We start from the raw sequence: 57,671 nt of genomic DNA on the forward strand, positions 1-57,671 counted from the left end.
ATCTGTCAACGGCCATTTTGGAAAAAACTAAAAATGACCTTAAATCGCTCAAGCAGTGATCAAAACCCGGGCGATTTTCTTCTTTCCAGCCTGAATTACGCAACTGTCACCCTCTACGAACACCCGATCGCCATCGAACTGCTGACCATCCACAAAAACAGCACCACGCCCGAGGACGTCCCGGGCTGCAGCTCCATTTTTAACAAGACCCGCCAACCGCAACACCGAAGCCATCAACATCTCTGACTGACCATCCAGCGAAACCTCAACCAGAGGCACGTTTTCCGGAATCTCGCCAAGCGCAACCCGGTTACCCGCAGACTTATGCGCCGATTTCGCAGCGTCTTCATCGTGAAAACGGGTAATAATCTCTTCCGCCAATAACTTTTTGTAGTCCTGGGGATTAGCTCCGCCTTCAACTGCTTCCCGGAACTCACTTACTTCCGCCATAGGACGGAAACTCAAAAGCTCGAAATAGCGCCACAACAACTCATCCGGTACGGACAGAAGCTTGGTATACATCTCACCCGGAGAATCGTTAACACCAATATAGTTACCGAGAGACTTGGACATTTTCTGCACGCCATCCAAACCTTCGAGAATCGGCATTGTCAGTACAGCCTGGGGGCGCTGACCATAATGTTTTTGTAAAATACGACCCATCAGGAGATTGAATTTCTGATCCGTCCCCCCCAGCTCAACATCAGCCTCCAACGCAACAGAGTCGTAACCCTGTATCAGAGGATACAGAAACTCATGAATGGCAATCGGCTGCTCGGAGCGGTACCGTTTGGTAAAGTCGTCCCGCTCCAGCATCCTTGCTACCGTATACTGACCAGCCAGACGAATCATGTCCGCCGCTGTCATTTTCCCCATCCATTCTGAATTGAAAACAACCCGGGTTTTTTCCCGGTCCAGAATCTTGAATACCTGCTCTTTATAGGTAACTGCATTCTGAGCCACCTGCTCATCCGTCAGCGGCGGCCGGGTAGCACTCTTACCAGTGGGATCGCCAATCTTCCCTGTAAAGTCTCCGATCAGAAAAATCACCTCATGACCGAGATCCTGAAACTGACGCAACTTGTTGATGAGAACAGTGTGCCCAAGATGGAGATCAGGAGCAGTAGGGTCGAAACCTGCCTTAACCCGGAGAGGACGACCTTCCTTCAGTTTTGCTACCAGATCACCTTCCGGAATCAGCTCGTCTGCGCCTCGCTTGATAATAGCCAGGGCTTCATCAATAGGTACCATGAATTACTTGTCCCCAATCAGTTTCACAAAATTATCTGTTACAGACATCTACAAAAGAAATCTGTGAGTTACCCGGCGCCCTGCTAAGGTGTAAGTGCTCAGTTTTTAAACAAATCCTGAAAAGCGGGCCGGCGCATTATATCAATGACGCCACAAGAAATCCGGCGGACAGTACAACAACCGTAATGTTCTTCGCTGTTCCACATGCTTTTTATGCGGTAATCTGTTGATCTGTACCTGAACCACAGCTTTAATTAGGTCGTTCAACCTGCCGGAATACCGATTAAAACGGATGCGATACGTGCTTAAAATGTTCCCGAAAACCCATATTACTATCGCTGCGACTGCGACTGTTGTAGTGACTGCTGCTATTTTGATGAGCCCCAGCGCAGATGTTGAAGCGAATCGGATGTCTTATTCTCTCGATCTGGAACAAGGCAGCGCATCGGAAATTATTTCCAAAACACCGCAGCAAGAGCCCACTGAATCAGTAGGGCAAACCATTACTGCTGCCACCGACCCGATGGATTCCCCGCCCGAAGCCAGCAACCTTGTTGAGACCGAGCCAAAGCCGAGCATGGAATGGCAAACTTTCTCCATAAAGCCCGGTGACACCCTGTCTTCTCTCTTCAAAAAAGCAGGGTTCAATGATGGCATTATGCTGTCTGTTATCCACGGCAAGGGCGAAGCTGACAAATTGCAACGCCTTTATGCCGGCGAAACCATCCGGTTCGCCACCGATGGCGAGGGCGAACTTGTCGCAATTGAGCTTCAGCGCAGCTTGCTGGAATCATTGGAAATTGTTAAGCAGGAAGGGTCATTTGAAGGCCAGACAAAGCTAAGGGAGCCGGTTTCCAAGCCTGCATTTGCGTCAGGTACAATCGAAGGTTCGCTCTATCTTGCTGCCCGAGAAGCAGGTCTGGACGACCGTTTGACGATGGAGTTAGCCGGAATTTTCGGCTGGGATATCGATTTTGTCTATGATGTCCGGAAAGGCGATCAATTTGAAGTAGTCTATGAAGAGCTATATCTGGACGGGGAAAAGTTCAGCACTGGCCGTATTCTTTCAGCCCGTTTTATAAACCGGGGCGAGGAAAATATCGCTCTTCTTTATACCGACAGCAACGGCGACACTGATTACTACACCCCTGAAGGAAAAAGTATGCGCAAAGCTTTTTTGCGCACTCCTATAAGTGCCCGGGTATCTTCACCATTTAACCTTCAACGCCGCCATCCCGTCCTTGACGTTGTCCGTCCTCACGAAGGCACAGACTATGCAGCGCCCCCCGGCACACCAATCAAAGCAGCCGGCAATGGCAGAGTTCAGTTTGCCGGATGGAAAGGCGGATATGGTCGCACGGTCGTCCTCAAACATGGCGACAACATAACAACGCTCTACGCGCACATGAGTAAAATAGGCAAAAACATGAAGAACGGTGTGAGGGTCAAGCAGGGCGACACTCTCGGCTATGTTGGCTCGTCCGGCATGGTCACCGGGCCTCATCTGCATTATGAATTCCGGGTCAACGGCTCTCCGCGTAATTCCAGAACAGTAAAGCTTCCGGACGCCCAGCCTATTCCAGCTGCTGAAATGGCAAGGTTCAAGAAGTTTACCGAGCAGCAGGTTGCGCAGTTTGAAGCATTCAGAAGCAACTATCAGCACCTTGCTTTAGCTTCGGAAGACTAAAGCTCAATGGATACCTGGATAGGACTTATGTCCGGCACCAGCATGGACGGCATTGACGCTGTGCTGGTGTCCTTTCAGGGCAAAACTGTCCGCATCCATGAAACATATTCCACTCCCTATCCCGAAGAGCTGCGCCAGCGCCTGCTGCTTGCAAGCCAGAATCACGCGACACCAGACGAGGTAGGCGAGCTTGATACGCTGACTGGCTGGCTTTTCGCGGAGACTGCAGAACATCTGATACAAAACAGCAGCATAGACCGCTCTTCCATTCGAGCGATCGGTAGCCACGGACAGACCTTGCGGCACCAGCCTTCAGGGCCGGGCCACTTCTCTCTTCAAGTGGGCAGCCCGGCCACCATTGCAGAAAAGACCGGCATCACAACTGTAGGTGATTTTCGCAGCAGGGATATGGCTGCAGGCGGCCAGGGCGCCCCTCTGGTCCCGGCATTCCATAAGCACTTCTTTGGCTCGGGCACCGAAGACAGATGCATCCTGAATCTCGGTGGCATCGCAAATATAACCTGGATTCCATCCAACCCCGACAATCCGGTAACAGGATTTGACACGGGACCTGCAAATGCTTTGATAGATGCCTGGTGTCAAGACCAGACCGGCCGACTCTACGATGAAGACGGCCGCTGGGCGCAAGAGGGAATTGTCGATCAAGTCCTACTTAACGACATGCTTTCTGATGCATACTTCGACCGACCACCACCCAAAAGCACGGGAAAAGAGAAGTTCAATCTTGACTGGGTAAAAACTGTAGTGCAACGCCACGGCAAGCCCCGGCCAGAAGATGTGCAGCGCACATTACTGCAACTGTCGGTGATAACGGCAGTCCGGCAAATGCCACAATCACCAGCCATGACCGTCTACGCTTGCGGGGGAGGAACTCGAAACCGGCTACTGATGAAGGAGCTGGCCCTGGCGCTTGGCCCTATCCGTTTGCTTGATACCGGTGAACTGGGGATTGACCCTCAATGGGTAGAGCCAACAGCGTTTGCATGGCTTGCCCGGCAAACAATGGAGCGCAAGCCGGGGAATCTGGCAGAAGTAACCGGAGCCAAGGGCCCAAGGATACTTGGCGCAATCTATCCTGCCTGAACCAGCAACTCTTTGCAGAGCTACCAGTTTTCAATAACCTCAGATCGAAAATGAACTTCCACAGCCACAAGTGGAGCTGGCATTGGGATTCTGCACCACAAACTGAGAGCCCTGAAGGCCCTCCTGATAATCGATGGTAGCCCCTACCAGGTACTGATAGCTCATCGGATCTACCAGAAGAATCGCGCCGTCCCGTTCCACAACCGTATCTTCTTCATCCTGACTCTCATCGAATGAGAACCCATACTGAAACCCGGAACAGCCACCCCCCGTGACATACACGCGCAGCCTGAGTTCGGGATTCCCCTCTTCCTCAACCAACTCGCGTACTTTGTGGGCCGCACTTTCACTGAAAAACAGCGGTGCTGCCATTTGCTGCTGAACTACACTCAAGTTCGCCTCCGGATTACCTGATACAACTATAATATAGGGATTATGGTATTCCTGAGTAAAACAATCAACTATTCGGATTTCCCACCGGAATTTTCCGCCAGCTCGATTACTTCGTCGTCAGGTTTATCGCCATTTGAACTAATGGCCGACGCTTTAACCTGCGTCAACAGTCCTGAAGGTTCGCGTTGATGAACAAGATTGCCATTTACTGACGACCCCATGGCCATCTGGATAAGGTTATAGTAAACACTGCCATTGATAGCTGCTTTCTCTGCCAGTTCAAGATGAGCAAATGCATAGACATCGCCATGAACTGTGCCGTTGATAATGACATGTGGAGCAGAAATATCGCCGGTAATCTCCCCCACCTCCGAAACGCGTAAGACCGCATCACTACCTTCCTCAGCCAACACCTTGCCGCGAATATGGCCATCGACATGCAAGCCACCAGAGAAATGCACATCTCCTTCTATGGTCGTCCGCGATGAAATCAATGTGTCAAAGTTGCCAGTGGGCAGGCGGGGTTTCTGTTTTTTCTTGCCAAGCATTTCTAATTCTCCGTTAAATCGCCCCAGTTGAATGTGCGTTCAGCCTGCGAGGACTTGCGTCCTTCAGCCTGAGCAACCACCTGCACCTCAAGTGGTTCGAAATCATCAGGCAGAGCCAGTTTACCTTCCACGTCCTGAAAATACCGAAACCGGAATTTCACTCCAAGATCCTGAATTTCCTGAGACAAATCACGCAGTGCAATAACTTCTTTCTGGTCGTCACGCATACCGATTACGTTGACAGCCACAACACCCGAAATATAACTCTTGTTATTGCCAACCTGCGTCAGCACCAGCTTGAAACTATAAACACCGGCCTGACGATCGCTGGCGAGCGAAAAACGATCCACCTGCAACCCTTTACTTGTTTCAGATGGAGCCATGATATTTTTATAGAAAGTCAGATCAGATTGCAGAGCGCTTATACGGGTCTCAAGATCTACAATCGTCTTCCGGGCCTGCTTCAGCGCCTGCTCATCCATAAGCTGGCCCCGTTCGAGATTAACCAGCTGCTGCCGTGCTTCGCGATAGCTGGCTTCCAGAGTCGCGGTTTTGTCTTCCAGTCGTGCGCTGGACTTTTCAGCACTGGTGAAGCGAAAACCACCTTGCGCCATGCCCGCCGCATATCCCCCTGCCGCAGCGACCACTACAAAGACCAACAGAATCAACGACCGTTTTAACCTGTCTCCCGGCCGGTGGCGGACAACCACATATTCTTCGGCCGGTTTGCGTTGTTCGCTCACTAACGCTCCTCAGGGTAGCAATGCAGGCGCTTCAAGACCCAACGTTTCTTTGAGACCCAGCATGATATTCATGTTCTGAACAGCCTGGCCCGCTGCACCTTTAACCAGATTATCTATAACCGAGGAGATGATAACAATATTGCTCTGCTCCTGACGGTGCAGTGCCATACGGCACAAGTTTGCTCCCCGCACACTCCGGGTTTCCGGATGGCTGCCGGAAGGCATCACATCAACAAACGGCTCATCCTGATATCGTTCTTCAAACAACTGTTGCAGCCGGTCGAAATCAGCGGGATTCTTCAGCTCCGCGTACAGCGTTGCTTCTATGCCGCGAATCATTGGTACAAGATGCGGAACAAAAGTAATGCCCGTCGCTGTACCTGCAGCAGCAGACAAACCCTGCCGGATTTCAGGCAAATGGCGATGGCCTGAGGCGCCATAGGCCTTGAAGCTTTCACTCACCTCACCGTATAGCATGCCGATTTTGGCCTGCCGACCTGCTCCGCTGGCCCCGGATTTTGCATCAGCAATCAATCGGGACGGATCTACCAGCCCATGCTCCAACAGAGGCAGAAAGCCAAGCTGGACTGCCGTCGGGTAACATCCCGGATTGGCAACCAATTGCGCGCTGGCAATCTCATCACGCACAACCTCTGGCAATCCGTATACCGCCTTTGCAACCCATTCGGGGGATTCATGGGGCATTCCGTACCACTCAGCCCAAACTTCAAGATCCTTCAGACGGAAATCTGCAGACAGATCGACTACCCGCACGCCGGAGGCCATCAGTTCAGGGATCATACGCATGGCAACGCCGTGTGGTGTCGCAAAAAACACCAGATCACACTGCGCCAGAACATTAGGGTCCGGCTCCGAAAAGGCGAGGTCGAAATGTCCGCGAAGATTCGGGTACATCTCGGCCACGGGCAGGCCGGCCTCTGATCGTGAGGTAATACAACTCACCGTAACTTCAGGGTGAACGGCGAGAATTCTGAGCAGCTCGACTCCGGTATACCCGGTGCCGCCAACGATACCTACTTTAATCAACTTGCTCTCCAGCGACGTTGTATAAGGACTTGAAAGTTAATCTCTTATACTATCATGATAAACCAACGACTTATTGCAGCTTACAGGGCGACAGTTACAATGTTGTCAGAAACCCTCTGGCAGGCCACCCTCTTGTTCCGGAACACCGGCACCCATGAATAAATTCTGGCATCAGCTTGGTGAAAAACTGATCACCGCGTTCCCGCGTAGATTTTCCGGTGTTGATTCATTACCTCAACTAGCCGTCCTCGGCCTGTTATCGGGGCTGATTACCGGCGCGGTGATTCTGATTTTCCGCCTTGCCATAGAGTGGCCGCTGGAATACATCCTGCCGGGCGAAGGGTCTGAAGCCTTTGAGAGTCTCGACATCCTTACCCGGGGGCTGCTGCCTCTGGCCGGGGCTCTGGGTCTCGGTCTGCTACTGCATCGTCTGACAACCCACGACCGGAAAGTCGGAGTTGCTCACGTTATGGAGCGACTGAACTACCACCAGGGTTACATCACGATGAAAAGTGCTGTAATCCAGTTCATTGTTGGTGTCACAACCGTCGTTACAGGACAATCCGCCGGCCGCGAAGGGCCCGCAGTGCATCTGGGGGCTGCGTTTTCAAGCCTGATGGGCCAGTGGATGCGGCTCCCAAACAACAGCATCCGGACACTTGTAGCCTGCGGCTGTGCTGCGGCCATTTCCGCATCGTTCAACACGCCGATTTCCGGGGTTATTTTCGCCATGGAAGTGGTGATGATGGAATATACTATTGCAGGTTTCACGCCCATCATTCTTGCAGCTGTCAGCGCGGCTATCGTAACCCAGGCTGTATACGGATCTGAGCCCGCGTTCAGCGTCCCTGCTCTGACCATGAACTCACTGCTGGAAATACCCTGGATTCTGGTCATCGCCATCGTGATTGGAATTGCAGCGGCACTTTTCATTTACCTGGTCGACTCCATGGGGCGTTTCAATGACCGACCTGTTTTGCTGCGCGTTATCATTGCCGGTGTACTGATGGTCCCCGCCGCAGTTCTGGTGCCCGAAACCATGGGAATTGGTTACGATACGGTCAATGAAACCATAAACGGTGAGCTTGGCTTCTGGCTGCTGCTGAGTGCAGGGGCAGCCAAACTTGTGATCACAGCCCTGACTGTTGGATTAGGCATGCCAAGCAGCATTATCGGGCCAACACTGTTTATGGGAGCCACGCTTGGTGGGGCCATGGGGCTCATAGGTGCCGGGATCATACCTGGCCATGCCTCATCTGTTGGCTTTTACGCCATGCTCGGGATGGGCGCCATGATGGGTGCGGTACTGCAAGCCCCGCTGGCAGCGCTTATGGCGTTGATGGAACTAACCCGCAATCCGCATATCATTCTTCCTGGCATGCTTATTATTACGACTTCCACCCTCATCACGAGCGAGGCCTTTGGACAGAAATCATTGTTCCTCACGGTGCTGAAAAGCCAGGGGTTGAGTTATCAAAGCTCGCCGGTTATCCAGGCATTGCGCCGGGTATCTGTGGCAGCGATCATGGACAAGAGCATCCTGCGCATCGAAAGACATCTGACAACCGAAGAAGCCCGAAAAGCCTTGAAAGCCGAGCCCAAGTGGCTGGTGGTTGAAGGTAGCAACGGTCCCACTGCCCTGCTACCCGCAGTTGATCTGGCTCGGTATCTGGAAGACCAGGGTGAGGTGACGGCAGGCAAGGATGAGGAACAGCCAAAATCCATTGATCTGATGGAGATCCCGGCTAACCGCCGTGATATTGCACCGGTACAATATCAGGCCACTCTTGAAGAAGCGCTACAGGAATTCGAGACCACCAGTGCCGAAGCTCTGTATGTACAACGCCATGTGGCACCAATGATTCAACGGATTTATGGAATTGTGCTGAAATCCGATATCGAAAGCTATTACCAATACCGACGGAGCTGATCAATGCTATGGGTTAAAGCCTTTCACATAATTTCTCTGGTGTGCTGGTTTGCGGGCATTTTTTACCTGCCCCGACTGTTTGTATACCATGCAGCCTGCGAAGATAAGCCCGGGCGCGAACGCTTCAAAATCATGGAGAGGAAACTCTACCGGGGCATTACCACTCCATCGATGATTGCCACTGTGATATTTGGCACATGGCTGCTCAGCTATAACGTTTCAGGCTATTTCAGTCAGGGCTGGCTACATGCAAAGCTGGTCCTGGTGGCTCTACTGATCATTTATCACTTTTATTGCGGCCATCTGGTCAAGGTGTTTCGCGACGATCTGAACACCCGCAGCCATGTCTTCTATCGCTGGTTCAATGAACTACCTGTATTCGTTCTGCTGGCCGTTGTTATCCTCGCTGTCGTTAAACCTTTTTAGGGAGTTCTAGCCATTAAACACTACACCCGCCCTCAGGTACTTGTTCTTTCCGGCCTGGACCCTTCCGGCGGCGCCGGCATTCAGGCAGACATTCAGGCAATCACTTCACTGGGGTGCCACCCGTTACCGGTGCTTACCTGCCTGACAGTTCAGGACACCCGCAATGTTTACGCTGCCGAAGCCGTCGACCCGGAACTGATCCGTGAACAACTCCGGTGCCTCTCAGAAGATGCGCCCATACACGCTGTCAAAAGTGGTGCTCTTGGTAATGCCGCGGTAGTCGATGTGTTTGTGGAGTTTCTTGAAAACCACCCAGATATCCCGGTTATCACCGACCCGGTAGTCAAGGCAGCGGGAGGTGGCGACCTTGCAGATGATGACCTGCTTTCCGCCATGAAAAAGCGGTTGTTTCCACTGGCAGAGATGATAACCCCCAATGGCATAGAACTGGCCCTGCTGGGAGAGAGTGACAACCCAGACGCAGCGGCACGCAGGCTAATTGAGAACGGCTGTACATCGGTGCTTGCAACCGGAGGCCACGGAACCGGTCTTAGCATAACCAACACACTTTACACTCATTCACCCACCCCGATGTCGTGGGACATAGAGCGTATCGGCGGTGAGTATCACGGGACTGGCTGCACGCTCGCAGCAGCAATCGCTGCCGGGCGGGCTCAGGGGTTATCACCCCGTGCCGCAATTTCCCAGGCTCAGAACTACGTGCACCGTACGATCCTGCACGCACTTGAGGTCGGCAGAGGCCAGCCGGTTCCGGACCGGGGCATTTTGTGGGAACGATAAAAACCCGTGTGCCGACGGGGCTTTACGCAATCACCGACAGCAAACTTACACCTCCGGAGACACTGATTGAGTTAGTGGAGGCGGCGATTCTGGGCGGTGCAGTAATGGTACAATACCGTGAAAAGTCCGCGCCGATGGCAGAACGCCTGACACAAGCCAGAAATCTGCAATCGGCATGCTTTGTAGCTGGAGTACCACTACTTATTAACGATGATGCCTCGCTTGCAAAACGGGTGGGTGCTGCTGGCGTTCATCTTGGCCAGTCAGATGGATCTGCCTCTGAGGCGCGCCGCCTGCTTGGTGATGACGCCATCATTGGCATTACCTGCCATGCAGACCTGACGCTGGCGAAGGCCGCCATGGAAGCAGGCGCCGATTACCTGGCCTTTGGCCGTTTTTTCAAGTCATCAACCAAACCCGAAGCCCCAGCTGCTACAACCGACATACTGGCGCAAGCGAAATGCTTCAACCGGCCAGTTACCGCTATAGGCGGCATCACCACCAAAAATGGTGAACAGCTGATCCAGGCCGGTGCTGATCTGCTAGCGGTTGTTGGCGGGCTTTTCGGAGATAGCCCCGAAGCCACAAAGCAAAAGGCAGAAACATTTCAGAGGCTGTTTATCAGCCATCACCCACTCTTTTCTACCCCCGATAACAGGAGCTCTCAAAAATGACGCACTCCGAAACCCTGTTCGAGCAGGCTCAGAAGTATATCCCAGGCGGCGTAAACTCCCCCGTTCGCGCATTCCGTGGTGTGGGCGGCACCCCGATCTTTTTTAACCACGCCCAGGGCGCTTATCTGTATGACGAAGACGGCAAAAAGTATATAGATTACATCGGTTCCTGGGGCCCCATGATTCTTGGCCACTCGGAGCAGCGCATCAAAGATGCACTGCACGCTCAGGTTGACCTCGGCGTCGGCTATGGCGCACCTACCTCAATCGAAACCGATATGGCACGCAAGGTCTGCGAACTGGTACCGTCGATTGATCTGGTCCGTATGGTGAACTCCGGTACAGAAGCCACCATGAGCGCCATTCGTCTTGCCCGCGGCTTCACAGGGCGAGACAAGATCGTCAAATTTGAAGGCTGTTATCACGGCCACGCGGATTCTCTGCTGGTAAAAGCTGGCTCCGGGGCTCTGACCCTGGGCGTACCCAACTCGCCCGGTGTCCCCGCCAGCCTTGCCGAACTCACATTAACTCTGGACTTCAACGATATTGAAGGCGTTCGCAAGACCTTCAGCAAAATCGGTGATCAGATTGCCGCTATTATCGTAGAGCCGATTGCAGGCAACATGAACTGTATTCCTCCGGTTCCTGGTTTCCTGGAAGGACTACGGGAAGTCTGCGATGAGTATGGAACCGTGCTGATTTTCGATGAAGTAATGACCGGTTTCCGGGTATCTCTGGGTGGGGCTCAGGGCCTGTACGGAGTGACCCCGGACCTGACAGCACTGGGCAAAGTTATCGGTGGCGGCTTACCCGTTGGTGCTTTCGGTGGCAAACGGGAAATCATGGAACACATTGCTCCCCTTGGCCCGGTGTACCAGGCGGGCACATTGAGCGGAAACCCCCTGGCGATGTGCGCCGGCCTCGCAACCTTAAACGCCATCTCTGAGCCAGGTTTCCACGATCGTCTGGCACAAAAGACGCTTGCGGTCCGTGATGGCCTCAAGGCCGCTGCTGATGCAACGGGCATCCCCCTCACTGTTCAGGGTGCAGGGGCCATGTTCGGTTTCTTCTTTACAGACGAACCCAGTGTCACGTGCTTTGACCAGGTAATGAAGTGCGACGTGGAACGCTTCAAGAAGTTCTTCCAGGGCATGCTTAAAGAGGGTGTTTACCTTGCCCCCTCCGCATTTGAGGCCGGCTTCACCAGCGCAGCACTGACCGATGAGGATATTGCCGATACGATCAAGGCAGCAAAAAAAGTAATGGCGACCCTCTAGCAACTATTCGTTTCAAAAAGGTCTGGAGGTCTGGCCGCCAGACACCGCTATGCAGGCGTCACTATTCCCTGCCCGGATGCATCTCCGGGCAGGGACATGCAGTTCTCTTATCAATTACAGGGCCGAAGCTCGCTCTTCTGCCTGATCAGCTCCCGCCAGGTTACCCCGGGCCCGACGTATATCCGCCAGCAACAACCAACCCGCACGCTGCAGCCGGATATCATTCCCAGCCAGCGACAACCCCTTTAGCGTAAATTGCTCTGCCGGCCCGAGTTTGTTACCTGCCACATAGGCTTCCGACAGCTTGAAGTAGACTTCCGCTGATCTGGGCGCGATGCGTTGGGCACGCTCGAGGCGAGCAATAGCACCCTCGGCGTTGCCACTGCTCAACAGCCCGTCGGCCTCACGAACCAGGCTCAGGGCTGCAGGTGACAGCTCATCGCCGGCGTCGCGATAGCTCGGCTTGGTGCTACGCGGAGTCTGTTCCGGCTCCCGGATTTCCGGTTGTTCGCTTTTACGCCAGATCTGCGGCTCTTCATTATCCTCCGCAGTACGTGGCGGCTCCAGCGCGTCGGGTGCGCCACCATCTGCCGGCACATAAATAGAGCCGCCGGGACCAGAGGCGCATCCGGCCAGGCTCAGCAACGCGACCAACATGCCTGCATGAAAAATACCTTGCCTATTCATTGGAACAATCCTTCAAACCAGCCTCGAATTTTCCGCTCAAGGGTACCAGAGCAAGACACTTTCTTTGTCGGCTCACTACCCGATATAAACGGCAGAAGGCGTGCATTATCGCAATACTCATCGGTTAATGCCTGCATTTCAGGATCTACCCAGTAATAATTCACACCATCAGGAACCACTGGTGAAAAGCCATGCTGGGGAACCTGGGCCATGAAGCGGGCCCATACGGGCAGTGCCCCGGAGGCCCCGGTTAAAGCTGTGGGCCCATTGTCGTCACGCCCTACCCAGGCCACCGCCAGCAAGTCACCACTGAACCCGGCAAACCAGGAATCTCGGCCATCATCGGTTGTTCCTGTTTTTCCAGCGAGCGTCAGCTCTTTTGGAACCGTGTAATAAGCCGAACGCCCAGTACCTTCCTGCATGGTTTCCTGCATTGCGTACTGCAGTAAATGCACAGCGGCCGGGTCTGCAACCTGATCCACTTCCAGGCTGTAGCGCGAAAGCGCCTTGCCATCGGAGTCTGTCACTTCCCGGATTGTACGCAGCGGCGTATTAAATCCGGAGGTGGCCAATCCCTGATAGATCTGGGCGACAGTCACAGGACTCATGGCAACCGACCCAAGCAGCATGGAAGGGTATTCGGAAATAGGTGTAACCACACCGAAGTCTCGCAAGGTCTTGCGAACAGCAGGAACGCCAACATCCAGACCTACCCTCACTGCCGGCAGGTTGTATGAACGTGAAAGAGCACGATGCAGAGGAACCTCACCCCTTTCTTTACCATCATAGTTTTTGGGTTCCCACCGCCGGCCATCATCAAATTCCAGAGCGAAGGACTTGTCGAGCACCGGAGTCATCAGGGTGTAGCGCTCCGGCTGCTCCAGCGCGGTCAGGTATGTAAAAGGCTTGATCAGGGAGCCGATCGGACGGTGTGCGTCCAAAGCCCGGTTGAACCCCGCAAACTGAGGGTCTTTCCCACCAACAAGCGCCAGGACTTCACCGGTATCTTTAGACGTTACGACAAGAGTCGCCTCAAGAGCTTTAGCCGCATCGCCACCGGCCAGGCGTGGCACTGTATCCGTTATGGCGTATTCGGCAGCATACTGAATTGCCGGATCAAGGGTAGTAAATATGCGCAGCCCCTCGCTACGCAAATCCTCTTCTTTGTAATCCCGCGCAAGGTGGCGCCGGACGAGATCAATGTATGCCGGATAGCGGTTTTCCGAGTACGACGGCTTTGCACTGACCCCCAGCGATAAACCACGGGCACGGGCCGCTTTCGCCGAGTCAATGAGGCCCGCCTCTTCCATCTCACTGATCACCAGATTCCGGCGCTGGGTGGCCCGGTCCGGGTGCCTGCGCGGATTATAGTAACTTGGCCCTTTGACCATACCCACAAGGAGAGCAATCTGATGTACATCCAGATCTCTCAGTGACTCGCCAAAATAAAACTGGCTGGCAAGCCCGAACCCGTTAATACTCCGGGTCCCCGCCTGCCCAAGGTACACCTCGTTCAGATAGGTCTCCAGAATGTCGTCTTTCTCGTAATGCAGCTCGAGCAGAATCGACATCAAAGCTTCATTCCCCTTTCGCAACAGGGTCTGATCCCGGGTAAGCAGGAAATTCTTTACCAGCTGCTGGGTCAGGGTACTACCGCCCTGAACGATCTGCCCGGCACGCAAATTCGCCAGCATGGCTCTGCCAATAGACATTGGAGCGATCCCGAAGTGATCGTAAAAGTTCCTGTCTTCTACCGCTATCAGTGCATCCGGTAGCAGTGAGGGAACCTCATCAAGGCGCACAAGAATACGGTCTTCTTTGTGGGCAGGATAAATTCCGCCAATGCGGGCCGGCTCCAGGCGCACAATCGCGGCGTCATCTCCGGCTGATACCGAAAAGTCGTGAACCCTGTCGCCATAGATGTTCAGCGAAAGCTTCCGCCGGGGTTCATCCCCATCAGGAAAACGGAATCCCCGGGTACTGATAATAAAGTGCCCGCCATTGCGACGATAACTACCGGGTTTCACGCCATCGCCTTTGCGATAACCAGATAGCGCCAGCTCCCGCTCCAATGCTCCGGAACTCACACCTGCGCCGTCATAAAGCTCCATAGGCCGGGCATAAACCCGCGACGGCACCTCGAACCGCCGTCCTTCGAACCGGTCAGTAACGACTGCATCGAGATAAACCATCCAGCCAGCCAGCAACACCAGCCCAATGGCGGACACACGAAAGAACATTTTCCAGAACCAGGAGCTACGCCCTTTCCGGCTGCTTTTGCTTCGGGATTTTCTATTTGGCTTCGAGGAGGATCGGTTTTTTTTCATGGCTGGATTATAACGAAGCCTGCACAACATAAGGCAGGCCAACTATGTGTTATTTCTGTAACCTGCCCGTTATGATAGGACAATAGAAATCAATGAGTTCAGGGAAGCGAGGAGCGCACCGTGAGTGAAACATCCCCAGGCAAACTGTTACTGGCACTGCAGAACCCCGAACTGTACAACCATCCGGTTGACGGATTCCAGGTTATAGAAACTCACATTTCTCAGGTAATTCTGACCGGTCAATATGCCTATAAAATCAAAAAACCCATGGATTTCGGGTTCCTTGACTTCTCCACTCTGGAGCGCCGCAGGCACTTCTGCGAAGAAGAACTGCGCCTGAACCGGCGCCTGGCAGAACCGCTTTACCTGGAGGTGCTCCCCATAACCGGCACCCCGGAGCAACCGGTCATCGGCGGCGAAGGAGAACCGTTTGAATACGCACTGAAAATGCGCCAGTTCCGTCAGGACCAACTCTTTGATCACCTGCAGGAAACCGGCACCCTGAAGCCGGAACTTCTATCCAGCCTCGCACGGCAGGTAGCAGCTTTCCACGACAGCCTGGAGCCGGTAGCAGACGACAAACCGCTGGGCACGCCCGAAGCCGTGTATGCTGCCATGCAGGAGAACTTCGACCAGATACGGCCGATGCTCGGCGACGAGGAACTACTGGACCAGCTCGATAACCTTGAAGCCTGGACACAAACTACCTTTGAGCGCCAACGGGAATTGATCGCCAAACGCCGTGCAGATGGTCTGGTTCGGGAATGCCATGGTGACCTGCACCTGGCAAACATCACGGTTTACGATGGCAAGGTCACAATTTTCGACTGCATCGAATTCAACGAGCCCTTCCGCTGGATCGACGTCATTAACGATCTGGCATTTCTGTTAATGGATCTGGAATCCCGAGGGGAACCAGCTCTGGCAAACCTGGTTCTGAACACCTACCTGGAATACCGCGATGATTTCGAAGCCCTGCCCTTGCTGCCGCTCTACAAGGCCTACCGGGCTTTGGTGCGAGCCAAGGTTGTGCTTTTCACTCTGGCCAACCCATCCCTGAGCGAAGACGAAAAAACGGCTCTCATGCAGCGATATCGCGATTATGCCCAGTTAGCCGAAAATTACAGCAACATCCCGAATCCTTATCTGCTCGCTACAGTGGGACTGTCTGCCAGTGGCAAAACCTGCGTAAGCGCCGCCCTTTCCCGCGAGCTTGGCCTCATCCGCCTGCGCTCTGACGTTGAACGTAAACGTCTGCATGGCCTGGCGCCGCTGGAAGATAGCCGCTCACCTGCCGGGGGAAACCTGTACTCCGCCGAAGCCAATGAAAAAACCTATGAGCGTCTCGCAAAACTTGCGGGTGAACTGCTCGCTTCAGGCTTTCCGGTAATTGTCGATGCGGCCTGTCTGAAAGAGCGAGAGCGCACAATGCTTACCTCTGTCGCTGAAAACCTGGGAACGCCCTTTGCCCTGATTCACTGCGAAGCGCCAGAAGAACTGCGAAAAGAGTGGGTACGCAACCGCAAAGGCGATGCCTCGGAAGCAACTGTGGAATTGCTGGACATCCAGAAAGACTGGTTCGAGCCCCTGACAGACAATGAGAACAGCTACACCGTTCACCTGCACACAGATCAGGAACATGTTGCAGAAGCTGTTGCAGACAGAATCCGGCAGCACTTCGGCCTGCCTACAAGATAAACGGGCGATATGCCTGAAAAACCGGAACAGAACATCATAAGGATCGATCATGGAAACCGATGCCGTTCGACATATCAAAGACCCGCTCTATGAAACAGTCCGCAAGGAAGACATCGCTGCATTCAACGCGCAAAAATCAACGCGAACCGACCTCCCCAGCTTTGCCCATGGAGACTTCAGAGGGCTGGATCTAAGAGGACTGGACGCTCACGGGCTGGACCTGAGCCACGCTTATTTTCGGGGCGCGGATCTCAGGGGTATAGATTTCAGCCATGCAATTATGGAAGGTGCCAGCATTGCCGGCGCGAAGATTTCCGGATGTTTCTTCCCGGGCAGGCTAAAGGCCGATGAGATCGTTATGTCCCTGAACCACGGCACACGAATGCGATACAGCGCAGACATATGACAGGCAGACAAACCAGCCAGTGGCAGCCGGTCTGTAACAGGACATCCTTGCTGGCAGGCCAGTTCATTGAGTTTTCACTGGCTGGCGCCGGATCCGGCGTAACGAAGAGTGCTGACACTCTGCCACAGAGGGGGTTTGTGTTTCTGGATGGCACCACCCCCAGGGCCTACCTGAATCAGTGCCCTCACACAGGCATTGAACTGAACTGGATGCCGGGCCGGTTTATGGACACGGACAACCTGTTCATTCAGTGCTCAACGCACGGAGCTCTGTTCAAACCCGGAGACGGTGAGTGCATCGCAGGACCCTGTCAGGGTGATGCTCTCACCACGCTGGACGTACGGGAAAACGGAGAGATGCTGGAAGTCAGACTTCCAGAATAACCGGCACGGCCTCAACAAGCTCCATTTCGCCGGATGGACTGCCGTCTTCGTTAGCCAGGTTTGCACGATAAGCTATAACCTCAACCCCCGCATCACACGCTTGCCGCAATAACTGGCCGTATTGCGGGTCAATATGATCCGCAGGCCGGACAGTTTCGATCCCGGTATGGTTCACCACGAAAAACAACACCGCACGATCACCGTGCGCAACCTGAGCCATCAGTTCTCGTATATGTTTCTGTCCACGGGTTGTCACCGCATCCGGAAAGAAGCCCTGGCCGTTTTCCTCAAGTGTCACATTCTTCACTTCCACCCAGGCATCCGGCTCTGTCTCATGTCCGGAAAGTAACAGATCGATCCGGCTTTTTTCCTCGCCGTACTTCACTTCCGGGCGACAATGACTGTACCCGGTCAATTCGCGGATACGGCCAGCCTCAATTGCCTCTCGGGCCTGCGCGTTCGGTCTGGCCGTATTTATACAGGCGAGTGTCCCGGGCGCCGTTTCAACAAGTTCCCATGTATAGGGCAACTTACGCGCCGGGTTATCGCTGCGACTCAGCCACACCCTCGCGTTGGGTGGCTGACATCCCAGCATAGAGCCGGTATTCGGGCAATGGGCCGTTACTTCAGTGCCGTCGGGCAACCGGACATCCGCCAGAAAGCGTTTATAACGCCGGATAAGACGCCCTTCAATCAGGGGCTGAGGGAACTTCATAGGCTCTCCAAATGCGAAGTAGGTGTCACAGGGCTGGCACCACCGTAACTAATCTGCTATTTTCCGCCAAATCCCGTTTCAGGACGATTGCTTTATCCAAACTATTGATCGCGCCGCAGCGGGGGCTGGCGCGCAGGGAAGCAGAACGTCCTTGTGAAGTGTAAAAAAGAGGCCGGGTTATATGGCAAATACATCAAACGAAAGTTTCACCAACTTCACCCCTTATGAAATGAAGAAGGGTGAAGACTACATGAGTGCCGACATGCGGGAGCACTTCAAAGAGTTGCTGCGGCAATGGAAACAGGAGCTCATGGAAGAAGTGGACCGCACAATGCATCACATGCAGGAAGATGCGGCAAACTACGCGGATCCAAGTGATCGTGCAACCCAGGAAGAAGAGTTCAGCCTGGAACTGCGCACCCGCGACCGCGAACGCAAGCTGATCAAGAAAATCGATCAGACCGTCGAGCGCATCGACAAAGATGACTACGGTTATTGTGACCAATGCGGTGTTGAGATCGGAATCCGCCGCCTGGAAGCACGACCGACTGCCACACTGTGCATTGATTGCAAAACCCTGGCCGAAATTCGCGAGCGCCAGACTGGTATCTGAAGCGACAAGCGCGATCTGGCCGGCGATGCCCTTAAAGGCACTGCCGGTCAGCCAACCCTATTCATGAACGATCTTCATAACTACCGGGGTCGTTTTGCGCCCTCACCAACCGGCCCGCTTCATTTCGGCTCACTGGTTACGGCCCTGGCCAGTTATCTGGAAGCAAAATCTCTCGGCGGGCAGTGGCTGATCCGTATTGAGGACATCGACCCCCTTCGGGAACCTCCAGCAGCCACAAGCCAGATCCTGAACAGCCTTGATGTTCACGGGCTGTTTCCCGATGCACCCGTGCTCTTCCAATCCCGGCGCCATGGCGCCTACCACGCAGCGATCGAACACCTGCTGAGCAAAGGTCTGGCGTATCGCTGCAGTTGTTCGCGCAAACAGCTGCAGGCCAATCATGGCCGACACCCCCAACACTGCAGAGAGGTGGACGCTGTAACTCCCGGCCAGCCCTTCGCCATACGTTTTGCCCTCCATGATGAGCAGTGTTACTGGCAGGATCAATTACTGGGTCCCCAGCATCAGATTGTCCGCGCGGAAATCGACGACCCGGTCATTTTGCGCAAGGAGGGGTTTTTCGCCTACCAGCTTGCCGTAGTGGTAGATGACATAGAGCAAGGTATTACGGATGTAGTTCGCGGCTCAGACCTGCTGGACATGACGGCACAGCAACTACAGATCTACCAGGCTCTGGAGGCAACGCCACCACGATGGCTTCACATTCCTGTAATTGTTAATGATCAGGGACAAAAACTATCGAAACAAAATCACGCCCCGGCACTGAACGACCATACCCCCGTAGAAAATCTGTTTAACGCATTGAACGCCCTGCATCAGAAACCACCTGATTCATTGCTTGGCGGATCTGTGGAAAATCTGCTGAAGTGGGCCTGCGAACACTGGGAGCGCGATGCCATTCACCTGACATCCCGGTAACAGTCATGGTATAAAGCCTTTCACAAACTTCAGCGCGGATCCTATGCCTGATGTATATCTACCGTCTGGTTTTTCTACTGGTTCTGGCCATCTACATCTTCTCACCAAATATTCTCGATTGGTGGACTTCACCCGGGAATGCCTGGTACAGCCCTTTTGTAGTTTGGGCTGGCCTCATAGCCATCGGATTCTGGCTGGAATGGCGGCGGGACCCTGATGAGTTTTAGTGCCTCAGGACTGCTGCTCGCCAATCTGCTCTACCTAGTCCTTTTGTTCGGCATAGCCTGGGTAACAGAGCGTGGAGTAGTCCCCCGCCACTGGGTACGCCACCCGCTGGTATACACCCTTAGCCTTGGCGTGTATGCGGGCATCTGGGCAGTTTATGCGGCTGTTGGCATGGCCGCCGAATCCGGGTACGGCTTTCTTGCTTATTACCTCGGTATCAGCGGCGCCTTCCTGCTGGCCCCGGTTCTGCTCAACCCAATCATGAGAATAGGCAGGGCCTACCAACTCACCTCGCTGGCAGACCTGTTCGCTTACCGGTATCGCAGCCAGTGGGCAGGTACGCTTGTCACCTTATGCTCCGGTTGTGCCATCCTCGCCTTGCTGAGCATGCAGATACAGGCGGTATCCACATCTGCCAGCATCCTCGCTCCGGATACGTCCCCGCAACTGATCAGCGTGATGTTCAGCCTGACGGTAGTGTTGTTCGCCATGCTGTTTGGCGCCCGCCGTAATCAGGATGCCGAAAGCCACCCGGGGCTGGTACTTGCTATTGCCTTTGATTCGCTCGTTAAACTTGTTGCCCTCCTGGTTATTGGCGGCGTCGTTCTTTTCAGCGTGTTTGGCGGCATGAGCGAACTGGAAGTCTGGCTGGCCAACAACACCACCCCAGCCACCACCATGTCACTTAGCGTTGATGACGGCAGCTGGCGTGCCCTTATGCTGATGTCATTTGCCGGTGCGCTGGTACTACCGCACATGTACCACATGACGTTCAGTGAAACACCGTCACCTAAAGCCCTCGCAAAAGCCAGCTGGGGCCTCCCCCTTTACCTTTTGCTGCTGGGAATCCCCATACCGTTGATTCTGTGGGGTGGTCAGGCCCTCGGAGTTGCGACCGGTCCGAACTTCTACACGCTCGGCATTGCCCAGGCACTGGAAAGCCCCGCACTCACTTTACTGATGTATATAGCCGGCCTTTCGGCTGCCAGTGGCCTGATGATTGTCAGTACCCTGGCACTCGCCGGAATGGTACTGAACCATGTGGTGCTGCCACTGCGAACACCAAAAGACCAGGGAGATATTTATCACTGGCTGCAATGGATCAAACGCCTGCTGATTGCAGCGATTATCCTTCTGGCGCTGCTGTTTCATGAAACTCTCGGCAAGAATCTGGATCTTTCCATTCTCGGGGCAATTTCACTTTCCGGAACGCTACAGTTGTTGCCAGGGGCCCTTGGGGTTATTTACTGGCCGGAAGGCAACCGCCGAGGACTGATTGCCGGGCTGATTGCCGGGCTGATAATCTGGGCGATAACGCTGGTACTGCCTTTCTCACATACAGCCAATCTGCTGGAGTGGCTGAACGCGCCACTTATTCCGGATTACAGCAACTGGCACATATTTACGTTTGTCAGCCTCACAGCAAACGTCACCGTCTTTGCTCTGATATCCGCCCTCAGCGCAAGCACTAACGAAGAGACAAGCGCCGCCCAGGCTTGCACCCTGGGCGCACTTTCACGCCCTCAGCGGCGGGAACTGCTTGCGAGCTCTTCCGCTGATTTTATACGCCGGATGTCCGAACCCCTTGGCCATGAAGTTGCGAAACGGGAAGTGGAGCGAGCTCTCGGACAACTGAAACTTCCCAATGTTGAGTATCGTCCCTATCAGCTGCGACGACTTCGTGATCAGGTCGAAATCAACCTCTCGGGCCTGCTTGGGCCGTCGGTGGCCCGCGACATGGTCAAACGCCACCTTGGCTTCAAACCTATAACCCGTGGCGGTACCGCTCAGGATATCCGCTATGTCGAACGAGCACTGGGCGATTACCAGAATCGTCTTACCGGTCTCGCGGGCGAGCTCGACAACCTTCGCCGGCACTACCGTCAAACGCTGCAGAACCTGCCAATTCCTGCCTGTTCAGTGGGTGAGGATGGCGAGATACTTATGTGGAACCATGCCATTGAAGCGCTCACGGGGATCACAGCCGATGATGTTGTAGGTGCACGTTTGATGGCCCTGCCAGATCACTGGCACCACCTGCTGGATGATTTCAACAGCGGCGAAGACCTGCACCGATATAAACACCGGCTGGATCTCAAAGGAAAGCCCCACTGGCTGAACCTGCACAAAGCAGCCCTCAGCGGGCCAGACCATCCCGACGGTGGCAGCATCATCCTGGTGGAAGACCAGACTGAAATCCGCTTGCTGGAAGATGAACTGATGCACAGCGAGCGCCTGGCCTCGGTCGGGCGACTGGCTGCAGGCGTCGCCCATGAAATCGGCAACCCCGTAACCGGCATTTCGTCTCTGGCACAGAATCTCAAGCTGGAAACCGACAACCCGGACATTCTTGATACCGCAAGCCAGATTCAGCAACAGACCCGGCGCATATCAACCATCCTGCAGTCGTTAATGAACTTCGCTCGCACTGGCAACCATGCCCAGGCCAACCGGTACGAACCAGTAAACGTTCGTCGATGCGTGGAGGAATCCATCAATCTGCTATCCCTGGGCGACAGAGTGCCCGGCATCCATTACATCAACGACTGCCCTGAAACACTTCAGATACTGGGCGATGAGCAACGGCTTGTGCAGGTTTTCGTAAACCTGCTGGCTAACGCCCGGGACGCCTCCCCCGAGGGGGGAGTGATCCGGGTCACTGGCATGGATGACGGCTACTCAGCTATCATCGAAGTCGTTGACCAGGGATCGGGAATACCGGTAGATCAGCTTGACCATATTTTCGAGCCCTTCTACACCACCAAGGCAACCAACAAGGGCACCGGCCTGGGCTTGTCACTGGTATACAGCATTATTGAAGAGCATTACGGCAACATTCAGGTTGAAAGCCCTGCCGACCCGGCAACCGGGCTCGGCACCCGCATACGACTGAAGCTGCCAGCTTATGAGCCGGAGAAAGACAACTCCGCCAACCGCCCGAATGAAAGGTTCTGAAACTGCCATGCCCCGTATTTTAATCGTGGAAGATGAAGACATTATTCGCTCCGCCGTCCGCAAACTGCTTTTGCACGCTGGATATGACGTTGAAGACGTTGGCTCTGTAGAAGAAGCTGAACAAGACCACGACCCCGACAAGTTCGACCTGATCATTTCAGACCTGCGCCTGCCCGGCGCCCCCGGCACGGAGCTGATCAACCGGGCACCAAATACCCCGGTACTGATCATGACCAGTTACGCCAGCCTGCGCTCTGCGGTGGACTCCATGAAAATGGGGGCCGTGGAATATATAGCCAAGCCATTTGATCATGATGAAATGCTGGCAGCTGTGGAGGGTATTCTCGCGCGCACAATGGCACCTTCCCCGGAACGCCGGGAAGACACGGCTCCTGCGTCAGAAAACGGTGATCCGGCCACTATCATGTACGGTCAGTGCGAGCCTATGCAGCGGGTTTTCACGCTTATACGAAAAGTGGCACCAACAGAAACAACGGTGCTTGTACAGGGCGAATCCGGAACAGGTAAAGAGCTTGTTGCCCGGGCACTGCATCTTTTAAGCCCTCGGGCCGCAAAACCACTGATTTCAGTAAACTGCGCAGCCATTCCGGAGAGCCTTATTGAATCAGAACTATTCGGACACGAGAAAGGGGCGTTCACTGGTGCGGTTTCTGCCCGGACAGGGCTGATAGAAGCGGCTGATGGTGGGAGCCTGTTTCTCGACGAGATCGGTGAACTGCCAGCCGAAGCGCAGGCGCGCCTGCTGCGAGTACTCCAGGAAAGCGAAATCCGGAAAGTAGGCTCTACCCAAAGCAGAAAGGTCAACGTGCGAATGATTGCCGCGACCCACCGGAACCTGAAAGCAATGACGCGTACCGGAGGATTCCGCGAAGATCTGTACTATCGTCTGAACGTAATGCAGATTCGAATTCCACCACTGCGCGAACGTCAGAGCGATATTCTCGGGCTTGCCCGACGCTTCCTTGTTACCCAGGGTGAAAGAGTAGGCAAACCCAATCTGAATCTCAGCCCTGAAGCAATGCGGGTTCTTGAGCGCCATCGCTGGCCAGGAAATGTACGGGAGCTGGAAAATGCCATTGAACGGGCCAGCATCCTGTGCGATGGCGACATAATTACGCCCTCACTGCTGGATCTCGACAGCGAAGGTGGTGACGAGTACATCCCTGAAACGCTGGTGGAGGGCAACAATGAGCAGGTCCACACCCATGACGCAGACAGCGCCAGCGATCTTTCACTGGAAGATTATTTTCAGCATTTTGTGCTGGAAAACCAGGATCGCATGAGCGAAACCGAACTGGCCCAAAAGCTGGGCATCAGTCGGAAGTCCCTGTGGGAACGCAGACAGCGGCTCGGCATTCCCCGGAAGAAAACCTCAGGAAACTGACCTATCTCAATCCGGAGCATGCCCGGCAACTCCCGAAAGAACGAACTTAGGTTCAGTTGTTACCGCATGTTCCCCAAGGTAACACTCCACACGAGAAGAACCGGTTGCGGGTAACACTTATATTGGATACGGGGTAACACTTACAGGGCAAAAAATTCTAACCACCTGTTATTGTTAGCATTTCAAAAACTGGCACACCAACTGCAACCTCTTAAGCGCACGACAACAAAAACAACAGTGACAAAGCAGCGCCTCAACAAAAACAAAAAGCTGCGGGGAATACGTTCAGCAACAAAAACAAAAAGAGAACGTGAGCGAATTGAGTGTTTTGAGTACTTTGCTTTTTTGGTAGTTGTTTGGCTTGTGCGAGTTGTAGAGATGCAAAGAAGAATCACCTTACAGGTGACGCAGCACCTACAGATGACTTGCCCTCTGTCTTTGACTGCTCATTGTGTTCAAAGCTTTCCGTTTGCACTGCTGAGAAGCCTCGTTTTGGGGATATACAGTGGGGTACAAAAACGAAGAAAAATCCCGGCATAAAAAAATAAAAACAAAGTAAATTGTCAAAGTTTTGAAGGCGGATTCGTGAAAACGGATCCGCCTTTTGATTATCTGGGGATCGCGAGATTCCGAGGCAAAGTGTGCAATTCCTGCTCAAACCGTTAAACTCACCGTTTTGCTCAACGCAACCACGGATTTCAATGCAAAAAACACTTTCCTCCATTTTCGAACAATCCGTCGATAAGCTCCGCTCTTTCATTCCCGGAAACGGCAAAAGAAAGGCACCGATCTACCAGCGACGGGAAATTCCCAGGGACCAGCACAACGTCTCACGCTCAGCTATCAGCGAACCTGCAAAAAAAGTTCTTGGCCGACTAAACAAATCCGGTTATGAGGCTTACCTTGTGGGCGGTGGTGTACGCGATATTCTTTTAGGCCAGCAGCCCAAAGATTTCGACATTGCAACCAACGCTACTCCGGAAGAAGTTCACGACCTGTTCCGCAACTCCCGCCTTATAGGCCGACGATTCAGGATTGTTCACGTCGTGTTTGGGCGTGAAGTCATCGAAGTAACAACCTTCCGCGGGAACGCAAGCGCCGCCGATGACAACAATCCTGACGATGATCGAAAAACCAGCGAGCACGGACTGCTGCTGCGGGACAACGTATACGGCAATCAGGAAGAAGATGCACTGCGCCGGGATTTTACAATCAACGCGCTTTACTACTGCATCCGCGACTTTACCGTTATTGATTTTGCCAACGGCATAGAAGATCTCCGTAACCGCCAGCTCCGCCTTATTGGAGACCCCGAGACCCGTTACCGGGAAGACCCGGTCCGTATGCTTCGCGCTATCCGCTTTGCCGCCAAACTAGGCTTCGATATCGCACCGGAAACAGAATCACCCATTCAGGAACTGGCCCCCTTACTGACTCACATTCCTGCAGCTCGCCTGTTCGATGAAGTACTCAAGCTGTTTTCCGCAGGGTACGGAGAAGCCACTTATGACCTGCTGACGCACTACAATCTGTTGGCTCCGTTATTCCCTGAAACCGTCAAAGCTATTGAAGCCGGTGAATCAGACGAGCTGATTCGCCAGGCGTTACGCAACACCGACGCCCGGATTGCTCAGGGAAAATCTGTTACCCCTTACTTTCTCTTTGCCGCCATGCTCTGGCCGGCGCTGCAGCGAGAATGGAACCATCGCCAGGATAACGGCGACCCGGTACAGCCAGCACTTCACGGCGCCATAGCCAAGGTGATTGGACGACAGGTTCAGGCAACATCCATACCCAAACGTTTCTCCGGCCCCATGAAAGAAATCTGGGAACTTCAGATGCGCCTGCCCCGCCGCCAGGGTAAGCGGGCTTTTGTTACCATGAGCCACCCGAGGTTTCGGGCAGCCTATGACTTCCTCCTGGTCCGGGAAGCCTGCGGTGAAATCGAGCCCGGACTGGGCAAGTGGTGGACCGAATTCCAGCGCCGGGATGAGCGTGAGCAAGAGCGTATGCTGTCCGAGCTAAGCAACGATGCACCGAAAAAACGCCGGCGCCGCAAACCGGTAAAACGGCCTGCACCCTGATGAGAATTGATGCTTTTATTGGCCTGGGCAGCAACCTTCAAGACCCAGCTGCCCAACTGGCAAGGGCTGTAGCGGAGCTTGCTGCCTTACCTGACACTACGCTCGTGGCCCAGTCGCCGTTTTACGCAAGCAAACCGGTTGGTCCACAGGACCAGCCGGACTATGTAAACGGTGCAGTGTGGCTAAGCACAGGACTTGACCCGCACACCTTATTGAATCAGCTCCAGGCCATCGAACAGGCCCACGGGCGCGAGAGACTCAGGCACTGGGGGCCACGCACTCTTGATCTTGATCTGCTGGTGTTCGGTACTCAGACGCTGGACGATGAGCGACTAACCGTCCCCCACCGTGAACTCTCTAACAGGGACTTCGCACTTCAACCTTTACTGGACCTGAAGCCTGATCTCAGGCTGCCAGACGGCACAGCAATCGCCCATCTCCGGACACAATGCCCGGACAACCGGTTGCGTAAACTTCCACCTCCGGATTACCCTTAGCAACTGAATGCCGGTTAACTCCGGCGCGGTCTTGGCCCACATACCCAAAAGGCACGGATTTTATGGCGGTTACCATCAATACCCTGCGGGAATACAAGAAAAAGGGAGAGGCCTTCTCCGCCCTCACCTCCTACGACGCCACTTTTGCCCAGGTAGTCAGCGAAGCCGGAGTCGACGTCATCCTGATAGGCGATTCACTGGGCATGGTTCTTCAGGGCCACGACAGCACCCTACCGGTGACCATGGAGCAGATCGTTTACCACGTCAGCTGCGTAGCCAAAGGCAACCGCGGCTCCCTGATCATGGCAGACATGCCTTTCATGAGTTATGGCACGGTAGATGCTGCTCTGGAGAATGCTGCCGATCTCATGCGTGCAGGCGCTCACATGGTCAAGCTGGAAGGTACGGGCTGGATGAAAGACACCATTACAGCTCTTTCCGACCGTGCTGTGCCCGTGTGCGCCCATCTGGGCCTGACACCACAGTTCGTAAACAAGTTTGGCGGCTACAAGGTTCAGGGGCGCGATGAAAGGTCAGCAGACACCATGATCGAGCATGCATGCGAACTGGAAGCTGCCGGTGCTGATGTTATTCTGCTGGAATGCGTTCCCGCACCCCTGGCGGCGCGGATCACAAAAGCAGTTGAAGTACCTGTTATAGGAATTGGCGCAGGCGCCGAAACGGATGGCCAGATTCTGGTACTACACGATATGCTGGGCATCACTACTGGCCGCAAGCCACGCTTCGTGAAAAATTTTCTGGCAGAGACTGGCTCTGTTCAGGAAGCCATTTCCGCATACGCGGAAGCTGTGCGTGAGCGCACATTCCCCGCCGAGGAGCATACGTTCAAGGCATGAGAACCGTACATTCACTGAAAGAGCTGCGTGCCATCCTCCGCGGCTACCGCCAGCAGGAAAAAACCATTGGCCTGGTCCCGACTATGGGCAACCTGCATGAGGGGCATATCTCACTGGTTCGCAAAGCTGCGGAAGCGGCCGATATTGTTGTGACCAGTATTTTTGTTAACCCGTTGCAGTTCGGCGCCAACGAAGATCTGGATACCTATCCTCGTACCCTGCTCGAAGATCAGGATAAGCTCAGAGCTGCGGGAAACACTCTGGTTTTTGCACCTTCGGCTGAAGAAATCTATCCGGACGGCCTCGCCCGACACACCCGGATCATTGTGCCTGAAGTCAGTGAAGGCCACTGCGGCGCATGCCGTCCCGGACACTTTGAAGGCGTTGCGACGGTAGTAGCAGTCCTGTTCAATATGATTCAGCCCGATTGTGCCGTGTTTGGCGAAAAAGATTTCCAGCAACTGGCGGTCATTCGCAAGATGGCGAAAGATCTCTTGATCCCGGTTGAAGTGATTGGCGCACCAACCATACGTGAGGACGACGGACTGGCGAAAAGCTCCCGCAACAGCTACCTGTCCGAAGAAGAACGCGCAATTGCGCCAGTTATCTACCGGGTACTGAAAGCAACATCCGCAGAGATTGCCGGAGGGCGTGAGGACTTCGAGGTTCTTGCGCAAGAGGCAGAAAACAGCCTGCGCGATGCGGGTCTGCGTGTTGATTACTTCAACATTGCAAACAGCCAGACCCTGAAACCGGCCGTACCGGAAGACCGGGAAGTTACACTCCTGGCTGCAGCCTTCCTCGGCACAACCCGGCTGATAGACAACATCTCGGTCAGCCGCTGAGATCATAGCCCATTCACCAGAAAAGGACTCTCTGATGACATCGCCACGCTCAACACTGACATCAACACCCGAATGGCAGAAGTTGACGGCCTGCCGGGAGAGTCTGAAAAACACCCCCATGAGGGCGCTTTTTGCGGACGATCCGGCCCGGGCAACCCGTTATTTCATTAACGGCGCAGGCCTGTCTCTGGACTTCTCGAAGAACCGGCTTACAGATGATGTGTTCGAAGCCCTGATGGCACTGGCTCGCCGGTGCAAGCTGGAGGAGCGCAGAGCGGCGTTGCTTGGTGGAGACAAGGTGAACGTCACCGAGAACCGACCTGCACTTCACACGGCTTTGCGGAACCCGGAGGCAGGCTCCCTTGCCGTTGATGGCGTAGACGTAATTGCCGAAGTCAATACAACACTCAAGCGCATGGACGCATTCGTGCAAGAGGTGCTGAGCCAGTCACGCAGAGGCTATACGGGCAAGGCGTTTACCGATGTGGTCAGCATCGGCATAGGCGGCTCCTTTCTTGGACCGAAACTGGTGACCGAGGCTTTGCAGCCTTACAGGAAAGCCAGCCTGCGCTGCCACTATGTAGCCAACATTGACGGCACTGAAATCTGTGAAACGCTGGCAAAAGTAAACCCTGAGACCACACTGTTTCTGGTTCAGTCAAAATCCTTCGGTACCCGGGAAACTCTCGAAAACAGCAAGGTTGCCCGCGAATGGTTCATAGAACGCAGTGGCAACACTCAAGCAGTTGCCAGCCACTTTATAGCTGTAACCGCCAACAAGTCCGCTGCACAGGCCTTCGGTATTGATCCGGAAAACGTTTTCCCTATGTGGGACTGGGTAGGCGGGCGGTATTCGCTCTGGTCAGCCATCGGGCTACCTGTCGCACTGACGATCGGCATGGACAACTTCCGGGCACTGCTTGCGGGAGCGCATGCCATGGACACTCACTTCCGCGATACGCCTCTGGAGGAAAACCTGCCGGTTGTCATGGCCATGCTGGGCATCTGGTATAACAACTTCTGGGACGCGGAAACACACGCCATCCTGCCCTATGATCATTACCTCCGCAGCCTGCCAGACCACCTGCAACAGCTGGACATGGAAAGCAGCGGAAAGCAGGTCAGTCAACAAGGGGAATCTCTGGATTACCAGACCGGACCGGTCATCTGGGGTGGCGTCGGAGCCAATGGCCAGCACGCATACCACCAGCTGATTCATCAGGGCACCCGCCTGATCCCGGCGGACTTCATCATTCCCCTGCAGACCCATAACCCGGTTGCAACGCACCATGCAGATCTTTTTGCCAACTGCCTGGCCCAGTCCAGAGCGATGATGGCCGGAAAGACTCTGGAAGAAGCAAAAGCGGAACTGGCCGCAAGCGGCGAGTCCGAAGCTGACATTGAACGGCTGGCTCCACACAAGGTAATCCCGGGGAACCAGCCCAACAACATCCTTATGATGGAAAAGGTAACTCCGGCAAGCGTCGGGGCTCTGATCGCGCTTTACGAACATCGCACCTTTGTACAAGGCGTAATCTGGGACATTGATTCGTTTGATCAATGGGGCGTTGAGCTGGGCAAGAAGCTGGGGCAGGACATTCTGCCGAGGCTTCTGGAATCAAGTGCCGAGGGGAAAGCAAGTGATAGTGCCACGGACAACCTGATCAGTCTGTTCCGCGCATCAAACCGCCGTTGAAATCACCCTCTCCTGCCAGCTGAAATCTATCGGCCACAGCTTCTGGTCTGCGTGGTAAGCCTGCCAGAGCTCAAGATAACTCTTCCGGCATACCGGGTGCTTCACAGCGGGAGCGATATCCGCCAGAGGGCGCAGCACAAAAGCATTCTTGAGAATCTCGCCTCTGGGTAGTTCCACACCGTCCATCTGACCCACAGCTTCACCGTATGTCAGAATATCCAGGTCCAGGGTTCTTGCGCTGAATTTAGGGGCATCACGGAGCCGGCCATTTTCCGCTTCCAGCTGCTTGAAACGTCGTGAAAGCGCACCTACAGAGAGATTGGTTCTGATACCCACAACCAGGTTCAGAAACGGAGAACCATCAAATCCCACGGCTTCACTTTCATAGACAGGGGAGATCTCAAGTTTATCAAACCAGCTCGCCAGAGCATCCAGCGCTGCACGCACGTATCGCTCCCTGTCAACATTACTGCCAATACTGATATAGACAGGAACCTGATCAACCATTACCGAGCTCTCCTTTCCTGACAGACCTTTCAATACAGACCCCGACAGAACGGGCCGCTGGCACAGCTCCGGGCTTGCGCAACGTCAACCGAAGCCAGCCAACGCCAAAATCCTGCAATATAACGCCCGCCAGGACCTCTGCACCATGCTCCAGCAGTTGTGGCTTAAGCTCTTTCAGGCACGACTCTACCCGCGCACTCACAGCTGCATAATCAAGAGCATCCGATACATCGTCAGACATTCCGGGGATACGGTTATCCCAGGCCATTTCAAGATCCACCACCAGTGCCTGGGTTACATCGCGCTCCCAGTCATATACACCCACTACGGTTTCTACAACCAGGCCTTCGATCAATACGCTATCTGCCAAGAGGGGGCTCCCGGGACTATCCCACATACTGCTGATTGAATAACACACAGACTGCGGATACTGTAACCACACTGGCCTGCAAATTGAGGGCCGGCATTTTCGCACATAATACCCTGATACGTCTTTGTCTCTGAGCTCGCAAAATGGCCCTGAGTGACCCGATAACAACTGTTGCACTATGCACCGCCGCCTATCTGGCCGGTTCGGTGCTGTTTGCACTTCCGGTCTGCCGCTTGTGGGGGCTTCCGGACCCCAGGGCTCAGGGCTCAGGCAATCCAGGTGCAACCAACGTCTACCGGGCTGGCGGCTGGCTGCCCGCTCTCGTCACCCTGGCCCTGGATGCTGCCAAAGGCTGGCTGCCCGTCTGGCTCGCACATCACGCGGGGTTATCCACTCTGGTTCAAGCGATGGTCGCACTCTTCGCTGTTACCGGGCACATGATCCCGGCATTCTATCGCTTCAAAGGAGGCAAAGGCGTTGCAACAGCCCTGGGCGCCGGCCTTGCTCTCGCACCGGTCACAACACTTGCAATGGCGGCCCTGTGGTTACTGGTTCTTTGGCGCTGGAAGATCTCGGCACTGGCATCGGTGATCGCCATCATCAGCGGGCCGGTTATCAGCGCATTTATTGAGCCGGAAAACCTGCCCATGTTTGGCCTCCTGGCCATCCTGATCGTCGTGCGTCATCGCAACAATCTGATCCGCCTCGCCCAGGGGCGGGAAATCCGCCTCTAGTGCGTGCCTCCGGTTCAATCCACAAGCCCCGTCAGCCGGACCTCTCCCAGAGACGGCAGTTTGTTCATGGGCCACCTGGGCACAGCCACAATCCGTTCACCGTCACATTGACCTGCCTTCATACGCTGGGCTCCAGCATAAGCAATCATCGCCCCATTATCGGTACAAAACTCAGGACGGGCATAAAAAACCTGAGCACGCAGTTTTTCAGCCATTTTCTCAAGGCCGGCCCGCAGCCTCTTATTGGCACTCACCCCTCCGGCAATAACCAGGCGATCACAACCCGCCTGCTCAAGCGCACGCCGGCACTTAATTACCAGGGTATCCACTGCAGCCGTTTCAAACTCCAGGGCAATATCAGCACGCACCTGATCCGTGAGCCCCTCCGCTGACTTTTTCTCCGCATTAACGGTATTGAGCGTAAAGGTCTTCAGCCCGCTGAAGCTGAAATCAAGGCCCGGCCGGTCTGTCATCGGCCGGGGAAACCGGTATCGGCCCGGAACACCCTTTTCAGCCAGAGCAGCTACCCGAGGGCCGCCCGGATAGTCCAGCCCCAGCATTTTCGCGGTTTTGTCGAAAGCCTCACCGGCAGCATCATCCACCGACTCGCCAAGCATTTCGTATTCCCCGATGCCATCCACTCGCACCAGCTGCGTATGACCGCCAGAAACCAGCAGAGCCACAAACGGGAATGCCGGCGGATTGTCTTCTAACATGGGCGCCAACAGATGGCCTTCCATGTGATGCACGCCAAGCACCGGTATGCCAAGAGCAAAACCAAGGGCGTGGGCAACAGACCCGCCCACCATAAGAGCCCCGATCAGTCCGGGCCCCGCTGTGTAAGCAATGCCTTCAATGTCCTTGCGCGTCCGGCCAGCATCGGAGAGCACCTGATCACACAAGGGCAGCAGTTTGCGAACATGATCACGGGATGCAAGCTCTGGCACTACGCCGCCATAATCGGCGTGCATATCAACCTGGCTGAACAATGCGTGGCTTAGCAGCCCCTCATCAGTGTCAAACAAGGCAACGCCAGTTTCGTCACAAGACGTTTCAATACCCAGAATCAGCATATAACCTGGCCACATCGGTTGGTATAAATGGATAAGCGGCCCACATTTTAGCAGAAACCCGAAACTCACTGGCAGTTTCATCGAACAAACATTGACCTCGCCACGATCCAGGCGCTATCATTGCCGCCCTAAATTACGAACTGGTCGAGTTTTAGCCAATCGGACCAGGGTAGAGCCAGTCTGGCAATGCCGGACGCGCATAAAATTGAAACCGAATCTATCAGGTAGGTGATTGTCGAATGCCAGCTGTTAAAGTGAAAGAGAACGAACCGTTTGACGTAGCACTGCGTCGCTTCAAGCGTTCCTGCGAAAAAGCGGGTGTACTCTCTGAAGTGCGTCGTCGCGAGCACTATGAGAAGCCGACTTCTGTTCGCAAGCGCAAAGCAGCCGCAGCCGTTAAGCGTCATCTCAAGAAGCTTCAGCGGGAACAGCGCAAGTTCGAGCGTCTGTACTGAGTCCCAGCAGACGCCGCTTGACTGCAAAGCACTGATTGCCTGTACAGCCACAGGCTGCACAGAGCGACCAAAAAATGCCGCCGGGGCCTGGCTTCGGCGGCATTTTTGGCTATTGGCCCAAGTATGCAACGGGTCTGATGTGGAGCCTCTATGAGCGGACTGATCCCCCAACGCTTTGTTGAAGACCTGCTCGACCGGGTAGATCTGGCAGAGCTGATCGGCTCGCGCATTACCCTGAAAAAGGCCGGAGGCAGTTATAAAGCCTGCTGCCCTTTTCACGATGAGAAAACACCGTCGTTCAATGTAAGGCCAGACAAAGGCTTCTATCATTGCTTTGGCTGCGGAGCTCATGGTGACGCAATCAGCTTCGTACGTGAGTTTGACGGTTTGGGCTTTACCGATGCCGTAGAAGAACTGGCACGCAGAGCCGGGCTGGAAGTGCCGTACGACCAGGTTGCCAGACAGGAAATTCAGCAGGCTCGAACGCTGACAGATGCACTGGATTTTGCCAGTCGTTTTTATCAGTCATCGCTGAATAGCCAGCAAGGCACCTTTGCCCGAGACTACCTGAAACAACGCGGGCTGGATGACGACATTATCCGACAGTATCAGGTGGGGTATGCACCGGCAGCCGGCACGGCACTGTTTGACGCCGCCAGCAAGGACCTTCAGGGACCGCTGATTGAAACCGGCGCAGTCTCTGACAAATATGGCAAGCCACGGGATTTTTTCCGCAACCGGATCATGTTTCCGATCCGGAACAGCCGGGGTAAAACCATCGCTTTCGGCGGGCGGACGCTCGGCGAAGACAAGGCAAAGTACATTAACTCCCCGGAGTCAGATGTATTTCATAAAAGCCGCCAGATATATGGCCTGTTTGAAGCAAAACAGGCACTGAAGCAGCTCGACAAGTTGCTTGTGGTAGAAGGCTATATGGATGTGATTGCCCTGGCCCAGCACGGCATTCATTACGCCGTTGCGACCCTTGGCACAGCAACGAACCAGGATAGCCTGACCGCCCTGCTGAAACAGGCAAGGCACATAGTGTTCTGTTTTGATGGCGACCAGGCTGGCTTCCGAGCTGCTGACAAGGCCATGGATAACGCCCTTGAACTTATGGCCGACGGACTGCACCTGCAGTTTTTGATGCTTCCTGAAGGTGAAGACCCGGACACACTGGTGCGCAAGGAAGGTGCCGAGGCGTTTCAGAAACGCATTGACGGCGCCACGCCACTGTCCAGGTATCTGTTTGATCGCCAGAGCGAGGGGCTGGATCTGCAACTGCCGGAAAACCGCGGCGAGCTCAGAGCCAGAACCGAGCCTCTGCTGAACAAAATGCCCAGATGCACCCTCCGGGATGCGATGTGGCATGAAATGTTACGTTTGTGCGGCGGCCGTAACCAGTGGCAAAACCGCCAACCCCAGCAATGGGGCAACTGGAAGGGTGGACGGAAAGATCGCGTTACCGAAGAGCGTATCGACGTAAAACTGAGCAAAGACAGCATTCTGTGCCTGGCGCTGCTGGAGGCACCGGACATTGCGAGCGAAGTCACTGAACTGGCCCGGCAGTCGCGCCAGTATAATCAAGCCCGGAACTTTGCGGGTTTTATTCTGGAACATGAAATCCGGAATCGGAAAACACTGATAGCAAGACTCGCCCTGGACAACCAGGCGCGTGAGCGGTTCTACCATCTGTTTGACGGCATAGAGCACATCCCTGCACGGGAAAGCACTCTGGCCGCAGCACGAGAGATACTGAACCCGAATGAAGAAGCATCAAGGCAGCAAAAGCTGGCCACGCTGTTGCGCAATTTTGCAAACCTTACAGCCGAGGAACGGCAAGAACTCCGAGAGCTGAGCGGGGGAACTCCCGAGTAACAGCACTTGAAACTTTGCGCACTGATCACCATCTAACCATTCGGTGGCAGAGCATTAGAGCGACAGCTATAATGGCTGTTTCATTTTATCTTTATTTAAGCGAGTTCACAGGGTGTCTATGTCAGGCAATTCGCAGAAATCACGTTTGAAAGACCTCATCGCACGAGGCAAGGAACAAGGCTACCTGACTTACGCCGAGGTAAACGACCACCTCCCGGAAGACATTGCCGATCCGGATCAGGTCGAAGATATCATTCGCATGATCAACGACATGGGCATTCAGGTATCTGAAGTAGCGCCTGATGCCGACACTCTGCTGATGACCGATGGCGACTCCACCGCCGACGAAGCCGCTGCGGCAGAAGCAGCAGCCGCTCTCGCCGCGGTAGAATCCGACGCTGGCCGCACCACCGACCCGGTGCGTATGTATATGCGTGAAATGGGTACCGTGGAGCTGCTGACCCGGGAAGGCGAAATTGTCATCGCCAAGCGTATCGAAGAAGGCATTCGCGATGTTATGGCGGCCGTTGCCCATTTCCCCGGCACCGCTGGCACTGTTATCCAGGCCTATGACCGAATCATCGAGAACGAAGGTCGCATCAGCGATATAGTAACCGGCTTCCTGGATCCGGATGGTGCTGAGCCATTCATGCCAGAAGAGCCAGCAAAGCCCGAAGCAGCCAGCGACGAATCTGATGACGACGATTCCGAAGGCGAAGAGGAAGAAACCGAAAGCGGACCGGATCCCGAAGAAACCCGTTTGCGTTTCGAGCTTCTCAGGGAAAAACTGGCAACCGCTGAAACCCTGCTTGCGAAACTCGGTCGTGCAGATAAAAAAACCCAGGCAGCACTTAATGAGCTGGGACAGGTTTTTGCACCATTCAAACTTGGCAACAAAGCATTTGATGAGCTAGTCAACGTGGTGCGTTCCACTAACGACCTCGTGCGCCAGAATGAACGTGCAATACTCCAGATTTGCGTCCGCGACTGTAAAATGCCACGCAAGGATTTCATCAAATCCTTCCCTGGCAATGAAGCAAATCCGGAATGGGCCGAGAAAATCAGCAAGAGCAAAAAGCCCTACGCCGCGGCGATAGGCGAACGCATTGATGAAATAGTCCGGCTACAGAAACGCATTCAGAATGTGCAGACTGAAGTAGATCTGGATGTTGTCGATATCAAGGAAATCAACCGCCGCGTTTCTATCGGCGAGGCACGAGCTCGTCGCGCCAAGAAAGAGATGGTCGAGGCCAACCTGCGCCTGGTTATCTCAATCGCCAAGAAATACACCAACCGCGGGCTGCAGTTCCTGGATCTGATCCAGGAAGGCAACATCGGCCTGATGAAAGCCGTAGACAAATTTGAATACCGGCGCGGTTATAAGTTCTCGACTTATGCTACCTGGTGGATTCGACAGGCCATAACCCGCTCTATTGCGGACCAGGCTCGCACCATTCGTATTCCGGTGCACATGATTGAAACCATCAACAAGCTCAACCGTATCTCTCGCCAGATGCTTCAGGAAATGGGCCGTGAGCCCACACCGGAAGAGCTGGGTGAGCGTATGGAAATGCCGGAAGACAAGATCCGCAAGGTCCTGAAAATCGCCAAGGAGCCCATTTCCATGGAAACTCCGATCGGCGACGATGAAGACAGCCATCTGGGTGATTTCATTGAGGACATCCAGGCCCTGTCGCCGGTGGACTCAGCCACTGCAGAAGGCCTGCGGGAAGCCACACGCTCTGTCCTTGCCGGTCTCACAGCCCGTGAGTCCAAGGTACTGCGCATGCGCTTCGGTATCGAAATGAACACGGATCACACCCTTGAAGAAGTGGGCAAACAGTTCGACGTAACCCGCGAACGGATCCGTCAGATCGAAGCCAAGGCTCTGCGTAAACTGCGTCACCCTTCCCGCTCCGACCACCTGCGAGGCTTTATTGACGATCAGGGCAACGGATAAGCTTCACAACAGTAGCGGGCGCCGCCACTCCCCGGTATAATGGCGCCCGCTTTGTTTCCTCCACGGGAAACACATTCCTGACAGCGTTCGCTGAACGGGCCTATAGCTCAGTTGGTTAGAGCAGAGGACTCATAATCCTTTGGTCCCTGGTTCGAGTCCAGGTGGGCCCACCATTTTTAATTCCGAAGACTTCCAAACATCCCGCCAGCCCGCTAAAACAGCGGGTTTATGCTCAAAGCATTACCTAGCAGTTCCGATACATACCCCTAGCATCCAGCTAAATTAGGGGGTACATTCGGGGGTATCTGGGATTTTGTCCCAAAACATACCCCCCAACCGGAGCTACCCCCATGGCCCGCGCCACCAACAAGCTCACCAGCACCCAGATTAAAAGCTCCACCTTTGAGAAGTACGGCAAGCGCACCAAGCTGGCGGACGGTAGCGGGCTGTACTTGGATATTCAGAAGGCGGGCCGGTACTGGCGAATGAAATACCGCTATGCCGGAAAAGAAAAGCTCCTAGCCCTGGGGGTATATCCTGAGACCAGCCTGAAAGATGCCCGCACCGCCCGCGACGAGGCCCGCCAGCTACTGGCTAAAGATATTGACCCTTCAGCACACCGCCGCCAGTCCGAGACACAACGCCGGGGAGCCGCAGCTAACACCTTCAAAGCCGTGGCCCTGGAATGGCTAGAGCAGGTGCACAAGAAGAACGTAGGCGCGACGACCTACCCGAAGAACGTCCGCCGCCTCGAAATGTACGCATACCCCAAGCTAGGCCGCTTCCCCATTGGCGAGATAGAGCCGCCCGATGTTTTGGGGGTATTGCGGGAGATTGAGAACCGGGGACACGTAGACAACGCCCACCGACTGAAAACACTAATCGGGCAGGTATTCCGGTATGCCGTAAGCACAGGCCGCGCCCAACGGGACGTTACCGCAGACCTCCGGGGCATATTACCCGCGCCAAACGTGAAGCATCACGCCGCCGTAGTCACACCCGACGAAATAGCCGAACTATTGAGAAAGGTAGACACCTATTGGGGAAGCCCTACGGTATGCCTGGCCCTGAAGCTATCGCCCTACCTGTTTTTGAGGCCCGGCAACCTACGGCACATGCGCTGGGAGGAAATCGACTGGCAAGCCGCCACCTGGACAACCGAGACCACCAAAAACGGGGAGCCCCTTATAGTTCCCCTAGCCAGCCAAGCAATCACCCTGCTGAGGGAGCTGGAGGGCATTAACGGGCGCGATGAATGGGTATTCCCTAGTGGGCACGGCAAAGGCCGACCCATGAGTGAGAACGCCGTTACCGGAGCCCTGAACCGTCTTGAACTGAAGGGCATTATGTCTGCCCATGGATTCCGGGCTATGGCCAAGACCGTGCTAACAGAGCGCCTTGGATTCCGAACAGAAATTATAGAAATGCAAATGGCCCACCAAGTTCGTGACGTACACGGCAGAGCCTACAACCGGACAACGTGGCTACCAGAGCGAACGGCCATGATGCAGCAATGGGCCGATTACTTGGACAACCTGAAAGACCTACAAAGCAACGTGGTGGCCATAGGACAGACCGCCAGCAAATAACAATTTTGGCCGTGCCTAGCTCGACGGAGTGAAAAGCGGGAACCCTACCCGCCAGGCATGGCCTACCTGAATAGGGGCGCTGGGGGGCGCTATGTCACTAAAATTATCACGCTTAAAACGATGGCTGACGCTGGAAGATGCAGCAAAATACTTATCGTTAGCTTTGGGTGAACCAGTAGAGACGAAAGACTTAATCCAGCTATCGTTGGAGCAGGAGCTGGCATTAGCTGCAATGCTGCCAGATTCAATAATGGCAGTTAAATACAGGCACAACCCGCATGCCCACGAGGAAGAGCCACCCACTTCAAGAGAAAACGATCCACTTGGACTCTTGGACAGACTGGAGCTTATGAACCGCTTAAGCTGGGCCTTGCTTCTTGATGAAGAAACAGTGTTCGAACCAGACTTTGAGGACGTAAGACGAGTTAGCGGCTTGTGGAGCCTTCCCTGCCTTGAAAAAAGCAACAACATTACGCTGCTTGGAAGCCGCCTTACATCTGCACTGACTCAAAGGCACATATCCGACCAGTCGAAGCCTGGCTTTGGCCCGATTATTATTCAAAACTCAATCACTGATGAATTTTGGGGCCTAGTTGAATTTTCCTATGATGCTTTTGATGACGAAGATGACGATAGAAAGCCTGGCAGGAAAGACTATGTTCCAATATATGAGCTGCCAGAGAATGCCTTTATAGGAGTGTCACAGACTGAACTTCAGAGTTTCATAGGAGCCCTTCAGGAACCAGAGGCCACCCCGTCAGCCAACCAACTGGAAGCCCTGCCCGATGATTTCAGCGCCTTGTATGACGCCATGGGCGCTGGCGAATTGCCCCACATGGACATTGTCATAGCGGCATGGCGCAATTTCTGGAAAGAGCGCAGGCCAGATGATGGTAAACCGTATCCGGTAAATGCCGAGGTTGCCGATTGGATAAAGAAGCGAATGGAAACCCCGTCTACGGTTTTGGCGGAGAATATGGCAAAAATCATTCGCCCAAGCTGGGCACCATTAGGCCGCCAATCAAAGTGCAATCGATAAAGGGGTCACCCCTTCCGGGCCAGTAACAGCAAGGCTTTCAGGAAGTGCCAACCCCTTCACCCTAAACCCTTTTATCTATTCTGCACCCGCCAGCAATTAGAGGATTACCCCGAACCAAACAGGAACCAAGGGGTAATCCGACATGACCGCACAAGCACACACCGCAGGTACCAACCGCCAGCAACTCGAGCGGATGCTACGCCGCAAGGAAGTGGAGCAGATCACCGCCCGCAGCCGAAGCGCAATCTATGAGGGCATGGCCGCTGGCACTTTTCCGAAGCCAGTAAAGATTGGAGCCCGCGCCGTTGCATGGCCTGAGTCAGTAATTCGTAACTGGATTGCTGAACGCATGGAAGGGGGCGAAGCATGAAAAAGGAAGCGCCCGCCGCCACAGCAAAGCGCCTACGGAAGTATATCACCCCAAGGCACCGCCGCTTAATCGTCGCCCTGCTCATAGGCCCATTGCCCCGCGAAACAGCCGACCGTGTAGCCGGGGCCAGTAACAGCCCCCACTACATTCGCGACCTACGCGACAAGTTCCACCTGAACATTTACACCGAACGTGTGGAGCGCATCGACCGTGACGGACACAGCACCCGGCCTGGGATATACCACCTGCAAGCGGATAGCCGAGAACTTGCAGAACTGCTGATTAGCTCGGCACTGCCAGATTGGCCCACACCGGACGACGACACGAGGGGCTGAACATGGCCAAGGACAGACGCGCCAGGGCCACCGGTAAGACAGGCAACGCCCCCTTTCTACACATACCGCACAGCGTTTTGAGCAGCGATGCTTACAAGACGCTGGACGGATGGGGGGCCAAGCTGCTGCTGGACGTTGCCGGGCAGTACAAAGGCCACAACAATGGCGATTTATGCGCGGCATGGTCGGTATTGCAGGCCAAGGGCTGGAAGTCGAAAGGAACGCTCCACAGAGCCCTTAACGCCCTACTGGAAGCCGGACTTATCGAACAGACCCGGCAAGGTGGCCGCAATCGTTGTTCGCTGTATGCCGTGACTTGGAAAAACATAGACGAGTGCAAAGGAAAACTGGACGTTTCACCGACCAAAGCTCCAAGCGCCCGCTACCTGAAACTTGAGGCAATGCTGAAATGAAAACAGAATCCTTACCCCGTATGTGGGCCGACTTACCCCGTATGCGGGCTAGTCAGGGAAAAGTGAGCCACCAGCAAGCGACCATTACCCCGCATGCGTACCAGTCAGGCCATTTTGTCACCACTCATTACCCCGTATGAGTACACCTTTATAAGTTACCAAGGGGCAGAGCCCTTTAAATCATCATGCAATACAGCGAGCGCCATCGAGCAATCACCGCCAGCCTGAAGGAAGCAGCACCATGCACATGACCGCCCAATACCCGACTGACTCTGAAGCATACAACGCAATGAAGGCCGCACCGCCGAAACATTGCCCCACAATCGACGCAACCACCCGAAACATCCTGGAGCGCCTGCTAGTCGATTTGATGCACATGCGAGATTTCGAGTTTGACACCGAGACCAACTTGAACGGATACGTTGGCATGGATGTATGCACCAGCGTACTGGCCAGGCTTATTGATGGGCCATTGCCCGACAACGTGACCGCCCTCGCTCATCGACGTTAAACACGGAAGCCAGCCAAGGACGGCAACGGGCAATCTGCCATTTCTACTTAGCCCTACTTCAGATTATCCCGACTATAAAAAGCGATGAAGCCCCTGTTGGTAGGCAATCGCCAGAACGCCAAACATTCTCATTTTGAAAGGCAGCCACAGGAAGTAGGCAACGCCCAGCATGTTGACGAATATTGACATTTTGAGCGGCTGGCAACCTCAGAAAACCTCAGATTGTCTCAACCGGGCAACGCCGCCAGCCTGTTAAGGAATGTTAAGGTTTATCCTGCTAGATAGGGCGCTGGTACGCAGCAAAAGTGCGCATTCAGCTATTAACAGAAGTAAACCTTTTGAGCGCCGTGGAAGGCTCACAGCACGCGCCGCTGCAATCTGGCATAAGTTATCAGGGTAATGGCGACGAAGCCGACCCAGAGAGCATGGGGCCCCCAAGGCACTGAATAGCGCCGCGAGTCGGGGCAACCACGCGGTAAAAGAGAAATTTTCGGGCATCTATGCGCCTCACCAGATGAAGCGAAAAGCACCGCCAAAGCAACCACATAGGCCTGTACAACCAGAGCATTGCTAACCGAACTGTAAGCCATTACTGACAACGCCAAACTAAAAGGTACTCCCGAACGAGCCCCGCCCATGGGTGACGTGGAGCGCGAGAGTTCACTACATAAGAAAATTATAAGGGCCAGTTGTTATATCACTATCCGCCAGCCACCATAGCCAGAGGCTTTAACGCTTCCGACACTACAACACCGAATGACCGGCTGGCGGATTATCCGACACAGGGAGAATGCAATTAGCTGGATTGTTGCAGCCCTCAAAATTTGGTTTTCCTGAACTGACCACGCAAAAGAAAGGCTACGACACCGATGTCCGGAGTGTCGGCCCCTAGGGATTAGCCTACCCCCTTCCCCTGATTCAAGCGACAGGCCAAGGATCGCAGGTAATCACACAGGAAAACACAGGATTACAGCCCCGCACAGAAGTTGCCTGCTGGCGGAGTGTTCGACAGCCGGGAGGGGCGGGGTATATCCTTGCACCACTGGAATACCTCGACCGCCCCCATTGAAATATTTTTACGCCCCCAAAATTCGGGTTTTAAGCTCCAATAAGTACCGGAGATAGCGCCGCAGAATTGGGGGTATTTATGGGGGTACTTTCACAAATGAGGCATGGCTGTCTTTCGCCTTTTCAAATAGTTACAAGCTAACTTCGAGAGAAGGTGGGCCCACCATTACTCGAAAAGTGCATCCCCAGCATTTCCTCAAACGGCTTCAGACTATTTTCTGCCTAGCCGAGGCCTGCTTGTGACGGCTTTTTCATTACATCAAAAGCCATCTTAACAGCCACATTTCAACTTGTTACAACGTCTACGGACAGCAGCACCGGGTTCGCTAGCCAGTATTTGTTGCGGATCAGTCATGGTTCGTCGCTGACTGACTGCTATGCTTCATCCAAAGGTGCAAACGGCACACCGCAGTTTTACGGTTCACCTCTCCGTTCATAAAAATCCGTCAATCCCTGTAGCAGGATAGTTGCGTGCATACGACACGTCCCTGCACCGCTTCTGTATACCGCTGAAAGGAGATCGCGAATGAACAGGCATATACCGATGTTATACATCGCCGGGATTACTGGCATTGCTCTTTCTATTGGTGGCTGTGCAAGCCCCGGAGAGCGACCAGACTCAGACCTCCAGTCCGCAGAGAGCGCTCTTCAGCAGGCCGTAGCAGCAGACGCACGTGAGTTTGAACCTGTGCTACTCAACAATGCCCAGAATAAAGTTGCTGACGCGAAAAGCCTGATAGAACAGGAAAAATACCGGGACGCCGAACGCCTTCTTGAACAGGCCTCCGTTGATGCCCAACTGGCCGGGGCGCGCTCGGAAACAGCCAAAGCCAAACACGCTGTAGAGGAGATCAACAGCAACATCGAGTCTCTGCGCAAACAAATCCATCAAAGCCAGTGATTGCCATATCTGGAAAGGAGACTGTTATGAACAAATGCAACATAACACTGGGCATTGCTGTGAGTATGTCAGTACTGGTTGCCGGCTGTGCCACAAGCCAGCCAGACAATGCGATGGTGAATGAGGCCCGCGCCTCATACGCCAAAATCAAAGACGACCCTGATGTTGCGCGCAGTGGCGATCGCCAGCTTCGCAGCGCAAGAGACGAGCTGAATCGTGCGGAGTCCTTACTGGCTGACGGCGATGACACGGTTCGCATTGAGCATGCTGCCTACCTGGCTAACCGCCACGCCCAGATTGCCAGCGAACAGGCCGAACGCGCGAAACTGCAGGCGCAGATTGATTCCGCAGAAGAGCGCCGCCGGGAGCTGATGCTTGATCAACGTTCGGGCGAAGCAGAGCAGGCACGCAGGGAAGCCGATATGCTGCGCAAGAGAATGGAGGAACTGCAGGCGGAACGCACTGATCGCGGCATGGTACTGACGTTGGGAGACGTCCTGTTCGATCTCAACAAAGCTGACCTTAAAGCTTCGGGAGAGAAGACCATAGGCCGCCTGGCACAGTTCATGAGGGAGTATGAAGACAGGAAAGTCCGTGTGGAAGGCTATACCGACAGTACAGGTAACGATTCGTACAACCAGCAGCTATCCGAGCGTCGGGCTCTGGCAGTTCGGGACGAACTGGTCGCACAGGGTGTTGAGGGCCGTCGGGTAGAAATTCAGGGCTATGGTGAACAGTTCCCGGTCGCCAGTAATGACACTTCCACTGGGCGGCAGCAAAACCGTCGAGTAGAGATTGTGATCTCGGATAAAGACGGCAATATCGAAGCCAGGTAATGCCGATACACGTCTCGCCCGGGCCTGAACTCCGGACACATTGACAAGGATCAAGCCTGCCTCTACGAAAGGACTTAAACTGAAATTGATGAACACGCTGTCACATATCAGGAGTAATGCTGAATGCCATTGGAAAAACACGATCTGTTAAATGAACTGCCAGAATCTAAAGATGCTATCCATAAACTGAAGATGACTGATCAGCACTTTGCGAAAATTTTCGAAGCGTATCACGACATTGATCATGAAGTGCGCCGCATTGAGCAGGGCGTCGAGACCACGTCTGATGAATATCTTGAGGAGCAAAAGAAAAAGCGACTGAGCCTCAAGGACCAACTCTACGGAATGATCCGCGATTACGAGGCGTCAGTAGCAAGCTGAGGCCGGAGAATGCTGACGCACCTTGCAGTCATCTGTGAGGTGCTTTTTTTTGCTCTATACAGCAAACTGTACCGGCCCGAACAAAACAGGGAGAAGAAAATGCCCGAATGGCTGCAGTGGAGCCTGATTACTACCGGTGCGATCGCCATTATTGCGTTACTGGGCTTTATCCGCCGACAAACGGTTGTGCTGTCTGAGAACCGTATACGCCAGCAAAAGGCAGAGGCCTTTCAGGCCAAACGGCGCCAGAACATGATCGACAGTATCCGTGTAATCGCTATGGCTATTGAGGAAGACCAGGTCGAATACTCAGAAGCCTGCCTCCGTATCAAGGGCCTCCTCGATCACGTTGAGCCTGCGCTCATGGAAAAAGCTCCGTATCGGGTATTTATCGAAGTATATGAACAACTTCGCCATATGCCCACTCATCAGGCTCGCCAGGATACGGATGCACGCTTTGTGGCGAAAATGGACAAAGAGCGGTTCTCGGTAGAAAAGCGCCACGCTGATGAAATTCGGCGCGCGGCAACCGCTATCCGGAACCATGCATTCTGATCAGCGCCGATATTTGTAACTTTTTGCAACAAACAAAGGTGCAGCGCGTGATTTTATTGATGCAATATCAGCAGGTTGCCCAAGCTGTCAAAAATGACGACGCACTCAAGTTCAGGCTCCCTGCCTCAGCACCTTTTCTTTTTGCAGACCTTGTCTAAATTGAAATCAGGGCGGAGTTTTTCTGCATCGATGACCGCCCTGCGTTGTTTCTCCTGTTATGTTCGGACAACTCTGCTATGAGCGAAAGCCTCGCCGGCCTGTATTACAGGCCGGCTTTTTTTATTACGTGGCCATCATGCCGGCCATGGCCATAATATTATCTTTACTGTCTACCAGCTCATCAAACTGCGCTTCCACCTGCTTGCGATCCAGCCCCAACTCGTCATAAACCTCTTGTTCTATGGCTTCGCTGGCACCCAGAGCTATGCCTCTGGCAGCCAACAGTTGCCGGCCTAACCACAAAAGCCTGGCGTATACACTGTGATCACCCTTATAACCCCGATGCTTCTGATACCTGAGAGCCACAGTGACTTCATCCGGCATACCCCAGTTCTCCATTAACCGTGCGGCTATCTGTTCACGGGTAATACCCAGAAGGAAATGTTCCGTTACCGAGGAATCAAGAGTCGAGTTCACTTCCAGGGAGCGGCAGACCAAAGCGAAATGAGGAGGGAACACCTGGGCCAGCAGAAGGTATCCAAAGTTATGCAGCAGGCCTGCAAGGTATGCCAACCCGATAGCGGGGCGCTCACTTCGGGGCATCATGCTGGCCAGAATTCCCGCCGACTGGGCTTGCCATATAGCCTGCTGCCAATAGTCCACATAGCCGTCCGGGTGATCCTGGGGTGGCTTGAGCGTGTGTCCGAGGGACAGCCCCATTGCCAGGTTCATCACCATGTCAAACCCGAGCACTCTGGATATCGCATCGTGTACAGAGCGAACCTGACCGGCGCCCGCATAGAAAGAAGAAGATGCCCAACTGACAACCTGAGCAGCCAGGCTGGGATCACTCTCAACTATATCCACCAGATCTCCCATCACCGCATTCGGGTTAACCCGCAAGTGAATGATGCGCTGGGCGGTTTCAGGTAACGGTGGAAGTTCCATTGTGTCTTCCAGACGTTGCTGAATACGCAGACTTGTGAATTTCTTCAGAGCAAACTTCAGCTGGGCATGGTCTTTGTCCGGATCGTCCAGATTGACCGAAATATTTTCCGATGCCACCGTAACCGACCGACGCTCAGCAGTTGATGTCAGCGTGCGAAAATCTTCAGCGGGCATCACCATGGCCAGATTCCCTTCCCCTAAAGCCAGGGCTACCGACGGCAAATCATCTACCCGACGGTCCACTATGGTAGGCCAGCCTGTAAGCGAAGGCAGTGCCGGAAGCTCCCGCAGCCCGGCACGCTTTGTCACACGAACCTGTTCGCGGGGCTTCATAAGACGAAAATTCCGCTCCAGTTGCTTGTTCAGGCGCTCGAGGTCAATAAAATCGTCTTTGCAACAGATGACCTGGAGATTCCCCTGCCCGTCCTCAAGCAACACCATCCGCAACAGCTCGTGTCTGTTAGCCTGACGCGCGTCTCTCAGCGACACGCCCTTGGCTGCATCGCCCAGGGCCTGCTGAACCGTGACAGGTAATTCCATCATTTTCTCCCGAATGTGCCAGTTGTCATGCGACCATCAAATCAACCGCGTGGGCTTCAGTGTAGAGCATAGTCTGAATCTAAAGTTGATATCGAGTCCAGTCATACATCCCCATACCGCGTATTTTCACCCAGCCAGCGCCTGATCAGGGCCTGTACCAGCTGAGGCTGCTGCATGAGCCCTGGCGCCATCTCGCGCACAGGCTCAATCCAGCCCTTATCTCGTTCAAAGTCTGCCAGCCGAAACTGCATCATGCCAGTCTGGCGGGTCCCAAGCACTTCACCCGGGCCCCGTATTTCAAGATCTTTCTCCGCAATCACAAAGCCATCCTGACTGTCGCGCAGAGCCTGCAACCGTGCCTTGCCGTTAGCTGAGAGCGGCGGGTGATACATAAGCACGCAGAAGCTGGCCTGCTCACCCCTCCCCACCCTGCCACGCAGCTGATGCAACTGAGCCAGACCCAGTCTTTCGGGGTTTTCAATAATGATCAGTGATGCGTTGGGAACGTCCACACCCACTTCAATTACCGTGGTAGCAACCAGCAGGTCCAGCTCACCTTGCTTGAATTGCTCCATAACAGCTGCTTTTTCTACGGACTTCAGCCGCCCATGAACCAGCCCGATTTTCAGGCCAGGCAGCCGTTCTGTCAGCTCCTGAGCTGTTACCTCCGCAGCCTGACACTGCAATGCTTCCGATTCTTCAATCAGGGTACAAACCCAATAAGCCTGTCGACCATGATCACAGGCACTGCGCACACGCTCAATCACATCGTCACGGCGACTGTCAGGGATTACAATGGTTTCAATGGGCTTGCGACCTGGCGGCAACTCATCGATCACCGAAGTATCAAGATCAGCGTATGCGCTCATCGCCAGGGTACGCGGAATTGGTGTCGCGGTCATAATCAGCTGATGTGGCGCCAAAGTGCCGCCCACGCCTTTTTCACGTAACGCAAGGCGCTGATGCACGCCAAACCGATGCTGCTCATCTACGATTACCAGTGCCAGCCGATGGAACAACACATCATCCTGGAACAATGCATGGGTTCCGATTACAACGTCTGCAGCGCCACTATGGACAGAGCCCAGGGTATCTTTACGAACCTTACCTTTAACCTTGCCGGACAGCCATGCCACCCGGACTCCCAGGGGCTGAAACCAGCTACAGAAGTTCTGGTAGTGCTGTTCAGCCAGTATTTCTGTCGGTGCCATAAGCGCAACCTGGGCGCCAGCACTTATGGCCTGAAGAGCCGCCAGTGCAGCAATCACTGTCTTGCCGGAACCCACATCACCCTGAACCAGCCGCAGCATCGGCAATGGCTGGCTAAGATCCTGCCGTATGTCGCTCATAACGTGGCGCTGGGCTCCTGTCAGAGCGAAGGGCAACTCCTCCAGAAATCGTTCAGACAAGTCGCCGGCAGGCAACAGAGGTAAAGACTGGCGGGCCTGAATCTGCTGCCGGACCTGAAGCATACTCAGTTGATGGGCAAGCAGCTCTTCCATGACAAGTCGCTGCTGTGCAGGATGACGCCCCTCCATGAGCAGATGCACCGGAGCATTGGTCGGGGGGGAGTGCACCAGCTGAACCGCCTCCGTAATGCCTGGCAACTGAAACTCCGCCAATAGCTCCAGCGGCAGCCAGTCACGTATCGGATGTCGCTGAAGGTACCCCAGAGCCTGCTGGCACAGGCCTCTTACCCGCGGCTGCTGTATCCCTTCAGTCAGAGGATAAACCGGCGTCAGAGTAGCCTGGCCGTCACCAGGCATGGGTGGAGGATTGACCTGATACTCCGGGTGGTAAAACTCGTACCCGGCCCGGCCCGGACGCACTTCGCCGAAACACCGAACCCGGGAGCCTTCTGCAAGCTGGTTTTTCTGGGCCGCGTTAAAGTGAAAAAACCGCATCACCAGAAAGCCACTGCTATCTTTCAGGGTGACCTGCAGACTACGGCGGCGCCCCATCACCAGATCCGCTTTCATCACCTCACCCTCTACCACAGCCACATCTCCTACCCTCAGGCTGCCCATGGGTACAATGCGAGTGCGGTCTTCATAACGATGGGGGAGGTGAAACAGCAGATCCTGCAGAGATTCGATTCCCAGCCGTGCCAACTTCTCAGCCAGAGCGTTTCCTACACCCTTAAGCTCAGTGACCGGGATCTCATCCAGTGATGCCATGTATCAGGTCAATCCATTCTGGCTTTTTCAATCACCCGGCACTGGCTTGCTGCCAGGGAAAGGACATCAATGGCTTTAGGCCTTGGGAAAGTGACTCTCCAGGCCAGAGCCACAGTCCGGAAAGGCACAGGCGGCGCAAAAGGCCGGGTAACGAGTACGTCTTCCCGGTAACCCATGGCGGTGGCTGCAGAGAGCGGGAGGACGGTAATCCCGAGGCCGGAAGCAACCATATGGCGGATGGTTTCCAGAGAACTGCCTTCAGTGACCAGCGACGGTGAGCCAAGATCAGCCCGGCGGGTAACCGCTTCTACCAATGGCGGACAGGATTCCAGCACCTGATCCCGGAAGCAGTGCCCTGGCCCCAGCAGCAGTAACTGTTCACGGGCGAGCTCGTCGCCGCTAATCTCTTCTTGCGCAGCCAGCGGGTGACCGGCAGGCAGAAGCACCACAAATGGTTCATCGTACAACGGCAGCGTCAGCACCTCCGGTTCTTCAAACGGTAGTGCAATTATAATGGCGTCCAGTTCCGACTGGCGCAGTTTCTGACGCAGGCTGGCAGTGTAATTTTCCTCGATATAGAGTGGCATGTCAGGCGCGGCGCGGCGCAACTCCGGCAGCAGATGGGGGAACAGATAGGGGCCGATAGTGTAAATGGCACCAACCTTGAGCGGTGTGCTCAACTGGTTTTTACCATCCTGAGCCATGTCGCGGATCACGCTGACCTGATCGAGAACCCGCTGGGCCTGCTCAACAATACGCTGGCCGGTTTCCGTTACCCGGATACTGCTTTTACTGCGTTCAAAAAGCGGAATACCCAACTCGTCTTCGAGTTTTTTGACCGCAACGCTGAGTGTAGGCTGACTCACATGGCAGCGCTCTGCAGCCCGGCCAAAATGCCTTTCGCGGGCAAGCGTAACAACGTATCGTAACTCGGTAAGAGTCATGGTGATCTCCGGTCAAAAGGATACGGATCTGGGTTTCACTCTGGAGTGAGTTAAAGGATAAGGATTGATATTGTCTATGGCAATGACTGAATGCAATAGTATGCCGGGAATTCTCATTGCGGGCTGCGGCAAGCTCGGTGGCGCCATTGCCAATAGGCTGAAAGGCTCTGCACAGGTATATGGGTTACGCCGTAATCCATCCAGGGTGCCAGAAGGTGTAGTGGCTATCGGAGCAGATCTGACCCGCCCGGAAAGCCTGAACGGCAAGCTGCCGGAAAATCTGGACAGTGTCATCTACTGCCTGACCCCTTCGGGTTATGACGAACAGGGTTACAGAGATGCTTATGTTAATGGCCTCCTGAACCTGCTCGGCGCCTTGGGCAAACAGAAACTCAAGCGACTCTTTTTTATCAGCAGTACCAGCGTTTATGCTCAGGACGACGATAGCCTGATCGACGAAAGCAGCCCGACATCCCCTGCCCGGGTCACTGGCCAGCAGATACTTGCTGGTGAACAAACAGCACTTGGTAGCGGCCACCCTTCGACAGTTGTGCGCTTCAGCGGGATTTACGGGCCATCACGCAGACGTTTTCTTGAAGAAGTTATTGAGGGCCGCATGAACCCCGTGAAACCGGCACCTTTCAGCAATCGAATTCATGAGGAAGACGCAGCAGCCGTTGTGGCCTATCTCAGTGCTCTGGCACTTTCTGGAAAGCCACTGGACGACTGTTATGTGGCCAGCGATTGTGAGCCGGTTCGTCTTGATGAGGTGGTTGAGTGGGTCCGCCAGCAGATTCCTTGCGCCGACCCCGTAGCAGAGGCCAGAAAGGGCGGCCGGGCCGGCAGCAAGCGCTGCAACAATCAGAAGCTGCTACAAACCGGATTTACGTTTCGCTACCCGGACTTCCGGGCCGGATACCGGGAAATGATCGAAAAGGGCCAGACCCGGAACTGAAAAAGGCAGCCCGCTGGCTGCCTTTGTTCTCTGTGCCCCATCGCTTGATGCCGACTCAGCTCAGAACCATGACCGCTTCTATCTCTACGGGAACGCCCTTGGGTAGCGCTGAAACTTCTACAGCTGCCCGGGCAGGATATGGCTCCTGAAAATACGTCGCCATGACCTCATTAACCGTCGCAAAGTTCGCAAGGTCGGTCATATAGATATTTACCTTCACTATATCCTTCAACTCCCCTCCAGCGGCTTCGCATACAGCCTTGAGGTTATCAAATACCTGACGGGTATTGGCTGCAAAGTCTCCTGCAACCACTTCCATGGTCTCGGGGACCAGAGGAATCTGACCCGAAATGTAGACCGTATCACCCGCCTTTACAGCCTGGGAGTATGTGCCAATTGCCTGCGGTGCATTTTCAGTCTGGATTATGGATTTATTGGTCATAGCGTTTTACTTCCCCTCGTCCAAAACACGAATCGTCGCTGTTAACCACGGGAGCTGTCAACCAGACAACTCCGCCAGGCTCAGTATTTTACACGGCTAATCGATGTGACAGCTTTGATATTACGGACCCGTCGCATTACACGAGCGAGGTGTCGGCGACCGTGAACCTTAACGATCACGCTAACCACACCAAAACGAGCGTTCTGCTCATCCACGCTGATACGTTCTATATTACCATCTGCCATGGCAACAGCCTTGGCAACCTCGGCAATGACACCACGCTGGCGCTCAAGCTCAACACGCAACTCTACGGAAAACTCGTCGGTAATATCCTTGGCCCAGGTAAGATGCGTCAGCCGGGATCGGCCGTCATCATCTTCTGGCAGACGAGAACAGGTGTCGGAATGGATAACCATCCCATTGCCAGATTCCATAACCCCCACAACAGGGTCTCCGGGAATAGGCTTGCAGCAGGTTGCGAAGCGAACCAGCATCCCTTCCGTGCCACGAATGGTTACAGGCGCATCCTCACCCTTACCGGCATTTCCGACCGGCACCGGGGATTCAGAACTTTCAGCGCCACTGACAAGCTGGCGGGCAACCAGATAAGCCATGCGTTTGCCCAGGCCAATATCGCTGACCAGATCATCAAAATTATTGACCTGATTATGGCTGACAACAGCCTGCTTCTGCTCCTCACTGATATCGGACAGGCTGGTGCCAAATCCATTGAGGGACTTCTTCAGCAGAGCACGACCAAGCTCCAGCGACTCCGCCAGTTTCTGGCTCTTGAGCGTATGACGAATACTGCTGCGGGCCTTGCCGGTAACGACAAAGCTGAGCCATGCGGGGTTGGGCCTGGCACCGGGTGCCGTAATCACTTCGACTGTCTGGCCACTCTGCAGAGGTTTACTGAGAGACCCGAGATTCCGGTTTATCCGGCAGGCTACGGTTGCGTTACCAATATCCGTGTGGATCGTATAGGCAAAATCCACTGGTGTTGCGCCCCTGGGCAACTCCATGATTTTACCCTTTGGAGTAAACACGTAGATCTCGTCCGGGAAAAGATCCACTTTCACGTGTTCAATAAATTCGAGGGAGTCGTCCGCCCGCTCACGCATTTCCATGAGACCTTTGACCCAGCGATCGACCCTTGTCTGATTTACGCTGGTCGCACTGGTCGGCTCATTTTTGTACATCCAGTGCGCTGCGATACCATCGTTAGCAATGTGCTCCATTTCCTCAGTACGGATCTGGATTTCGATGTTCACATGCATGCCGAACAAGGTGGTATGTAGCGACTGATAGCCATTGGCCTTCGGCATCGCAATATAATCCTTGAAGCGTCCGGGCATTGGCTTGTACAGATTATGCACGGCCCCGAGAATCCGGTAGCAGTCGTCTTCAGTATCCGTGATGATGCGGAAGGCATATACGTCCATGATTTCATAGAAGGACTTTTGCTTGAGCTTCATCTTGTTGTAGATACTGTTCAGGTGCTTCTCACGCCCGAGTATCCGGCCGGGAAGGCCACGCTCTGCCAGCTTGTCCTGAAGCTTGCCGCGAATGTCCTCAATAATCTCACGATGGCTACCGCGCAGCTTCTCTACAGCCTTGGAGATATAACGGGAACGCATCGGATGCAGCGATGAGAAACCCAGATCTTCCAGCTCAGTGGAGATCGCGTGCATACCAAGACGATTGGCAATCGGGGCGTATATATCGAGGGTTTCGGTGGCAATTCGCTGGCGCTTTTCATAGGGCATGGGCCCCAGAGTACGCATGTTGTGCAGGCGGTCAGCGAGCTTCACGAGAATAACCCGGATATCACGGGCCATGGCCAGGGTCATTTTCTGGAAATTTTCCGCCTGGGCTTCCGCGCGGGAGCGAAACTCTATCTGAGTCAGCTTGCTGACCCCGTCAACCAACTCGGCTACGTCTTCTCCGAACTGCTCAGCAAGAGCATCTTTGGGAATACCGGTATCTTCAATGACATCGTGAAGCATGGCCGCCATCAGGCTCTGATGATCGAGCTTCAGGCCGGCAAGAATATGAGCAACGGCAAGGGGATGGGTTATATAACGGTCGCCACTTTTGCGCATCTGGCCCTCATGGGCCTGCTCTGCATAATAGTAGGCCCTTCGCACCTGATTAATGCGATTGGTATCCAGATAGGTGCTTAGCTCAACCGCCAGCCCTTCTACTGTTGCCTCAAGCGACACCGCGCCTCCGTGATATTCCGACTTCCCACTGTTTTACCTGAAACAGAAACAAAAAAACCCGAATGCAGGCATTCGGGTCTTTATCCTGTCCTTCCGGCAATCATCTATAGATACACTATAAAACTGCAGAGACAGATTTCAATGCTTCCCTGTGCCGCGCAGGCACAATTTGCCCGCACCAGCCCTTAATCTTCTTCGATTTCGTTCAGGAGATCACGGCTAACCAGGCCAGCAGCGATTTCGCGCAGAGCGATTACTGTGGGCTTGTCGTTTTCTTCAGCGACCATCGGCTCAGCACCTTTGGTGGCGAGCTGGCGGGAACGTTTGGTTGCCAGCATAACCAGCTGGAAACGGTTATCAACGTGTTCCAGACAATCTTCAACGGTAACTCGTGCCATAACTTCCCCGACAAAATAAAAATGACTGATTTAGCAGACCGCGTAGTTTACTGCCAGCGGCACAATTTGTATACAGAAAAAGCTCATATCAGGCAGGCTTATCGTTTGCACCTGAAAGTCCCGCAAGCAGATGCCTGTGCCGTGTCCGCTGGATAATAATCTGCAGACGCTGGCTACGTACAATAGCCAGCAGATCGGCCAAGGCTTCCCGGAAGTCGTCATTCACGACCAGATAATCAAACTCCTCTGCATGACGACACTCTTCCCGGGCTTCAGACAACCTCCGCGCCACAACATCCGAGGCATCGGTCCCGCGACCCACAAGACGATCTCTCAGAATTTCGTACGAGGGCGGCACAATAAAAATGCTGACACACTCAGGAATCAGCTTCCGTACCTGCGCGGCACCCTGCCAGTCGATCTCGAGAATAACATCATGCCCTCTGGCCAGAGTTTCCCGCACCCAAACCATAGAAGTACCGTAGTAATTACCGAAAACATCAGCATGTTCCAGAAATTCCCCACGGCTGATCATGGCTTCAAATTCGGAACGGCTCACGAAATGGTAGTTGATGCCGTCTTTCTCACCTTCACGCATGGGACGGGTAGTGTGTGAAACAGACACTCCGAGCTTTTGGTCTGCGCGCACCATTTCTGCCACAAGGCTGGTCTTGCCAGCACCCGATGGCGCAGAAATAACAAACAGAGTACCCGTGTCACCGGCCTGATTCATGACTCAACAACTCCTGAACTGGATCTGGCCACCATCACTGAAGGCCCGGAAAACCGGAAATTATACGGGCTTTGACCAAACACCGCATCCCGGATGCCTCGACAACTGGTAACATTGGGCTGGCGACTGGAAACGCCGCAATATCACACCCAAGCACAGTAAAATGACGGAAAGGTAGCATGGATAAATTTCTGATTGTCATGGACCCGGCCCAAAAGCACCAAAAAGCTCTCGCCCGGGGAATCGAACTGGCGCGCGCCACCGGCGCTCACCTGGAAGTCGTGGCCTTCACCCATGAACACCTCGGGGCACTGCCTTCAGCCCCCACCGTACAGCAGCAGGCGCGAGACGCCATGGTCGAGCTTCGCCAACGCTGGCTGGACCAGATGCTGGCACTTTCAGATTGCAGCGACCTGACCATCACTACCCATACGGTTTGGGAAAAACACATCCATCAGTGGATCATCGAACACTGTCACCCCAACCGCTTCAGCGCCGTAATCAAAACCGGCCAACGTTCAGAGACACTGCTTTATACACCAACCGACTGGCATCTTATCCGGGAATGCCCGGTACCCGTCATGCTGGTTGCAGAGCAAAAGTGGAACCATGCCCACCCGATTCTTGCAGCTGTGGATCTGAGCTCCGGCAAGCCGGTCAAAAAGGCACTCAATACGAAAATCATCAAGCAGGCCAATGCCCTGGCAAAAGCGCTCGGGGTAGAAGTCCACCTGGTTCACGCGCTGCATATTTCTGAAATACTGGCAGATCTTGAAATTATCAATGTGGCTGAACACGAGAAGAAACGTAAAGAAGCGCTTGAGCCAGCAATCACCCACCTGTGTAACACCTGGCACCTGCGCCGCGATCAGATCCACCTGGCTGCTGGCCCGGCACACAAGGTAATCCCCAGCGTTGCCAGCAAACTGAAAGCCGATATGGTAGTGATTGGCACCAGTGGCAAAACCGGCCTCCGGGCGAGAGTCATCGGCAACACAGCAGAAAAAGTGCTCACCCACCTGAGAACCGACCTGCTTGCTATCAAGCCGGGAGAGGCTGGAGAGTAATGCGGAGAAAATTCGACGTTACGACCAGGCAGCCTGAAAGCGCTGCTGATGCCTTGTGCCAGGCATCAGGGCTTTCACGCCAACGCATCAAAGACGCCATGAACAAAGGCGCGTGCTGGTGGACACTTAAAGGCAAACTTGTACGTCTGCGACGTGCAACCAAAGAGGTCAAGGCGGGTACGCGACTACAACTGTACTATGACGAAAACGTACTGGACCGAAAGCCTGAACCGGCAACCCTGATAACGGACAAAACCCGGTACAGTGTATGGTACAAACCCCACGGCATGCTGGCACAGGGCTCACAGTGGGGTGATCACTGCAGCCTGTTACGCTGGGCCGAGCTTGAACTCAAGCGCCCATGCTATCTGATCCACAGGCTGGATGCCGACGCAGCAGGGCTGATGCTCATCGCCCACGACTCGAAAGCCGCCGGCGCGCTCTCCCAGTGCTTTTCCGGGCGCACCATGACCAAGCAGTACCTGGCCAGAGTAACAGGCATTATTTGTATCCAGGACCAGCTGATCGACATGCCGGTTGACGGCAAAGTCGCCATTAGCAGGGCCACTACCCTGACCACAGATGAGCCCAGTCAGACCAGCCTCTTGCAAGTAGCCATTGAAACCGGGCGAAAACACCAGATCCGCAAGCACTTGCAGAGCATCGGGCATCCGATTGTCGGGGATCGCCTTTACGGCAGGCCCGCCAAAGCCTCCCTGCAACTTCTGGCCCTCAGCCTCGAATTCGACTGCCCCCTGAGCCGGCAGAGAGTAAAGCTGGAACTACCGGAGCCTCTGAACAGACTGAGCCCAGTCTGACGGGCCGGGGCTGAATCACCGATCGGAAAACCCACCCTTGGAGCTTGCCTCCGCTCTCCGACTTGGGAAAACTGATTCAAAAGTAACAGACATTACCAGGAAACAGTTGAATTAACGGCCAGGGGCAGATCAGCTGAGTGACATATTGGAAAAATACCAAGCGACAGCCAAAGCTAAAAAGCATCAAGGAGTGACGATATGTCGTCAGAAGCAGATACAAGAGCAAACTACATAGACCCAGCATTAAAAGCCGCACATTGGCAACCGAATAATATTATTCGGGAATATTACTTTACCGATGGCCGTAAGCTTGCTGGCGGTGTCCGTGGTCGTCGCTGTTTTGTCGATTATCTGCTCCACAAAGACAATCGTTACCTCGCTGTGGTTGAGGCGAAAAAAGAGTCCGAGCACCCAACCAAAGGCCTTCAACAAGCCATAGACTATGCCAAGAAGTTGCTCGTTCGTTTTGTCTATTCAAGTAACGGCAAACAAACCTATGAGTTCGACTTAGAAACTGGTAAAGGCGACTACATCGAGTTTTACCCAACACCACAAGAGCTTGAAAACCGCTATATGGGTGTTAATTCGGATCTAGGTCAGCAACTTCGTAATGTGCCCTTTCATTTAGAAGGCGCAATGCAGCCGCGTTATTACCAAGAATTAGCGGTCCATGCCGCCACAGATGCCATTGGTAAAGGTAAGCCACGAGTGCTATTAACGCTGGCGACTGGTACAGGTAAAACGTTTATTGCCTTTCAAATCGTCCATAAACTGTTTCAGTCCCGTTGGAATAAAGAATCTCCGGGTACACGTAGGCCTAGAATTTTGTTTTTAGCCGATCGCAATATTTTGGCCGATCAAGCCATTAACACTTTCAATCCATACGAAAAAGACCTCATCAAAATAAACGGTGAGGAGGTTCGCAAGCGTGGCGGTGTTGTGCCAACCAATGCGCATATCTTTTTTGCTATCTACCAGGCCATTGCTGAGCGTGAAAACATTGAAGGCTATTACAAAGCGTACCCAAGTGATTTTTTTGACCTAGTCATGATTGACGAGTGTCACCGTGGCAGTGCCAAT

At 54.2% G+C, this 57,671-nt stretch carries 56 protein-coding genes and 1 tRNA gene (1 of these 57 running past the window's edge); 39 read left to right on the forward strand and 18 right to left on the reverse strand.

Features of this window, described 5'->3' with window-relative positions; all coding sequences use genetic code 11:
• Positions 1-48: 48 nt before the first annotated feature.
• Positions 49-1,251 carry a tyrosine--tRNA ligase gene (tyrS, locus tag DS878_RS02740; RefSeq protein ID WP_113814418.1) on the reverse strand — a complete coding sequence of 401 codons (1,203 nt, stop codon included), beginning with the start codon at positions 1,249-1,251 and terminating at the stop codon, positions 49-51.
• Positions 1,252-1,552: 301 nt separating this feature from the next.
• Between tyrS and DS878_RS02745 the strand changes: the two genes are divergently transcribed.
• Positions 1,553-2,938 carry a peptidoglycan DD-metalloendopeptidase family protein gene (locus DS878_RS02745; protein WP_113814419.1) on the forward strand — a complete coding sequence of 462 codons (1,386 nt, stop codon included), beginning with the start codon at positions 1,553-1,555 and terminating at the stop codon, positions 2,936-2,938.
• 6 nt (positions 2,939-2,944) lie between these two features.
• Positions 2,945-4,042, forward strand: a complete 1,098-nt coding sequence (locus DS878_RS02750; protein ID WP_113814420.1) for an anhydro-N-acetylmuramic acid kinase — start codon at positions 2,945-2,947, stop codon at positions 4,040-4,042.
• 39 nt (positions 4,043-4,081) lie between these two features.
• On the opposite strand, the gene erpA is transcribed toward DS878_RS02750, so the two are convergent.
• The 4 genes from erpA to argC all read right to left on the reverse strand — a co-directional run bounded on the left by erpA (position 4,082) and on the right by argC (position 6,773).
• On the reverse strand, positions 4,082-4,414 hold the full coding sequence (gene erpA / locus DS878_RS02755; RefSeq protein ID WP_187298730.1) for an iron-sulfur cluster insertion protein ErpA: 333 nt from the start codon (positions 4,412-4,414) through the stop codon (positions 4,082-4,084).
• 89 nt (positions 4,415-4,503) lie between these two features.
• Positions 4,504-4,983, reverse strand: coding sequence for a polymer-forming cytoskeletal protein (locus DS878_RS02760; RefSeq protein WP_113814422.1), 480 nt, complete (start codon positions 4,981-4,983; stop codon positions 4,504-4,506).
• 2 nt (positions 4,984-4,985) lie between these two features.
• Complete coding sequence (locus DS878_RS02765) at positions 4,986-5,726, reverse strand: DUF6776 family protein (RefSeq protein WP_113814423.1); 741 nt, start codon at positions 5,724-5,726, stop codon at positions 4,986-4,988.
• A 9-nt stretch (positions 5,727-5,735) separates the two neighbouring features.
• On the reverse strand, positions 5,736-6,773 hold the full coding sequence (gene argC / locus DS878_RS02770; protein ID WP_113814424.1) for an N-acetyl-gamma-glutamyl-phosphate reductase: 1,038 nt from the start codon (positions 6,771-6,773) through the stop codon (positions 5,736-5,738).
• 154 nt (positions 6,774-6,927) lie between these two features.
• Here argC and DS878_RS02775 point away from each other — a divergent pair, with 154 nt between their 5' ends.
• From DS878_RS02775 to hemL, 5 genes are read left to right on the forward strand one after another with little or no spacing between them, the layout of a single operon-like run.
• Entirely contained in the window at positions 6,928-8,703 is a 1,776-nt protein-coding gene (locus DS878_RS02775) for a chloride channel protein (RefSeq protein ID WP_113814425.1), read from the forward strand.
• 3 nt (positions 8,704-8,706) lie between these two features.
• On the forward strand, positions 8,707-9,129 hold the full coding sequence (hemJ, locus tag DS878_RS02780) for a protoporphyrinogen oxidase HemJ (RefSeq protein WP_113814426.1): 423 nt from the start codon (positions 8,707-8,709) through the stop codon (positions 9,127-9,129).
• Positions 9,130-9,141: 12 nt separating this feature from the next.
• Complete coding sequence (locus DS878_RS02785) at positions 9,142-9,930, forward strand: hydroxymethylpyrimidine/phosphomethylpyrimidine kinase (protein ID WP_410003450.1); 789 nt, start codon at positions 9,142-9,144, stop codon at positions 9,928-9,930.
• Entirely contained in the window at positions 9,918-10,604 is a 687-nt protein-coding gene (gene thiE, locus DS878_RS02790) for a thiamine phosphate synthase (protein WP_113814428.1), read from the forward strand. Before DS878_RS02785 ends, thiE begins: the two co-directional genes overlap by 13 nt.
• A complete protein-coding gene (gene hemL / locus DS878_RS02795; RefSeq protein WP_113814429.1) occupies positions 10,601-11,881 on the forward strand; it encodes a glutamate-1-semialdehyde 2,1-aminomutase in 1,281 nt (426 codons plus the stop codon). Before thiE ends, hemL begins: the two co-directional genes overlap by 4 nt.
• Before the next feature lie 114 nt (positions 11,882-11,995).
• Here hemL and DS878_RS02800 read toward each other — a convergent pair whose 3' ends face one another.
• Positions 11,996-12,568 (reverse strand): tetratricopeptide repeat protein, encoded by a 573-nt coding sequence (locus tag DS878_RS02800; protein ID WP_113814430.1) that lies wholly within the window; start codon positions 12,566-12,568, stop codon positions 11,996-11,998.
• Positions 12,565-14,895 (reverse strand): penicillin-binding protein 1B, encoded by a 2,331-nt coding sequence (gene mrcB / locus DS878_RS02805; protein ID WP_113814431.1) that lies wholly within the window; start codon positions 14,893-14,895, stop codon positions 12,565-12,567. The genes DS878_RS02800 and mrcB overlap by 4 nt, the downstream gene beginning before the upstream one ends.
• A 120-nt stretch (positions 14,896-15,015) precedes the next feature.
• Here mrcB and DS878_RS02810 point away from each other — a divergent pair, with 120 nt between their 5' ends.
• From DS878_RS02810 to DS878_RS02820, 3 genes are read left to right on the forward strand one after another with little or no spacing between them, the layout of a single operon-like run.
• Positions 15,016-16,593, forward strand: coding sequence for an AAA family ATPase (locus DS878_RS02810; RefSeq protein WP_113814432.1), 1,578 nt, complete (start codon positions 15,016-15,018; stop codon positions 16,591-16,593).
• 49 nt (positions 16,594-16,642) lie between these two features.
• Positions 16,643-16,999 (forward strand): pentapeptide repeat-containing protein, encoded by a 357-nt coding sequence (locus tag DS878_RS02815; RefSeq protein WP_113814433.1) that lies wholly within the window; start codon positions 16,643-16,645, stop codon positions 16,997-16,999.
• A complete protein-coding gene (locus tag DS878_RS02820) occupies positions 16,996-17,382 on the forward strand; it encodes a Rieske (2Fe-2S) protein (RefSeq protein ID WP_113814434.1) in 387 nt (128 codons plus the stop codon). Before DS878_RS02815 ends, DS878_RS02820 begins: the two co-directional genes overlap by 4 nt.
• On the opposite strand, the gene sfsA is transcribed toward DS878_RS02820, so the two are convergent.
• Entirely contained in the window at positions 17,366-18,097 is a 732-nt protein-coding gene (sfsA, locus tag DS878_RS02825; RefSeq protein ID WP_113814435.1) for a DNA/RNA nuclease SfsA, read from the reverse strand. The genes DS878_RS02820 and sfsA overlap by 17 nt on opposite strands.
• A 181-nt stretch (positions 18,098-18,278) precedes the next feature.
• On the opposite strand from sfsA, the gene dksA reads away from it, so the two are divergent.
• The 10 genes from dksA to pgi all read left to right on the forward strand — a co-directional run bounded on the left by dksA (position 18,279) and on the right by pgi (position 30,213).
• Positions 18,279-18,710 carry an RNA polymerase-binding protein DksA gene (gene dksA, locus DS878_RS02830; RefSeq protein WP_113814436.1) on the forward strand — a complete coding sequence of 144 codons (432 nt, stop codon included), beginning with the start codon at positions 18,279-18,281 and terminating at the stop codon, positions 18,708-18,710.
• A 63-nt stretch (positions 18,711-18,773) separates the two neighbouring features.
• Positions 18,774-19,649 carry a tRNA glutamyl-Q(34) synthetase GluQRS gene (gene gluQRS, locus DS878_RS02835; RefSeq protein WP_113814437.1) on the forward strand — a complete coding sequence of 292 codons (876 nt, stop codon included), beginning with the start codon at positions 18,774-18,776 and terminating at the stop codon, positions 19,647-19,649.
• Positions 19,650-19,699: 50 nt separating this feature from the next.
• Positions 19,700-19,876, forward strand: coding sequence for a hypothetical protein (locus DS878_RS15455; protein WP_179397250.1), 177 nt, complete (start codon positions 19,700-19,702; stop codon positions 19,874-19,876).
• Complete coding sequence (locus tag DS878_RS02840; protein ID WP_113814438.1) at positions 19,866-22,829, forward strand: ATP-binding protein; 2,964 nt, start codon at positions 19,866-19,868, stop codon at positions 22,827-22,829. Before DS878_RS15455 ends, DS878_RS02840 begins: the two co-directional genes overlap by 11 nt.
• A gap of 7 nt (positions 22,830-22,836) precedes the next feature.
• Entirely contained in the window at positions 22,837-24,234 is a 1,398-nt protein-coding gene (locus DS878_RS02845) for a sigma-54-dependent transcriptional regulator (protein WP_113814641.1), read from the forward strand.
• 701 nt (positions 24,235-24,935) lie between these two features.
• Positions 24,936-26,318: a polynucleotide adenylyltransferase PcnB gene (gene pcnB / locus DS878_RS02855; protein ID WP_410003448.1), complete on the forward strand. Its 1,383-nt coding sequence runs from the start codon at positions 24,936-24,938 to the stop codon at positions 26,316-26,318.
• Positions 26,318-26,815 (forward strand): 2-amino-4-hydroxy-6-hydroxymethyldihydropteridine diphosphokinase, encoded by a 498-nt coding sequence (gene folK / locus DS878_RS02860; RefSeq protein ID WP_113814439.1) that lies wholly within the window; start codon positions 26,318-26,320, stop codon positions 26,813-26,815. The genes pcnB and folK (DS878_RS02860) overlap by 1 nt, the downstream gene beginning before the upstream one ends.
• Before the next feature lie 62 nt (positions 26,816-26,877).
• A complete protein-coding gene (panB, locus tag DS878_RS02865; protein WP_113814440.1) occupies positions 26,878-27,672 on the forward strand; it encodes a 3-methyl-2-oxobutanoate hydroxymethyltransferase in 795 nt (264 codons plus the stop codon).
• Positions 27,669-28,517, forward strand: a complete 849-nt coding sequence (panC, locus tag DS878_RS02870) for a pantoate--beta-alanine ligase (RefSeq protein ID WP_113814441.1) — start codon at positions 27,669-27,671, stop codon at positions 28,515-28,517. The genes panB and panC overlap by 4 nt, the downstream gene beginning before the upstream one ends.
• 34 nt (positions 28,518-28,551) lie before the next feature.
• Entirely contained in the window at positions 28,552-30,213 is a 1,662-nt protein-coding gene (gene pgi, locus DS878_RS02875) for a glucose-6-phosphate isomerase (protein WP_113814442.1), read from the forward strand.
• On the opposite strand, the gene folK (DS878_RS02880) is transcribed toward pgi, so the two are convergent.
• Together folK (DS878_RS02880) and folB are read right to left on the reverse strand one after the other, a co-directional pair.
• Positions 30,199-30,720, reverse strand: coding sequence for a 2-amino-4-hydroxy-6-hydroxymethyldihydropteridine diphosphokinase (folK, locus tag DS878_RS02880; protein ID WP_113814443.1), 522 nt, complete (start codon positions 30,718-30,720; stop codon positions 30,199-30,201). The genes pgi and folK (DS878_RS02880) overlap by 15 nt on opposite strands.
• Positions 30,713-31,090 carry a dihydroneopterin aldolase gene (gene folB / locus DS878_RS02885; protein ID WP_261977567.1) on the reverse strand — a complete coding sequence of 126 codons (378 nt, stop codon included), beginning with the start codon at positions 31,088-31,090 and terminating at the stop codon, positions 30,713-30,715. Before folB ends, folK (DS878_RS02880) begins: the two co-directional genes overlap by 8 nt.
• 143 nt (positions 31,091-31,233) lie before the next feature.
• Here folB and plsY point away from each other — a divergent pair, with 143 nt between their 5' ends.
• Positions 31,234-31,824: a glycerol-3-phosphate 1-O-acyltransferase PlsY gene (plsY, locus tag DS878_RS02890; RefSeq protein ID WP_113814445.1), complete on the forward strand. Its 591-nt coding sequence runs from the start codon at positions 31,234-31,236 to the stop codon at positions 31,822-31,824.
• Between the two features lie 14 nt (positions 31,825-31,838).
• Here the strand turns inward: plsY and tsaD are convergent, their stop codons facing one another.
• Entirely contained in the window at positions 31,839-32,897 is a 1,059-nt protein-coding gene (tsaD, locus tag DS878_RS02895; protein ID WP_113814446.1) for a tRNA (adenosine(37)-N6)-threonylcarbamoyltransferase complex transferase subunit TsaD, read from the reverse strand.
• A 239-nt stretch (positions 32,898-33,136) separates the two neighbouring features.
• Here tsaD and rpsU point away from each other — a divergent pair, with 239 nt between their 5' ends.
• From rpsU to DS878_RS02965, 14 genes are all read left to right on the forward strand, one after another.
• Positions 33,137-33,352 carry a 30S ribosomal protein S21 gene (rpsU, locus tag DS878_RS02900; protein ID WP_072794797.1) on the forward strand — a complete coding sequence of 72 codons (216 nt, stop codon included), beginning with the start codon at positions 33,137-33,139 and terminating at the stop codon, positions 33,350-33,352.
• Between the two features lie 150 nt (positions 33,353-33,502).
• A complete protein-coding gene (gene dnaG / locus DS878_RS02905; RefSeq protein WP_113814447.1) occupies positions 33,503-35,230 on the forward strand; it encodes a DNA primase in 1,728 nt (575 codons plus the stop codon).
• A 118-nt stretch (positions 35,231-35,348) separates the two neighbouring features.
• Entirely contained in the window at positions 35,349-37,190 is a 1,842-nt protein-coding gene (rpoD, locus tag DS878_RS02910; protein WP_113814448.1) for an RNA polymerase sigma factor RpoD, read from the forward strand.
• A gap of 96 nt (positions 37,191-37,286) precedes the next feature.
• A tRNA-Ile gene (locus DS878_RS02915) sits at positions 37,287-37,363 on the forward strand.
• Between the two features lie 177 nt (positions 37,364-37,540).
• Positions 37,541-38,779, forward strand: coding sequence for a tyrosine-type recombinase/integrase (locus DS878_RS02920; RefSeq protein WP_113814449.1), 1,239 nt, complete (start codon positions 37,541-37,543; stop codon positions 38,777-38,779).
• A gap of 91 nt (positions 38,780-38,870) precedes the next feature.
• Positions 38,871-39,818: a hypothetical protein gene (locus DS878_RS02925; RefSeq protein ID WP_148707058.1), complete on the forward strand. Its 948-nt coding sequence runs from the start codon at positions 38,871-38,873 to the stop codon at positions 39,816-39,818.
• Positions 39,819-39,960: 142 nt separating this feature from the next.
• Positions 39,961-40,188, forward strand: a complete 228-nt coding sequence (locus DS878_RS02930) for a helix-turn-helix transcriptional regulator (RefSeq protein ID WP_113814451.1) — start codon at positions 39,961-39,963, stop codon at positions 40,186-40,188.
• A gap of 92 nt (positions 40,189-40,280) precedes the next feature.
• On the forward strand, positions 40,281-40,523 hold the full coding sequence (locus tag DS878_RS02935) for a hypothetical protein (RefSeq protein ID WP_148707059.1): 243 nt from the start codon (positions 40,281-40,283) through the stop codon (positions 40,521-40,523).
• A gap of 2 nt (positions 40,524-40,525) precedes the next feature.
• Positions 40,526-40,936, forward strand: a complete 411-nt coding sequence (locus tag DS878_RS02940; protein WP_113814453.1) for a hypothetical protein — start codon at positions 40,526-40,528, stop codon at positions 40,934-40,936.
• A 247-nt stretch (positions 40,937-41,183) separates the two neighbouring features.
• Positions 41,184-41,447 (forward strand): hypothetical protein, encoded by a 264-nt coding sequence (locus DS878_RS02945; protein WP_148707060.1) that lies wholly within the window; start codon positions 41,184-41,186, stop codon positions 41,445-41,447.
• A gap of 1,594 nt (positions 41,448-43,041) precedes the next feature.
• Positions 43,042-43,416: a DUF4398 domain-containing protein gene (locus tag DS878_RS02950; RefSeq protein WP_113814455.1), complete on the forward strand. Its 375-nt coding sequence runs from the start codon at positions 43,042-43,044 to the stop codon at positions 43,414-43,416.
• Between the two features lie 26 nt (positions 43,417-43,442).
• Positions 43,443-44,252: an OmpA family protein gene (locus DS878_RS02955; protein WP_113814456.1), complete on the forward strand. Its 810-nt coding sequence runs from the start codon at positions 43,443-43,445 to the stop codon at positions 44,250-44,252.
• A gap of 123 nt (positions 44,253-44,375) precedes the next feature.
• Entirely contained in the window at positions 44,376-44,633 is a 258-nt protein-coding gene (locus tag DS878_RS02960; RefSeq protein ID WP_113814457.1) for a YdcH family protein, read from the forward strand.
• A gap of 99 nt (positions 44,634-44,732) precedes the next feature.
• Entirely contained in the window at positions 44,733-45,188 is a 456-nt protein-coding gene (locus tag DS878_RS02965; RefSeq protein WP_113814649.1) for a DUF2489 domain-containing protein, read from the forward strand.
• Positions 45,189-45,470: 282 nt separating this feature from the next.
• On the opposite strand, the gene DS878_RS02970 is transcribed toward DS878_RS02965, so the two are convergent.
• The 3 genes from DS878_RS02970 to DS878_RS02980 form a co-directional block, all read right to left on the reverse strand.
• Positions 45,471-46,835, reverse strand: coding sequence for an aminoacyl-tRNA deacylase and HDOD domain-containing protein (locus DS878_RS02970; protein ID WP_113814458.1), 1,365 nt, complete (start codon positions 46,833-46,835; stop codon positions 45,471-45,473).
• A gap of 101 nt (positions 46,836-46,936) precedes the next feature.
• The gene (gene recG / locus DS878_RS02975) at positions 46,937-49,012 is read right to left on the reverse strand and encodes an ATP-dependent DNA helicase RecG (protein ID WP_113814459.1); all 2,076 of its coding nucleotides are present in this window, start codon (positions 49,010-49,012) and stop codon (positions 46,937-46,939) included.
• Positions 49,013-49,020: 8 nt separating this feature from the next.
• Positions 49,021-49,956 carry a hydrogen peroxide-inducible genes activator gene (locus tag DS878_RS02980; protein ID WP_113814460.1) on the reverse strand — a complete coding sequence of 312 codons (936 nt, stop codon included), beginning with the start codon at positions 49,954-49,956 and terminating at the stop codon, positions 49,021-49,023.
• Between the two features lie 76 nt (positions 49,957-50,032).
• Here DS878_RS02980 and DS878_RS02985 point away from each other — a divergent pair, with 76 nt between their 5' ends.
• A complete protein-coding gene (locus tag DS878_RS02985) occupies positions 50,033-50,911 on the forward strand; it encodes an NAD-dependent epimerase/dehydratase family protein (RefSeq protein ID WP_113814461.1) in 879 nt (292 codons plus the stop codon).
• A gap of 55 nt (positions 50,912-50,966) precedes the next feature.
• On the opposite strand, the gene DS878_RS02990 is transcribed toward DS878_RS02985, so the two are convergent.
• From DS878_RS02990 to gmk, 4 genes are all read right to left on the reverse strand, one after another.
• Complete coding sequence (locus tag DS878_RS02990; RefSeq protein WP_113814462.1) at positions 50,967-51,353, reverse strand: RidA family protein; 387 nt, start codon at positions 51,351-51,353, stop codon at positions 50,967-50,969.
• A gap of 80 nt (positions 51,354-51,433) precedes the next feature.
• Positions 51,434-53,575, reverse strand: coding sequence for a RelA/SpoT family protein (locus tag DS878_RS02995; RefSeq protein ID WP_113814463.1), 2,142 nt, complete (start codon positions 53,573-53,575; stop codon positions 51,434-51,436).
• A 185-nt stretch (positions 53,576-53,760) separates the two neighbouring features.
• Positions 53,761-53,973 carry a DNA-directed RNA polymerase subunit omega gene (gene rpoZ / locus DS878_RS03000; RefSeq protein WP_096783603.1) on the reverse strand — a complete coding sequence of 71 codons (213 nt, stop codon included), beginning with the start codon at positions 53,971-53,973 and terminating at the stop codon, positions 53,761-53,763.
• Between the two features lie 88 nt (positions 53,974-54,061).
• Positions 54,062-54,706: a guanylate kinase gene (gene gmk / locus DS878_RS03005; protein WP_113814464.1), complete on the reverse strand. Its 645-nt coding sequence runs from the start codon at positions 54,704-54,706 to the stop codon at positions 54,062-54,064.
• A gap of 179 nt (positions 54,707-54,885) precedes the next feature.
• Between gmk and DS878_RS03010 the strand changes: the two genes are divergently transcribed.
• From DS878_RS03010 to hsdR, 3 genes are all read left to right on the forward strand, one after another.
• Positions 54,886-55,773 carry a universal stress protein gene (locus tag DS878_RS03010; protein WP_113814465.1) on the forward strand — a complete coding sequence of 296 codons (888 nt, stop codon included), beginning with the start codon at positions 54,886-54,888 and terminating at the stop codon, positions 55,771-55,773.
• Positions 55,773-56,591 carry a pseudouridine synthase family protein gene (locus tag DS878_RS03015; protein ID WP_113814466.1) on the forward strand — a complete coding sequence of 273 codons (819 nt, stop codon included), beginning with the start codon at positions 55,773-55,775 and terminating at the stop codon, positions 56,589-56,591. Before DS878_RS03010 ends, DS878_RS03015 begins: the two co-directional genes overlap by 1 nt.
• Positions 56,592-56,789: 198 nt before the next feature.
• Positions 56,790-57,671 carry the start of an EcoAI/FtnUII family type I restriction enzme subunit R gene (gene hsdR, locus DS878_RS03020; RefSeq protein ID WP_113814467.1) on the forward strand. The gene runs 1,434 nt beyond the window's last position, so only the first 882 of its 2,316 coding nucleotides appear in the window; the start codon lies at positions 56,790-56,792; its stop codon lies beyond the right edge, outside the window.

The organism is Marinobacter sp. F3R11, from assembly GCF_003318275.1.
Classification (GTDB): Bacteria; Pseudomonadota; Gammaproteobacteria; order Pseudomonadales; family Oleiphilaceae; genus Marinobacter.

Coding starts and splice junctions, on each gene's coding strand:
- DS878_RS02840 (WP_113814438.1), top strand. CDS start 19,866: ATGAGTTTTAGTGCCTCAGGACTGCTGCTCGCCAATCTGCTCTACCTA.
- DS878_RS03010 (WP_113814465.1), top strand. CDS start 54,886: ATGGATAAATTTCTGATTGTCATGGACCCGGCCCAAAAGCACCAAAAA.
- DS878_RS02965 (WP_113814649.1), top strand. CDS start 44,733: ATGCCCGAATGGCTGCAGTGGAGCCTGATTACTACCGGTGCGATCGCC.
- folK (WP_113814439.1), top strand. CDS start 26,318: ATGAGAATTGATGCTTTTATTGGCCTGGGCAGCAACCTTCAAGACCCA.
- DS878_RS02940 (WP_113814453.1), top strand. CDS start 40,526: ATGGCCAAGGACAGACGCGCCAGGGCCACCGGTAAGACAGGCAACGCC.
- DS878_RS02820 (WP_113814434.1), top strand. CDS start 16,996: ATGACAGGCAGACAAACCAGCCAGTGGCAGCCGGTCTGTAACAGGACA.
- DS878_RS02960 (WP_113814457.1), top strand. CDS start 44,376: ATGCCATTGGAAAAACACGATCTGTTAAATGAACTGCCAGAATCTAAA.
- gmk (WP_113814464.1), bottom strand. CDS start 54,706: ATGAATCAGGCCGGTGACACGGGTACTCTGTTTGTTATTTCTGCGCCA.
- DS878_RS02920 (WP_113814449.1), top strand. CDS start 37,541: ATGGCCCGCGCCACCAACAAGCTCACCAGCACCCAGATTAAAAGCTCC.
- DS878_RS02950 (WP_113814455.1), top strand. CDS start 43,042: ATGAACAGGCATATACCGATGTTATACATCGCCGGGATTACTGGCATT.
- pgi (WP_113814442.1), top strand. CDS start 28,552: ATGACATCGCCACGCTCAACACTGACATCAACACCCGAATGGCAGAAG.
- rpoZ (WP_096783603.1), bottom strand. CDS start 53,973: ATGGCACGAGTTACCGTTGAAGATTGTCTGGAACACGTTGATAACCGT.
- panB (WP_113814440.1), top strand. CDS start 26,878: ATGGCGGTTACCATCAATACCCTGCGGGAATACAAGAAAAAGGGAGAG.
- DS878_RS02815 (WP_113814433.1), top strand. CDS start 16,643: ATGGAAACCGATGCCGTTCGACATATCAAAGACCCGCTCTATGAAACA.
- folK (WP_113814443.1), bottom strand. CDS start 30,720: ATGGTTGATCAGGTTCCTGTCTATATCAGTATTGGCAGTAATGTTGAC.
- sfsA (WP_113814435.1), bottom strand. CDS start 18,097: ATGAAGTTCCCTCAGCCCCTGATTGAAGGGCGTCTTATCCGGCGTTAT.
- rpoD (WP_113814448.1), top strand. CDS start 35,349: ATGTCAGGCAATTCGCAGAAATCACGTTTGAAAGACCTCATCGCACGA.
- DS878_RS02945 (WP_148707060.1), top strand. CDS start 41,184: ATGACCGCCCAATACCCGACTGACTCTGAAGCATACAACGCAATGAAG.
- DS878_RS03015 (WP_113814466.1), top strand. CDS start 55,773: ATGCGGAGAAAATTCGACGTTACGACCAGGCAGCCTGAAAGCGCTGCT.
- dnaG (WP_113814447.1), top strand. CDS start 33,503: ATGAGCGGACTGATCCCCCAACGCTTTGTTGAAGACCTGCTCGACCGG.
- hemL (WP_113814429.1), top strand. CDS start 10,601: ATGACGCACTCCGAAACCCTGTTCGAGCAGGCTCAGAAGTATATCCCA.
- DS878_RS02845 (WP_113814641.1), top strand. CDS start 22,837: ATGCCCCGTATTTTAATCGTGGAAGATGAAGACATTATTCGCTCCGCC.
- DS878_RS02775 (WP_113814425.1), top strand. CDS start 6,928: ATGAATAAATTCTGGCATCAGCTTGGTGAAAAACTGATCACCGCGTTC.
- DS878_RS02980 (WP_113814460.1), bottom strand. CDS start 49,956: ATGACTCTTACCGAGTTACGATACGTTGTTACGCTTGCCCGCGAAAGG.
- DS878_RS02760 (WP_113814422.1), bottom strand. CDS start 4,983: ATGCTTGGCAAGAAAAAACAGAAACCCCGCCTGCCCACTGGCAACTTT.
- plsY (WP_113814445.1), top strand. CDS start 31,234: ATGGCCCTGAGTGACCCGATAACAACTGTTGCACTATGCACCGCCGCC.
- DS878_RS02800 (WP_113814430.1), bottom strand. CDS start 12,568: ATGAATAGGCAAGGTATTTTTCATGCAGGCATGTTGGTCGCGTTGCTG.
- recG (WP_113814459.1), bottom strand. CDS start 49,012: ATGGCATCACTGGATGAGATCCCGGTCACTGAGCTTAAGGGTGTAGGA.
- DS878_RS02955 (WP_113814456.1), top strand. CDS start 43,443: ATGAACAAATGCAACATAACACTGGGCATTGCTGTGAGTATGTCAGTA.
- dksA (WP_113814436.1), top strand. CDS start 18,279: ATGGCAAATACATCAAACGAAAGTTTCACCAACTTCACCCCTTATGAA.
- pcnB (WP_410003448.1), top strand. CDS start 24,936: ATGCAAAAAACACTTTCCTCCATTTTCGAACAATCCGTCGATAAGCTC.
- DS878_RS02970 (WP_113814458.1), bottom strand. CDS start 46,835: ATGGAATTACCTGTCACGGTTCAGCAGGCCCTGGGCGATGCAGCCAAG.
- erpA (WP_187298730.1), bottom strand. CDS start 4,414: ATGGCAGCACCGCTGTTTTTCAGTGAAAGTGCGGCCCACAAAGTACGC.
- gluQRS (WP_113814437.1), top strand. CDS start 18,774: ATGAACGATCTTCATAACTACCGGGGTCGTTTTGCGCCCTCACCAACC.
- DS878_RS02930 (WP_113814451.1), top strand. CDS start 39,961: ATGACCGCACAAGCACACACCGCAGGTACCAACCGCCAGCAACTCGAG.
- tyrS (WP_113814418.1), bottom strand. CDS start 1,251: ATGGTACCTATTGATGAAGCCCTGGCTATTATCAAGCGAGGCGCAGAC.
- hemJ (WP_113814426.1), top strand. CDS start 8,707: ATGCTATGGGTTAAAGCCTTTCACATAATTTCTCTGGTGTGCTGGTTT.
- DS878_RS02990 (WP_113814462.1), bottom strand. CDS start 51,353: ATGACCAATAAATCCATAATCCAGACTGAAAATGCACCGCAGGCAATT.
- DS878_RS02750 (WP_113814420.1), top strand. CDS start 2,945: ATGGATACCTGGATAGGACTTATGTCCGGCACCAGCATGGACGGCATT.
- DS878_RS15455 (WP_179397250.1), top strand. CDS start 19,700: ATGTATATCTACCGTCTGGTTTTTCTACTGGTTCTGGCCATCTACATC.
- DS878_RS02925 (WP_148707058.1), top strand. CDS start 38,871: ATGTCACTAAAATTATCACGCTTAAAACGATGGCTGACGCTGGAAGAT.
- panC (WP_113814441.1), top strand. CDS start 27,669: ATGAGAACCGTACATTCACTGAAAGAGCTGCGTGCCATCCTCCGCGGC.
- tsaD (WP_113814446.1), bottom strand. CDS start 32,897: ATGCTGATTCTGGGTATTGAAACGTCTTGTGACGAAACTGGCGTTGCC.
- DS878_RS02985 (WP_113814461.1), top strand. CDS start 50,033: ATGGCAATGACTGAATGCAATAGTATGCCGGGAATTCTCATTGCGGGC.
- mrcB (WP_113814431.1), bottom strand. CDS start 14,895: ATGAAAAAAAACCGATCCTCCTCGAAGCCAAATAGAAAATCCCGAAGC.
- rpsU (WP_072794797.1), top strand. CDS start 33,137: ATGCCAGCTGTTAAAGTGAAAGAGAACGAACCGTTTGACGTAGCACTG.